The 57,175-nt window shown below is 68.2% G+C and carries 52 protein-coding genes and 1 pseudogene (2 of these 53 cut by a window edge); 21 read left to right on the top strand and 32 right to left on the bottom strand.

The genetic code is table 11. The features are described from left to right. The 4 genes in view from CLV29_RS10435 to CLV29_RS10450 are tightly spaced (at most 32 nt apart) and all read left to right on the top strand, a layout consistent with a single transcriptional unit that may run on beyond the window. A protein-coding gene (locus CLV29_RS10435) for a glycosyltransferase family 87 protein (protein ID WP_133754801.1) crosses the window boundary here: on the top strand, window positions 1-999 show its 3' portion. The gene continues 156 nt to the left of window position 1, outside the view; the window shows 999 of its 1,155 coding nt (coding positions 157-1,155); its start codon lies beyond the left edge, outside the window; it ends in the stop codon at window positions 997-999. 32 nt (window positions 1,000-1,031) lie between these two features. Then, on the top strand, window positions 1,032-2,234 hold the full coding sequence (locus tag CLV29_RS10440) for a glycosyltransferase family 87 protein (RefSeq protein ID WP_133754802.1): 1,203 nt from the start codon (window positions 1,032-1,034) through the stop codon (window positions 2,232-2,234). Beyond that, window positions 2,231-3,529 carry a glycosyltransferase family 87 protein gene (locus tag CLV29_RS10445; RefSeq protein ID WP_133754803.1) on the top strand — a complete coding sequence of 433 codons (1,299 nt, stop codon included), beginning with the start codon at window positions 2,231-2,233 and terminating at the stop codon, window positions 3,527-3,529. Before CLV29_RS10440 ends, CLV29_RS10445 begins: the two co-directional genes overlap by 4 nt. Next, a complete protein-coding gene (locus tag CLV29_RS10450) occupies window positions 3,526-4,188 on the top strand; it encodes a GNAT family N-acetyltransferase (protein ID WP_133754804.1) in 663 nt (220 codons plus the stop codon). The genes CLV29_RS10445 and CLV29_RS10450 overlap by 4 nt, the downstream gene beginning before the upstream one ends. Window positions 4,189-4,372: 184 nt before the next feature. On the opposite strand, the gene CLV29_RS10455 is transcribed toward CLV29_RS10450, so the two are convergent. Continuing rightward, on the bottom strand, window positions 4,373-5,095 hold the full coding sequence (locus CLV29_RS10455; protein WP_133754805.1) for a FadR/GntR family transcriptional regulator: 723 nt from the start codon (window positions 5,093-5,095) through the stop codon (window positions 4,373-4,375). 124 nt (window positions 5,096-5,219) lie between these two features. On the opposite strand from CLV29_RS10455, the gene CLV29_RS10460 reads away from it, so the two are divergent. The 3 genes from CLV29_RS10460 to CLV29_RS10470 all read left to right on the top strand — a co-directional run bounded on the left by CLV29_RS10460 (window position 5,220) and on the right by CLV29_RS10470 (window position 9,755). Then, window positions 5,220-6,908, top strand: a complete 1,689-nt coding sequence (locus tag CLV29_RS10460) for an L-lactate permease (RefSeq protein ID WP_133754806.1) — start codon at window positions 5,220-5,222, stop codon at window positions 6,906-6,908. 123 nt (window positions 6,909-7,031) lie between these two features. Next, window positions 7,032-8,300 (top strand): alpha-hydroxy acid oxidase, encoded by a 1,269-nt coding sequence (locus CLV29_RS10465; protein ID WP_133754807.1) that lies wholly within the window; start codon window positions 7,032-7,034, stop codon window positions 8,298-8,300. A 45-nt stretch (window positions 8,301-8,345) separates the two neighbouring features. Next, window positions 8,346-9,755 (top strand): amidase, encoded by a 1,410-nt coding sequence (locus CLV29_RS10470; RefSeq protein WP_133754808.1) that lies wholly within the window; start codon window positions 8,346-8,348, stop codon window positions 9,753-9,755. 21 nt (window positions 9,756-9,776) lie between these two features. Here the strand turns inward: CLV29_RS10470 and CLV29_RS10475 are convergent, their stop codons facing one another. The 19 genes and pseudogenes from CLV29_RS10475 to ccmA form a co-directional block, all read right to left on the bottom strand. After that, complete coding sequence (locus CLV29_RS10475; RefSeq protein ID WP_424991528.1) at window positions 9,777-10,781, bottom strand: polyprenyl synthetase family protein; 1,005 nt, start codon at window positions 10,779-10,781, stop codon at window positions 9,777-9,779. Between the two features lie 69 nt (window positions 10,782-10,850). After that, window positions 10,851-12,425: an NADH-quinone oxidoreductase subunit NuoN gene (gene nuoN, locus CLV29_RS10480; RefSeq protein WP_133754809.1), complete on the bottom strand. Its 1,575-nt coding sequence runs from the start codon at window positions 12,423-12,425 to the stop codon at window positions 10,851-10,853. After that, window positions 12,425-13,945 (bottom strand): NADH-quinone oxidoreductase subunit M, encoded by a 1,521-nt coding sequence (locus CLV29_RS10485; protein WP_133754810.1) that lies wholly within the window; start codon window positions 13,943-13,945, stop codon window positions 12,425-12,427. Before CLV29_RS10485 ends, nuoN begins: the two co-directional genes overlap by 1 nt. 13 nt (window positions 13,946-13,958) lie before the next feature. Further along, entirely contained in the window at window positions 13,959-15,863 is a 1,905-nt protein-coding gene (gene nuoL / locus CLV29_RS10490) for an NADH-quinone oxidoreductase subunit L (protein ID WP_133754811.1), read from the bottom strand. A gap of 12 nt (window positions 15,864-15,875) precedes the next feature. Further along, on the bottom strand, window positions 15,876-16,175 hold the full coding sequence (gene nuoK / locus CLV29_RS10495) for an NADH-quinone oxidoreductase subunit NuoK (RefSeq protein WP_133754812.1): 300 nt from the start codon (window positions 16,173-16,175) through the stop codon (window positions 15,876-15,878). Window positions 16,176-16,381: 206 nt separating this feature from the next. Continuing rightward, window positions 16,382-17,152, bottom strand: a pseudogene (locus tag CLV29_RS10500) (NADH-quinone oxidoreductase subunit J); the annotation flags it as partial. After that, on the bottom strand, window positions 17,149-17,763 hold the full coding sequence (gene nuoI / locus CLV29_RS10505) for an NADH-quinone oxidoreductase subunit NuoI (protein ID WP_133754814.1): 615 nt from the start codon (window positions 17,761-17,763) through the stop codon (window positions 17,149-17,151). The pseudogene CLV29_RS10500 and the gene nuoI, both read right to left, overlap by 4 nt. Continuing rightward, complete coding sequence (gene nuoH / locus CLV29_RS10510) at window positions 17,763-19,166, bottom strand: NADH-quinone oxidoreductase subunit NuoH (protein WP_133754815.1); 1,404 nt, start codon at window positions 19,164-19,166, stop codon at window positions 17,763-17,765. Before nuoH ends, nuoI begins: the two co-directional genes overlap by 1 nt. Then, window positions 19,166-21,628 (bottom strand): NADH-quinone oxidoreductase subunit G, encoded by a 2,463-nt coding sequence (locus CLV29_RS10515; RefSeq protein WP_133754816.1) that lies wholly within the window; start codon window positions 21,626-21,628, stop codon window positions 19,166-19,168. Before CLV29_RS10515 ends, nuoH begins: the two co-directional genes overlap by 1 nt. Next, window positions 21,625-22,947: an NADH-quinone oxidoreductase subunit NuoF gene (nuoF, locus tag CLV29_RS10520; RefSeq protein ID WP_133754817.1), complete on the bottom strand. Its 1,323-nt coding sequence runs from the start codon at window positions 22,945-22,947 to the stop codon at window positions 21,625-21,627. Before nuoF ends, CLV29_RS10515 begins: the two co-directional genes overlap by 4 nt. After that, the gene (gene nuoE, locus CLV29_RS10525) at window positions 22,940-23,683 is read right to left on the bottom strand and encodes an NADH-quinone oxidoreductase subunit NuoE (RefSeq protein ID WP_133754818.1); all 744 of its coding nucleotides are present in this window, start codon (window positions 23,681-23,683) and stop codon (window positions 22,940-22,942) included. The genes nuoF and nuoE overlap by 8 nt, the downstream gene beginning before the upstream one ends. Then, on the bottom strand, window positions 23,680-25,035 hold the full coding sequence (locus CLV29_RS10530) for an NADH-quinone oxidoreductase subunit D (RefSeq protein ID WP_133754819.1): 1,356 nt from the start codon (window positions 25,033-25,035) through the stop codon (window positions 23,680-23,682). The genes nuoE and CLV29_RS10530 overlap by 4 nt, the downstream gene beginning before the upstream one ends. After that, window positions 25,035-25,844, bottom strand: a complete 810-nt coding sequence (locus CLV29_RS10535) for an NADH-quinone oxidoreductase subunit C (RefSeq protein ID WP_133754820.1) — start codon at window positions 25,842-25,844, stop codon at window positions 25,035-25,037. The genes CLV29_RS10530 and CLV29_RS10535 overlap by 1 nt, the downstream gene beginning before the upstream one ends. Next, the gene (locus CLV29_RS10540) at window positions 25,841-26,395 is read right to left on the bottom strand and encodes a NuoB/complex I 20 kDa subunit family protein (RefSeq protein WP_133754821.1); all 555 of its coding nucleotides are present in this window, start codon (window positions 26,393-26,395) and stop codon (window positions 25,841-25,843) included. The genes CLV29_RS10535 and CLV29_RS10540 overlap by 4 nt, the downstream gene beginning before the upstream one ends. 48 nt (window positions 26,396-26,443) lie before the next feature. After that, window positions 26,444-26,806 (bottom strand): NADH-quinone oxidoreductase subunit A, encoded by a 363-nt coding sequence (locus CLV29_RS10545; RefSeq protein ID WP_133754822.1) that lies wholly within the window; start codon window positions 26,804-26,806, stop codon window positions 26,444-26,446. 46 nt (window positions 26,807-26,852) lie between these two features. Next, on the bottom strand, window positions 26,853-28,115 hold the full coding sequence (locus CLV29_RS10550; RefSeq protein WP_243831893.1) for a geranylgeranyl reductase family protein: 1,263 nt from the start codon (window positions 28,113-28,115) through the stop codon (window positions 26,853-26,855). A gap of 168 nt (window positions 28,116-28,283) precedes the next feature. Further along, on the bottom strand, window positions 28,284-28,589 hold the full coding sequence (locus CLV29_RS10555) for a hypothetical protein (RefSeq protein ID WP_133754824.1): 306 nt from the start codon (window positions 28,587-28,589) through the stop codon (window positions 28,284-28,286). Between the two features lie 142 nt (window positions 28,590-28,731). Beyond that, window positions 28,732-30,315 carry a DUF6297 family protein gene (locus CLV29_RS10560; RefSeq protein ID WP_133754825.1) on the bottom strand — a complete coding sequence of 528 codons (1,584 nt, stop codon included), beginning with the start codon at window positions 30,313-30,315 and terminating at the stop codon, window positions 28,732-28,734. Then, window positions 30,312-30,956, bottom strand: a complete 645-nt coding sequence (ccmA, locus tag CLV29_RS10565; protein ID WP_133754826.1) for a heme ABC exporter ATP-binding protein CcmA — start codon at window positions 30,954-30,956, stop codon at window positions 30,312-30,314. Before ccmA ends, CLV29_RS10560 begins: the two co-directional genes overlap by 4 nt. A gap of 134 nt (window positions 30,957-31,090) precedes the next feature. Here ccmA and CLV29_RS10570 point away from each other — a divergent pair, with 134 nt between their 5' ends. Genes CLV29_RS10570 through CLV29_RS10580 form a run of 3 tightly spaced genes read left to right on the top strand, consistent with a single transcriptional unit; the run spans window position 31,091 to window position 33,885 of the window. Further along, window positions 31,091-31,903: a demethylmenaquinone methyltransferase gene (locus CLV29_RS10570; RefSeq protein WP_424991529.1), complete on the top strand. Its 813-nt coding sequence runs from the start codon at window positions 31,091-31,093 to the stop codon at window positions 31,901-31,903. Then, complete coding sequence (locus tag CLV29_RS10575) at window positions 31,900-33,612, top strand: TM0106 family RecB-like putative nuclease (protein WP_133754827.1); 1,713 nt, start codon at window positions 31,900-31,902, stop codon at window positions 33,610-33,612. Before CLV29_RS10570 ends, CLV29_RS10575 begins: the two co-directional genes overlap by 4 nt. A gap of 57 nt (window positions 33,613-33,669) precedes the next feature. Continuing rightward, on the top strand, window positions 33,670-33,885 hold the full coding sequence (locus CLV29_RS10580) for a hypothetical protein (RefSeq protein ID WP_133754828.1): 216 nt from the start codon (window positions 33,670-33,672) through the stop codon (window positions 33,883-33,885). Window positions 33,886-34,045: 160 nt separating this feature from the next. Here CLV29_RS10580 and poxB read toward each other — a convergent pair whose 3' ends face one another. From poxB to CLV29_RS10595, 3 genes are all read right to left on the bottom strand, one after another. Further along, window positions 34,046-35,764, bottom strand: a complete 1,719-nt coding sequence (gene poxB / locus CLV29_RS10585; RefSeq protein ID WP_133754829.1) for a ubiquinone-dependent pyruvate dehydrogenase — start codon at window positions 35,762-35,764, stop codon at window positions 34,046-34,048. Between the two features lie 182 nt (window positions 35,765-35,946). Beyond that, window positions 35,947-37,602 (bottom strand): 2-succinyl-5-enolpyruvyl-6-hydroxy-3-cyclohexene-1-carboxylic-acid synthase, encoded by a 1,656-nt coding sequence (gene menD, locus CLV29_RS10590; protein WP_133754830.1) that lies wholly within the window; start codon window positions 37,600-37,602, stop codon window positions 35,947-35,949. Next, window positions 37,602-38,582 carry an o-succinylbenzoate synthase gene (locus CLV29_RS10595; protein ID WP_279586469.1) on the bottom strand — a complete coding sequence of 327 codons (981 nt, stop codon included), beginning with the start codon at window positions 38,580-38,582 and terminating at the stop codon, window positions 37,602-37,604. Before CLV29_RS10595 ends, menD begins: the two co-directional genes overlap by 1 nt. 64 nt (window positions 38,583-38,646) lie before the next feature. On the opposite strand from CLV29_RS10595, the gene CLV29_RS16490 reads away from it, so the two are divergent. Continuing rightward, on the top strand, window positions 38,647-39,765 hold the full coding sequence (locus CLV29_RS16490; RefSeq protein ID WP_133754831.1) for an AMP-binding protein: 1,119 nt from the start codon (window positions 38,647-38,649) through the stop codon (window positions 39,763-39,765). Continuing rightward, window positions 39,762-40,661: a 1,4-dihydroxy-2-naphthoate polyprenyltransferase gene (locus tag CLV29_RS10605; protein WP_133754832.1), complete on the top strand. Its 900-nt coding sequence runs from the start codon at window positions 39,762-39,764 to the stop codon at window positions 40,659-40,661. The genes CLV29_RS16490 and CLV29_RS10605 overlap by 4 nt, the downstream gene beginning before the upstream one ends. 92 nt (window positions 40,662-40,753) lie before the next feature. On the opposite strand, the gene mobA is transcribed toward CLV29_RS10605, so the two are convergent. Then, a complete protein-coding gene (mobA, locus tag CLV29_RS10610; protein ID WP_133754833.1) occupies window positions 40,754-41,323 on the bottom strand; it encodes a molybdenum cofactor guanylyltransferase in 570 nt (189 codons plus the stop codon). Window positions 41,324-41,404: 81 nt separating this feature from the next. Between mobA and fdhD the strand changes: the two genes are divergently transcribed. Further along, window positions 41,405-42,244 carry a formate dehydrogenase accessory sulfurtransferase FdhD gene (gene fdhD / locus CLV29_RS10615; RefSeq protein WP_133754834.1) on the top strand — a complete coding sequence of 280 codons (840 nt, stop codon included), beginning with the start codon at window positions 41,405-41,407 and terminating at the stop codon, window positions 42,242-42,244. Window positions 42,245-42,265: 21 nt separating this feature from the next. Here fdhD and CLV29_RS10620 read toward each other — a convergent pair whose 3' ends face one another. Next, complete coding sequence (locus CLV29_RS10620) at window positions 42,266-43,147, bottom strand: LysR family transcriptional regulator (RefSeq protein ID WP_133754835.1); 882 nt, start codon at window positions 43,145-43,147, stop codon at window positions 42,266-42,268. Between the two features lie 17 nt (window positions 43,148-43,164). Between CLV29_RS10620 and mmsB the strand changes: the two genes are divergently transcribed. From mmsB to CLV29_RS10640, 4 genes are all read left to right on the top strand, one after another. Beyond that, entirely contained in the window at window positions 43,165-44,172 is a 1,008-nt protein-coding gene (gene mmsB, locus CLV29_RS10625) for a 3-hydroxyisobutyrate dehydrogenase (protein WP_133754836.1), read from the top strand. 54 nt (window positions 44,173-44,226) lie between these two features. Next, window positions 44,227-45,708 carry a CoA-acylating methylmalonate-semialdehyde dehydrogenase gene (locus tag CLV29_RS10630; RefSeq protein WP_133754837.1) on the top strand — a complete coding sequence of 494 codons (1,482 nt, stop codon included), beginning with the start codon at window positions 44,227-44,229 and terminating at the stop codon, window positions 45,706-45,708. 128 nt (window positions 45,709-45,836) lie between these two features. Then, the gene (locus tag CLV29_RS10635; protein ID WP_133754838.1) at window positions 45,837-46,091 is read left to right on the top strand and encodes a PLD nuclease N-terminal domain-containing protein; all 255 of its coding nucleotides are present in this window, start codon (window positions 45,837-45,839) and stop codon (window positions 46,089-46,091) included. Window positions 46,092-46,267: 176 nt separating this feature from the next. Further along, a complete protein-coding gene (locus tag CLV29_RS10640; RefSeq protein ID WP_133754839.1) occupies window positions 46,268-46,771 on the top strand; it encodes a pyridoxamine 5'-phosphate oxidase family protein in 504 nt (167 codons plus the stop codon). A gap of 259 nt (window positions 46,772-47,030) precedes the next feature. Here CLV29_RS10640 and CLV29_RS10650 read toward each other — a convergent pair whose 3' ends face one another. Both CLV29_RS10650 and CLV29_RS10655 read right to left on the bottom strand, forming a co-directional pair. Continuing rightward, entirely contained in the window at window positions 47,031-48,557 is a 1,527-nt protein-coding gene (locus tag CLV29_RS10650) for a flotillin family protein (protein ID WP_243831834.1), read from the bottom strand. 115 nt (window positions 48,558-48,672) lie between these two features. Next, window positions 48,673-49,221 carry an NfeD family protein gene (locus CLV29_RS10655; protein ID WP_166649211.1) on the bottom strand — a complete coding sequence of 183 codons (549 nt, stop codon included), beginning with the start codon at window positions 49,219-49,221 and terminating at the stop codon, window positions 48,673-48,675. A gap of 214 nt (window positions 49,222-49,435) precedes the next feature. On the opposite strand from CLV29_RS10655, the gene CLV29_RS10660 reads away from it, so the two are divergent. After that, complete coding sequence (locus CLV29_RS10660; RefSeq protein WP_133754842.1) at window positions 49,436-49,942, top strand: phosphoribosyltransferase; 507 nt, start codon at window positions 49,436-49,438, stop codon at window positions 49,940-49,942. A gap of 102 nt (window positions 49,943-50,044) precedes the next feature. After that, on the top strand, window positions 50,045-50,650 hold the full coding sequence (locus tag CLV29_RS10665; RefSeq protein ID WP_133754843.1) for a rhomboid family intramembrane serine protease: 606 nt from the start codon (window positions 50,045-50,047) through the stop codon (window positions 50,648-50,650). A 46-nt stretch (window positions 50,651-50,696) separates the two neighbouring features. Here the strand turns inward: CLV29_RS10665 and CLV29_RS10670 are convergent, their stop codons facing one another. Then, entirely contained in the window at window positions 50,697-52,001 is a 1,305-nt protein-coding gene (locus tag CLV29_RS10670; protein WP_133754844.1) for an O-acetylhomoserine aminocarboxypropyltransferase/cysteine synthase family protein, read from the bottom strand. 116 nt (window positions 52,002-52,117) lie between these two features. After that, window positions 52,118-52,855, bottom strand: coding sequence for a glutamate racemase (locus tag CLV29_RS10675; protein ID WP_133754845.1), 738 nt, complete (start codon window positions 52,853-52,855; stop codon window positions 52,118-52,120). 71 nt (window positions 52,856-52,926) lie between these two features. On the opposite strand from CLV29_RS10675, the gene CLV29_RS10680 reads away from it, so the two are divergent. Beyond that, on the top strand, window positions 52,927-53,655 hold the full coding sequence (locus tag CLV29_RS10680) for a PIG-L deacetylase family protein (RefSeq protein WP_133754846.1): 729 nt from the start codon (window positions 52,927-52,929) through the stop codon (window positions 53,653-53,655). Between the two features lie 37 nt (window positions 53,656-53,692). Here the strand turns inward: CLV29_RS10680 and pdxT are convergent, their stop codons facing one another. Together pdxT and pdxS are read right to left on the bottom strand one after the other, a co-directional pair. After that, on the bottom strand, window positions 53,693-54,355 hold the full coding sequence (gene pdxT, locus CLV29_RS10685) for a pyridoxal 5'-phosphate synthase glutaminase subunit PdxT (RefSeq protein WP_279586470.1): 663 nt from the start codon (window positions 54,353-54,355) through the stop codon (window positions 53,693-53,695). Further along, on the bottom strand, window positions 54,352-55,308 hold the full coding sequence (gene pdxS, locus CLV29_RS10690; protein ID WP_133754847.1) for a pyridoxal 5'-phosphate synthase lyase subunit PdxS: 957 nt from the start codon (window positions 55,306-55,308) through the stop codon (window positions 54,352-54,354). The genes pdxT and pdxS overlap by 4 nt, the downstream gene beginning before the upstream one ends. Window positions 55,309-55,403: 95 nt before the next feature. Here pdxS and pdxR point away from each other — a divergent pair, with 95 nt between their 5' ends. Then, a complete protein-coding gene (gene pdxR, locus CLV29_RS10695) occupies window positions 55,404-56,846 on the top strand; it encodes a MocR-like pyridoxine biosynthesis transcription factor PdxR (protein ID WP_133754848.1) in 1,443 nt (480 codons plus the stop codon). 271 nt (window positions 56,847-57,117) lie between these two features. On the opposite strand, the gene CLV29_RS10700 is transcribed toward pdxR, so the two are convergent. After that, window positions 57,118-57,175, bottom strand: partial view of an SDR family NAD(P)-dependent oxidoreductase gene (locus CLV29_RS10700; protein ID WP_208292842.1) — the end only. The gene runs 593 nt beyond the window's last position; 58 of the gene's 651 nt are visible here — the last part of the coding sequence; its start codon lies off the right edge, out of view; the stop codon is at window positions 57,118-57,120.

Genomic DNA, 57,175 nt, shown 5'->3' on the forward strand with positions numbered 1-57,175 from the left:
TTGCTGGAGGGGTCCCCGCTCTACGGTGTGGACGGCACTCCGTTCAGCATGCCGCCGGTGGTGGCCCTGCTGGCGGTGCCGCTGGCAGTGCTCGGGGTCGATGCCGCCGAGGTCTTGTGGGTGTTGCTGACCGCCGCCCTGGTCTGTCAGGGCCTGATCCGGCCGGTACTCGGCCGGCTGGGGACCGGATTCGGCCCGACCTCGCCCTGGGTGCCGTTGGTCGGTGCGTTGGTGATCGCGCTGGCAGCCCCGGTGAAGGACAACTTCTCGCTCGGCCAGGTCACCGTCATCGTGGCCTGCCTGCTGTTGGCCGATGCCTCGGTGCCGGTGACCAGGCTCGGACTCCCGCGCGGGGTGCTCACCGGGATCGCGGCGGCGGTGGCGATCTTTCCCGCCGCCGTGATCCTCACCTGGCTGTGCGTACCCCGCAGCCGGCGAGCCGGGTTCGTGGCGCTGTTCACCGCCGCGGCCCTCACCCTGATCACCTGGCTGCTGGCCCCGGCATCCTCGGCACGCTATTTCGCCGCCGCGCTGACCGGTGGACATCTGGCCGAGGACAATGCGCTGGACCGCAGCAGCAACGGTTCGCTGGCCGCGATCGTGCACCGGGTGACCGATGGCGAGTCCGCCACCGTGCTGACGATCGTCCTGGTCGCGGTGGTGGTCGGGGCGGCCGTGCTGGCCGGCTGGGCACTGGCGAGTGAGGGACACCAGCTGCTCGCGATGCTGACCGCCGCACTGGGCGGGGTGGCCGCGATGCCCCTGGCCTTCCCCCACGCCTGGGTGCTGGCGATCGTCCTCGCCGCGGTGGTGGTGACCGGTCGCTACCGACCCGGGTGGCAGCTGTGTGCTGCGGTGCTGGGGGTGTGGGCGGTCGTGATGCCGGTGAACCGGGTCAGCGGCTCGGAGCTGGTGGCCGCCGGTACCGCGATCGGTGTGATCGCCTGGCTCTGCGTCGTCAGCTTCGGGTTGCGACGTCGACCGGTGAGTGCCCGGTGAGCACGGCGCTGCGATCGAGACCGCGACGGCCGATGCCGAACGGCCTGACCCTGGTGGCTCTGCCCCTGCCGTTCCTGGCGGCCTTGGCGATGACCGGCGGCTGGCCGTGGAACCCGATGTCGGTCGACCTCGACGTGTATCGGCGTACCGCCGAGGATCTGCTGTCCGGTACGCCGCTCTACGCCACCGAACCCGGCGACCTGCCGATGACCTATCCCCCGTTCGCCGCCATCGCAGCCCTGCCGTTGCTGTTGTTCGGCGCCGAGAGCGGTTACGTGGTCTGGCCCTTGGTGAATGCCGCGGTGGCGACTGCGGTGTTCGCCCGGGTGGGAGCACGTGGCTGGCAGGCGCCGATGCTGGCCGCGGTCATGATCATGATCGGCGGACCGTACGATCAGGTGGTCTTCCTCGGACAGGTGGGGATCGTGCTGATGGGCCTGTGCTTCCTCGACCTCGCTCCCGGCCCGACCCTGCTGGGACAGTTCTTTCCCTCCCGTCCCCGGTTGCTTCCGCGCGGAGTCCTGACCGGTCTGGCCGTGGCGATCAAGATGACCCCGGCGTTGTTCGTGGTCGCCCTGTTCGCGGTCGGTCGCCGCCGCCCGGCGCTGATCGCCGGTGGTGCGGCACTGGCCGCCACGGCCGTCGCCTGGCTGGTCCGCCCCGCCGACTCCGCGCTCTACTGGGGAAATCTGCTCGGCGGCGACCTGCCGCAGGAATCGGACTCGTTGTACCGCACCACGAACCAATCGCTGGGATCGCTGGTGGTGCGCTTCGGTGGTGATCCGGAACGGTGGCAGACCGCGGCCCTGGTGGCCTGCGCCGTGGCCGCTGCGGCGGTGCTGGTGGCCGCCTGGGCACTGTTCCGCGCCGGTGAACCGACCATCGCACTGTTGGTGGTCGGGCTCGGCACCTCGCTCGCCTCGCCGGTGGCCTGGACCCACACCTTCACCTGGGTCGCCCCGCTGGCGTTGATGATCCTGCGCCGCCGTGCACCCCAACCGCTGGCGCTGTTGGCCGCGGTGTACTGGGGGTGGACGACGGTGGAGCCGTTCAAGGCTATCGACGCCAGTGGGGATGCCGCGCTGCAGCTGACGATCCTGCAGCAGATGGTGGTCGGCCTGGGCCCGCTGCTGGCGTTGGTGCTGTGTCTCGGCCTCACCCGTTGGGCGCGGGTGCTGGGCAGACAACGGGCAGCGGTGGGGATGGGCCCCTCGACCGTGCAGGTGAGTTCGTGAGCACGACGGTACCGCCGGCCGACGCGGCACCTGACCGGGACGCCGGTGGCCGGGCCCGCCGACGGCGGTTGGCGTTGTTTCTGGTGGCGTTGCCGTGGCCGTTCCTGGCCGGTCTGTACGCCGCCGGCGGCTGGCCCTGGCAGCCGACGCCGTTCGACCTCGATGTCTACCTGCAGGCTGCGCACCGATTCCTGGTCGGTGAGCCGATCTATCCCCAGCCCGAGCCCGCACTGCCGATGATCTACCCGCCGGTGGCCGCCCTGCTGGCCGTGCCCCTGCAGCTGAGCGGGGCCGCCGCACCGGCGATCTGGTCGTTGATCAACTCGGCCTTGGTGGTCGCGGTTTTCCTCCGGATCGGCTTGCACGGTTGGCATGCGCCGATGGTCGCCACCGTGGCGATCGGCCTCGGCGGGCCGATCAATCAGGTGTTCTTCCTCGGCCAGGTGGGAATCGCACTGATGGCCATGTGCATCCTGGACCTGGCTCCGGGGCCGACCCTGATCTCCCGGCTGGGCGCCTGGCTGCCGGACCGGGTCCGGTTGCCCGAGAAACTGCTCCCGGTCGGCACGCTGGTCGGCGTCGCGACCGCGATCAAACTCACCCCGGCGCTGTTCATCGTCGCCCTGGTACTGCTCGGACGGCATCGTGGCGCCGTGGTGGCGACGGTCTCGGCACTGGTAGCCACCGGTGTCGGGTTCGTGGTCCGGCCGGCCGAGTCGCTGGACTACTGGCTGGGGATCGCCACCGGCGATTTTCCGGGCGCCGCCGATTCGGCGTATCAGATCACCAATCAGTCATTGGCGGCGATCGGCGCGCGGTTCCTGGCCGTCGCCGAGCGGCCGATCTGGCTCACCCTGGCCGGCGGTCTGCTTCCGGTGCTGCTGTGCCTGCTCGCCGCTGTCGTGGTGCACAGAGCCGGTGAACCGATGCTGGCATTGCTGCTGGTCGGTCTCGGGTCGACCGTGGCCGCGCCCATCTCCTGGACCCATGCCTACACCTGGCTGGCCCCGATCGCGGTGCTGGTGCTGCTGCGCCCGGTGGGTGAATGGGTACGCCTGCTCGCGGTGCTGACCTGGGCATGGTTCGCCTTCGAACCCTTCCAGGACCTGAACACCGACACCGAGGTCGGCCTTCGCCTGTCGTTGCCCGCGCAGGCGGCCACCGCCGCCGGCGCCCTGCTGAGCCTGCTCCTGCTGGTGGTCGCCTGGGCCTGGGCCCGTACGGCACGCCCTGCTCGCGTCCCACCGCCGGCGGATCTGGGCCCGCTCACCACCGAGGGAAGGAAACTGCGATGACCGAGCAACTGCCCGGCTGGCACCCGCGGCCTGTACCGCAACCGAGCGTCCTGCCCGGCCGCTGGGTACGCCTGGAGCCGCTGACCGAGGCTCACGTCGATGATCTCTTCGTGGCTTGCTCGGCTCCGGGGGCGACCGACCGCTTCCGCTTCCTGCCCGACACCGTGCCGACCGATCGGGCAGACCTGGCGAGCTGGATCGCGCGGTCGGCCGGCGGTACGGATCCGATGTTCTTCGCCGTGGTCGACAACGACACCGGGCGGGCGCTCGGCAGGCAGGCCCTGATGCGGATCGATCCGGCCAACGGTGTCGCCGAGATCGGCAACATCTTGTGGGGACCCGGGCTCACGCGTACCCGTGGCGCGACCGAGGCGCTGTTCCTGTTCGCCGATCATCTGTTCTCGTTGGGCTATCGGCGCTTCGAGTGGAAGTGCGATTCCCTGAACGAGCCCTCGAAGCGGGCGGCCGCTCGGTTCGGGTTCACCGCCGAGGGCGTGTTCCGCCAGCACCTGGTGGTGAAGGGGCTGAACCGCGACACTGCCTGGTTCTCGATCATCGACGGCGAGTGGCCGCCGCTGCGCGAGGAATACCTGCGCTGGCTCTCGGCCGACAACTTCGACGCCGATGGAAATCAGCTGACACGATTGTCCGTGCGCTGACAGCAGATCTGCGCACGGCAGATTCGCTGGTCGACGTGTTCGGTGGTGATCATGATCGACACATGGGAATCCAGAACGATGATCAACTCCTCGACCGATTGCTGAACGACAATCCATGGGATCCCGCGCGAGGCACGGGTGACGATCGACCTCTGAGGACACTGCCGGCCGTAAGGAGCGTTTCTCACCAGAGGGTCCGAGCGGCACTGCGGATGTGCTGTTCGGACAACTCGGCGGCACGTTGAGGCTCTCCCGCCTCCAAGGCGGCGAGGATCGCCCGGTGCTCGCTCAGCAACTGTTCGACCACGTCCTCCCAGTGGGATTGCGTCTGCATCGCCGCCAGGATCCGGTGCCGCACCGAACCACGAATGGCTGCGGTCAGTGCTGCCACCAGATCATTGCCGCCGGCTTCGGCGATGGCGAGATGGAAGGCGGTGTCGGCATCGTTGAACCTTTCCCGGTCCGCGCCGGCCGCTTCCATTCGAGCCAGTGACCGACGTACCGGTTCCAAAGCCTCGCTGCCCTGCTCTGCAGCAGAGATGGCACTGGCACGCTCCAACAGGACCCGGGCCTCGATCACATCATCGATGGCGAAGTTGGCCAGACCGACGTGCAGCCGCAGGAACTGGGTCAGCGCATCCCTGGTGGACGCGGCAACCACCGTCCCCGAGTCCGGCCCGGCTCCCTGCCGGGAGGTGAGGATCCCGATGTGCTCCAGAACCCGGACAGCCTCCCGCACACCCGCCCGGCTGACCTGCAAACGAGCCGCGAGTTCGCGTTCGGGGGGCAGGGAATCCCCCACCTTGAGCGCGCCGGCCATCACCTGTTCTTCGATGGCCTCGATCACCAACTCATGGGCGCGGCGTCGCCTCAACGGCACCCAGTTCGGTTCGGCAGCATCGCTCATGCGCCTTTACTACCACGGTCATTCCACAGAGACCATTGACATCCACAAACCCCATATCTACAGTCCATCGAAAGGTCTAACCTTCGCAGTAACAAACACCGTCGTTTGAATCGGAGGAGCCCCCGTGCTCTACACCCCAGAGCTCGCGCCGATCGCGCAGAGCCTCGCCCTGTCCTCCCTGATCGCAGCACTTCCGCTGCTGACCGTCTTCGTCACCCTCGGCGTCCTCCGCTGGAAGGCCCACTTCGCTGGATTGGCCGGACTCGCGGTGGCCCTCCTGGTGGCCATCGTCGGATACAAGATGCCGATCCATCTCGCAGGGCTCTCGGCCACCCAGGGCATCGTCTTCGGATTGTTCCCGATCATGTGGATCGTGCTGAACGCCATCTGGCTCTACGAGCTCACCGTCGCCAGTGGTCGGTTCGAGGACCTGCGGAAGGTGATCAACCGGATCTCCGACGATCCGCGGATCCAGGCGGTGATGATCGCCTTCGGCTTCGGCGGACTGCTGGAGGCCTTGGCCGGTTTCGGCGCCCCGGTCGCCATCACCGGTGTGATGCTGCTCGCCGTCGGGTTCACCCCCATGCGGGCGGCAACCGTGGTGTTGCTGGCGAACACGGCTCCGGTCGCCTTCGGCGCGATCGGCATCCCGATCATCACCGCCGGCAATCTCACCGGCATCGACTACCACACCATCGGCGCCTACGTCGGGCATCAGACCCCTGTGATCGCGCTGTTCGTCCCGCTCTTCCTGGTTCTGCTCGCCGACGGCCGCCGCGGGGTGACGCAGGTCTGGCCGTTGGCTCTCGTGGTCGGCGCGGTGTTCGCCGTCACCCAGTGGGTCAGCGCGACCTGGATCTCCACCGAGCTCACCGACATCATCGCCTCCCTCTCCGCGATCGCCGCCGCCGTGATCATGCTCCGGTTCTGGAAGCCCCAGGGCAGCGCCGAGGCCCGCGAGCGCCTGCTCCGCGAACGGATCGCCGAGGAGGAGGCAACCGGCCAGGAACCGACCGGCACCCCCGGCGGCGGAGTGGACACCGTCACCGTCACCACCACCGACCTCACCACCCGTCGGGTCGTGATGGCTCTCTTCCCGTACCTGCTGGTGATTGCGGTGTTCTCCTTGGCCAAGTTGTGGACGCCACTGACGAACGCCTTGGCCGCCACCGACGTGAAGATCCCCTGGCCGGGCCTGCACGGCAGCATCGTCAACTCCGCCGGGGAGGCCGTCAGCTCCACGACCTACACCCTGACCTGGCTGTCCGGGGCAGGATCACTGTTGCTGATCTGCGGGGTCATCACCGCCATCGTCTATCGCGTCGGTGCCCGCCGCACGATCGGCCTGTGGGGGGCCACGGTCAGCAAACTGCGATTCTCGATCCTCACCGTCGGGGCCGTCCTCGGCCTGGCCTATGTGATGAACCAGTCCGGGCAGACGATCACCATCGGCACCTGGATCGCCGGGACCGGTGCCGCCTTCGCCTTCCTCTCACCGATCCTCGGCTGGTTGGGTACCGCGGTCACCGGATCCGACACCAGCGCCAACGCACTGTTCGCCACCTTGCAGCAGGCGGCAGCCGAACGCGCCGGCCTGGACCCGACCCTGCTGGTCGCCGCCAACACCTCCGGAGGCGTGGTCGGAAAGATGATCAGCCCGCAGAACCTGGCCATCGCCGCCACCGCGGTCGGCCTGGTCGGACGCGAATCGGAGATCTTCCGCAAGGTCATCGGTTGGAGCATCGGCCTGCTGTTGGCTCTGTGCCTGCTGGTCGGTCTGCAGTCCTCGGTCCTGTCCTGGATGCTCCCCTGATCGGCCGCTGACCCACCGGAGACCAACAACCACCGTCACCCCCACGACCCAAGTCCCCGTCCATCCGACCCTGCGATGAATCCGACCCTGCGATGAATCCGACCCTGCGATGAAGGAGAGCCCATGCCCATCCACGTGACCCGGCAGATCCCACGCCCCGGCGAGATCTTCGACCTGCTCCACCTCAAGACCCCCGAGTTGAACGGCCGCAAACGGCGGCTGGCATCCGCGCTGACGATCGAGGACCTGCGGCGGATCGCCAAACGTCGTACCCCGGCTGCGGCGTTCGACTACACAGATGGCGCGGCGGATGACGAGATCTCGCTGGCGCGTGCCCGTCAGGCGTTCGCCGATGTCGAGTTCCATCCCTCGATCCTGCGCGACGTTTCCCAGGTGGACACCAGCACCGAGATCTTCGGCGGCCCGTCTGCGATGCCGTTCGGGATCGCGCCCACCGGTTTCACCCGACTGATGCAGACCGAGGGCGAGCTCGCCGGCGCCACCGCCGCCGGGAAGGCGGGCATCCCCTTCGCGCTGTCCACCTTGGGCACCACCTCCATCGAGGACGTGCGCGCAGCCAATCCCCATGGCCGGAACTGGTTCCAGCTGTACGTGATGAAGCAGCGCAAGATCTCCTACGGGCTGGTCGAGCGGGCCGCCGCAGCCGGCTTCGACACCTTGTTCTTCACCGTGGACACCCCGATCGCAGGGGCCCGCCTTCGGGACAAGCGCAATGGCTTCTCGATCCCCCCGCAGATCTCCTTGTCGACCATCGCCAATGCGATCCCGCGTCCCTGGTGGTGGTGGGACTTCCTGACCACACCCCAACTGCAGTTCGCCTCACTCTCCTCCACCGGAGGTACGGTCGGCGAGCTCCTGGATTCGGCCATGGATCCTTCGATCTCCTTCGAGGACCTGAAGGAGATCCGGAGCCTCTGGCCCGGCAAGCTGGTGATCAAGGGCGTGCAGAACGTCGAGGATTCGCGGGCACTGGCCGACCTCGGTGTCGACGGGATCGTGCTGTCCAACCACGGAGGCAGGCAGCTCGACCGGGCGCCGGTTCCCTTCTGGTTGCTGCCCGAGGTGGTCCGTGAGGTCGGCTCCGATCTGGAGGTCGCCGTCGACACCGGGATCATGAACGGTGCCGACGTGGTCGCCTGCATCGCCCAGGGCGCGAAGTTCACCATGGTCGGCCGTGCGTACCTGTACGGCCTGATGGCCGGTGGCCTCGAGGGTGTCGAACGGATGATCGAGATCCTGTCCGAACAGGTGATCCGGACCATGAAGCTGCTGCAGGTCGGTTCGGTGGCCGAACTGCGGCCCGAGCATGTCAGCCAACTGACCCGGCTACGCCCGGTCCATGGTGCCGATCGGCGCGAGCTGACTCGCTGACGAACACCCGGGCGCCGTGGTGGCAGCCCCCACTAGGCTGCGGCAATGAGCGACTTCTCCGATCTCTCGGCAGTCGAGCTCTCCGCGGCCATCAGATCGGGAGAAGTGTCGATCGACGAGGTCACCACTGCTGCCCTGGAGAAGGCGTCGAACGACGTGTTCGGCGCCTTCGTCGTCGTGGCCGAGGCCGATGCCCGAGTCTCGGCCGAGTCGGCCAAGGCAGCGCTGGCCGCTGGTTCGCAATCCCCGCTGCTGGGCGTACCCTGCCCGATCAAGGACTTGAACGAGGTCGCGGGGTTGCCCTTCGAGCTCGGCAGCCGTGCGTTCGGCGGGAATGTCGGCGGTCGCGATGACGGGATCGTGACCCGGTTGATCCGGGCAGGCACGATCATGATAGGCAAGACCAGCACCCCGGAGTTCGGACTGCCCTGCTACACCGAACCGGACGTCGGCCCACCTGCCCGCACTCCATGGGACCCCGGTCGATCCGCCGGAGGATCCAGTGGCGGCGCAGGTGCAGCGGTGGCATCGGGCGCCGTACCCATCGCCCAGGGCAGCGACGGTGGCGGATCGATCCGAATCCCGGCCTCCGCCTGCGGCCTGGTCGGTATGAAACCGAGCCGCGGTGTCGTCAGCCCGGGCCCTTTCGGGGTCGACGGACCGGGCCTGGCCAGCCAGGGATTCCTGACCATGACCGTCGCCGACACCGCAGCTGGCCTGGATGCGGTCGCCGAGGGCTGGCCCGGCGATCATTTCCCGGGAAGCGGTGGAGGCTTCCTGGCCAGCCTCGGCGAACCCCTGCCTCGGCTTCGAGTCGGCCTGCTCACCACCCCGGTGCTGGTGCCCGCCGCGCCGGTCCATCCCGAATCCCTCCGCGCTGCCGAGCGGACGGCCACCCTGCTGGAAGCACTGGGACATCGGATCGAGCCTGTCCCGCCTCCTTTCGGGCCGACCGAATGGGAGGCGTTCGGAGCGGCCTGGTCGGTGGGAGCGTGCTTGGCCCCGGTCCCCCCGGAGCGCGAGCACCTGTTGACAGCGCTCACCCGTCACCTGCGGACACAGGGCCAGGCAGTCACCGGCCCGCAGCTGGCCTCGGCACTGGCCCACGCTCAGCAACTGGAAAGGACCGTGGCGAAGGCGTGGGCGAATGTCGACGTGGTCCTCAGTCCCACCCTCGCGCAGCCTCCGGCCCCGATCGGCAGCCTGCGCAATGACGACGATCCGGCCGCGGACTTCCTGGCCCAGACCGCCTTCACCCCGTGGACCTCGGTGTACAACCTCGTCGGCCGCCCGGCCATCAGCCTGCCATTGCATCGGGCCACGGTGGATGGGGCCGAGCTGCCGTTCGGCGCGATGCTGAGCGCCCCCGCTCGCGAGGACCACCTGCTCCTGCGGTTGGCAGCCGAACTGGAAACGGCAGATCCTTGGCCCCGGCGGGCGCCCTCGCTGCTCTGATGGCCACCCGGGGATCCGGGCTCAGCTGGTACGGGTGACGACCTGGTCGCAGAGGGCGAACAACGCATCCCGGGAATCGCCCGGGGGCAGCGGCTCCAGAAGCGCCCGTGCCTGATCGGCCCGACGGGCCACCTCGGCCCGTGCCTTGTCGATCACCGGATGTGCCCGCAACCGCTGCAGGACCTCGGCCAGTTTCGCGTCCTCGGACAGGTCCTCGGCGATCATCGCCCGCAGCTCCAGGTCCTCGGCCGCATCGCCCAGCAACAGCGTGGGCAGGGTCGGGATTCCCTCTCGCAGATCGATCCCGGGCACCTTGCCGGTGGTGTCGCTGGTGACGTCGATGATGTCGTCGGAGAGCTGGAAGGCCGTACCGATCACCTCACCGAACTCGGTCAACGCCTCGACCACCGCAGCACTCGCGCCGGAGACCATCGCCCCGAATCGCGCCGAGGTCGCGATCAGCGAAGCGGTCTTGTCCGAGACCACCTGCAGGTAGTGCGCCAGCGGATCGCCACCGTCGGCCGGACCGACGGTCTCGGCGAGCTGGCCGTGGACCAGCCGGGCGAAGGTGTCGGCCTGGATCTTCACGTACTCGGTGCCCAGGGCCGACACCACCGAGGAGGCGCGGGCGAACAGCAGATCGCCGATCAGGATCGCCTGCAGGTTCCCCCAGCGACTGTTGGCACTCGGCGCACCGCGCCGCAGCTCGGCCTCGTCCATCACATCGTCGTGGTAGAGGCTCGCGACATGGGTCAGCTCGACCACCACCGCGGCGTCGATCAGGCGGTCCTCGTCGATCTCGGCGGCCGGCGCACCGAAATGGGAGGCCAGCAGCACCAGCAACGGCCGGAAACGCTTGCCACCGGCGGAGATGATGTGGCCGGACTTCTCGCTGACCAGAGCGGTACGGCCTCGGGAGGCTTCGAGCAGCCGGGTCTCGACCAGGTCGAGCTGTCGGCGCACGGTGTCTGCGGACTCACCCGCCAACTGGCCGTCGGGCGTCACGTCCTCGGCTCGCGGGAGCAAGCGCACCTCCAAAACAGATCAGGCAGAACAGATCAGGCGGGTCGAAAAGCTGACGACTCACCGTAGCGGTCAGCGGAGGAACTCACCTGCCTGGGCCGAGAAGGTGAGCAACCATCCCGGCACGACGGCCAGCACCACCGTGAGCCCACAGCTTACGGCCAAGACCGCCTTGGTCCCCCATCCGGCACGGCCGACCTCGGCGTCGCCGGAGTCGGTGGTGAAATACAAGGTGACGACCACCCGGATGTAGAAGGCCGCTGCCAGCAAGCTGGCGAGGACCGCCACCACCACCAGCCAGAGGTAACCGCCCCGCCAGGCGGTGGAGAACACCGCCCACTTGGCGATGAAACCGGCGGTCAGCGGCAGTCCTGCGAAGCTCAACAAGAAGTAGGTGAAGAGCCCGGCCGTGACCGGGGACCTGCGCCCGAGCCCGGCCCAGGACGTCATCGAGTTGGCCTCACCCGACCGGTTGCGCACCGTGGTCAGGACTGCGAAGGCGCCCATGGTGGCACCGCCGTAGGCGATCAGGTAGAACAGCACCGCGCCCAGGCTGCTCAGTTGCGAACCACCGGGCTGAAAGGCGCCGGCGACGGCCACCAGCAGGAAGCCTGCATGGGTGATCGAAGAGTAGGCCAGCATCCGCTTCATGTCGGTCTGCACGATCGCCAGCAGCGAACCGATCACCATCGAGGCGACCGCCACGGCCGCCATCATCGGCTGCCAGTCCCAGCGCAGTCCGCCGAAGGCGACGAAGAACACCCGGGCGAGTCCGACCATCGCGGCGACCTTGGTGCAGACGGCCATGAAGGCGGTGACCGGGCTCGGCGCCCCGCCGTAGACGTCGGGCACCCAGGCTGCGAACGGTACGGCTCCGACCTTGAACAACAGGCCGACCCCGATCATCACCAGCCCGGCCAGCAGGACCGGTGATCCGTCGGGTCGAAGCGCGATGGCCGAGGCCAGACCGGGAGTGGCCGACTGACCGTCCACGTCGCCGCCGAGGTCGAACGATCCGGCGAAGGCATAGACCAGGGCGATGCCGAAGACGAAGATCGCCGAGGACAGGGCACCGAGCAGGAAGTACTTCATCGAAGCCTCCTGCGACAGCAGTCGCCGTCTCCTGGCCATGGCACACATCACGTACAGCGGCAGGGAGAAGATCTCCAGCGCGACGAACATGATCAACAGGTCGTCGGCGGAGGCGAAGAGCATCATCCCGGTGAGCGCGAAGAGGGTGAGCGGGTAGAGCTCGGTCTGTTCGACCCGTTTCTCGATCGCCTCCCGTTCGTCGGCCGATCCCGGAGTCGCGGCCGCCTGCGGGGCGAAGGCGGTGCCGCCGGCGTACAGCGTCCGCTCACCGATGAGCAAGAGCGACAAGATGCCGAAGAAGAGCAGGATCAGCCAGCTGGAGTAGCTCGGCAGGTCGACCATCACCGAACCGGCAGCCGCCGGCCCGAGCAGACCGGCGGACGCGTTCACCGCAGCGGTCGCGAATCCGGCCACGATCGCACCGTAGGCGATCAGCCGTTGTGCACCATGACGTCGTTCACGGGGGACGAGGGTCTCCACCAGCACCCCGGCCACCCCGCCGACGAACACCAACAGCATCGGTGCCAGCAACTGCCAGTTGATCACGTACGGCATCAGCCCTCCCCTGGTTCGAACCTGTCCGGATCGGTCATCCCGAGCAGCTGCATGGTGTGGGCCGAGGCCGGTTCGATCAGGTCGAGCATCGGTGCGGGGAACAACCCGAGCAGGACGATCAGCACGACCAGCGGCGCCATGGCGACCCGTTCCCGCCCGTTCAGGTCGACCGCGAGGGTACGGCGCACCTGTTCACCGGGCGATCCGGTCATGGTCTTCAGGTACATCGTCAGTACGTAGGCAGCGGTGAGCACCAGACCGAACACGGCGGCGACCGCCCAGATCGGATGCCTGGAGAAGGTTCCCGACAACACCAGGAACTCGGAGACGAAACTGGACAGGCCAGGGAGTGCCAGTGCCGACAGACCGGCGAACAGGGTCAGACCGGCCAGTACCGGGGCGACCTTGACCACGCCGCCGAAGTCGGCCATCTGCGCCGATCCGCGGCGCTTCACCGCGAAACCGAGCACCAGCAGCAGCGCCGCTGTCGACAGTCCGTGGTTGAACATGTAGAAGGTCGCACCGGTCAGCGAGGGGGTGGTGAAGGCGAAGATGCCGAGCACGATGAAGCCGAAGTGGCTGATCGAGGAGTAGGCGACGAACCGGTACAGATCGGTCTGCACGAGGGCGGCCAGGGCAGCCCAGATGATGGAGACCACCGCCCAGGTCAGCAGTACCGGCGCAGCCCATTTCGAGGTGGCGGGGAAGAGCTCGAGACAGATCCGGATCATGCCGTAGGTGCCGATCTTGTCCAACACCCCGACCAGCAGCACCGTACCCCCCGGTGTTCCCTGCTGAGCGGCGTCGGGCAACCAGGTGTGGATGCCGATCATCGGCGCCTTCACCGCGAAGGCGAAGAGGAACCCGAGGAAGATCCAACGGCCGACGCCGGTGTCCAGATCAAGCTGGGCCAGTTCGGTCAGCAGGTACGTGGGCTGCCCCTGACCGGCCGAGACCCCGTACAGACCGATGATCGAGCCGAGCATGACCAGACCACCCGAAAGGGAGAAGATCAGGAACTTCATCGCCGCCCGGCCTCGATGTTCTCCGCCGAAGCCACCGATCAGGAAGTACATCATCACCAGCGAGGCCTCGAAGACGATGTAGAACAACAACACATCGGTGGCCATGAAGGTGAACAGGGCGAAACCTTCCACCGCCAACACCAGGGCGAAGTAGGTATTGGCGTCCCAGTGTCTTCCCCGGCCGAGGTGGTCGGGATCGGACCAGGTCCCCAGCAGCACCAAGGGGGTCAGCAGCGCGGTCAGCAGCAGCATGCTGACCGACAACCCGTCGACCGGTCCGAGGGAGAACCAGGCGCCGATCACGGTGATCCAGGGCACCTGGGTGATCAATTCCACGCCGCCGGCGGTGAGGACGGTGACACCGGCGGCCACGGCGAGGGTGGCCAGGGCGAACACCAGTCCGACCACCCGGGCGACCCTCCCGGTCAACATGATCACCACCGCAGCACCGAGCAGGGGAAGGACGCCGAGCAGCACCAGCCAGGGAAAGCTCATCTCCACTCCTCTCTCAGGCCAGCCGACCGAGGATCAGCACCGCAGCGACCGCCAGGGCGCCGATCACCATCACCAGGGCGTAGCTGCGGACGTAGCCGTTCTGCACCCCGCGGATCACCTCGCCCAGACCGGACAGGGTCTGCCCGGTTCCGGTGAACAACCGGTCGATCCCGCGGTTGTCGATCCTGACCAGGGCCTTCGACACCGCTTCGGCCGGTGCCACCACCAACGCTGCGGCCAGCGCATCGCCGTAGAGATCGTCGGCCCCGGCCGCGGTGACCGGATTCCGGTGCTCGGGCGCCCGGGCGGCGATCTGCCTGCGTGGCCCGAACACCAGCCAGGCGACCAGCACGCCGAGGGCGACCAACAGCAGGGTGATCACCGCGACCGGGCTGAGCGCGAGCACCGGATAGCTGGTGTGGTGCGGTTCGATGCCCAGGGCTGGGGACAGCCATTCGCCGATCCGGTTGTTCAGCACCAGACCTGCCACGGCCGAGAGCACTGCGAGGATGATCAACGGAACGGTCATCACTGCCGGCGACTCGTGTGGATGGGCACCCTTGCGCCAACGCCGGCTCCCGACGAAGGTCATCAGCATCAACCGAGTCATGTAGAAGGCCGTCACCGCCGCGCCGATCATCGCCAGCACCCCGACCAGCCGGTTGTGCGCGAAGGCTGCCTCGATGATGTGGTCCTTGGAGTAGTACCCCGACAGGAAGGGGAAACCGATGATCGCCAGGTAGCCGATGCCGAAGGTGAAGCTGGTGATCGGCAGCAACCTGGCCAGGCCGCCGTAATGCCGCAAGTTCACGTCGTCGTCCATCGCGTGCATCACCGAGCCGGCGCCGAGGAACATGTTCGCCTTGAAGAACCCGTGGGTGAGCAGGTGGAAGATCGCATAGGCGTATCCGGCCGGGCCCAGCCCGGCGGCGACCATCATGTAGCCGATCTGGGACATGGTCGAACCGGCCAGCACCTTCTTGATGTCGTCCTTGGCACAACCGATCCAGGCACCGGCCAGCAAGGTGACCGTACCGACCACGACGACCGCGCTCGTGGCGATCTCGGAGGTCTCGAAGATCGCGTGGCCGCGTACCACCAGGTAGACACCGGCGGTGACCATGGTCGCGGCGTGGATCAATGCCGAGACCGGTGTCGGGCCCTCCATCGCATCCAGCAGCCAGGACTGCAGCGGCACCTGGGCCGACTTCCCGCAGGCCCCGAGCAGCAGCATCAGCCCGATCAGGGTGGCCCAGAACGGGCTCAGCGACGCTGCCTCGGCGTCCACCACGCCGAATGCCACGGAGCCGAACAGGGCAAGCATCGCCATGATCGCGACCACCATGCCCAGGTCACCGACCCGGTTGATCACGAAGGCCTTCCGGGCCGCTGCTGCCGCACTGGGTTTGTGTTGCCAGAACCCGATCAGCAGGTAGGAGGCCAGGCCGACGCCCTCCCAGCCGACGAACAGCACCAGGTAGTTGTCGGCCAGCACCAACAGCAGCATCGCGGCGATGAACAGGTTCAAGAAGGCGAAGAACCTGCGCCGACCCGGGTCGTGGGACATGTACCCGATGGAGTAGACGTGGATCAACAGACCCACCCCGGTGATCAACAAGGCGAAGACGATCGACAACTGATCGATCAGCAGACCGACGGTGATGGTCCATCGCCCCGAGCTCAACCACTCGTACACCCCGACGTCCACCGAGCGCTCGGCGGCGGGCCGACTGAGCAGCTCGAGGAACAACGCCAGGCCGAGCACGAACGAGCCGAGGACGGCGGCGGTGGCCAGCAGATGCCCCCAGGAGTCGGCGATCCGCCCGGCGAGCAGGAGCAGACCGGCGCAGGCGAGAGGGACCGCGATCATCAACCACGACAGGGCGAACAGGCCGGTGGCGGGTGCAGAGGTGTCCATGGCAGCTCCGTCCTAGTTCCGCAACAGGTTCGCGTCGTCGACCGAGGCCGAGCGGCGGGTACGGAAGATGGTGATGATGATCGCCAGCCCGACGACCACCTCGGCGGCTGCCACCACCATCACGAAGAAGCTGGCGACCTGGCCGTCCAGGTTGCCCCACTGTCGGGCGGAGGTGACCAGCACCAGGTTGGCCGAGTTCAACATCAACTCCACCGACATGAACATGATCAGCGCATTCCGGCGCACCAGGAAGCCGACCAGGCCGATGCTGAAGAGGATCGCGGCCAGGATCAGGTACGGGTCCGAGCTCATGCCCCACCTCCGGGGCGTTCCGGCGTCTTGTCGGTTGCCGGACCCGTACCGGTTCCCGGATCGGTATCGGCATCCGGATCTGCCGGCTCCGGTGCCCCGCCGGCGGAGGTGGCTGTCGGTGCGGGTGCCGGCGGCAGGGCCCCGGAGAGACCGTCGGTGTGATCGTTGCCGACCGCCAGGTCCGTCCCCCGTGACTGCGGGTCATCCAGCGCAGCGATCACCCGGGCAGTCGGCGCCGCTACCTGCCGGGGGTCGAGCACCTGCCCGCGTGCCCTCAGGGTCTGCGAGACCGAGTTCGGCGCGGGGCTGCCGTCGGGCAGCAGAGCCGGGACGTCCACCGCGGTACGACGCGCGTAGTAACCCGGAGTCGGCAACGGCCCGGGGTGTTCCCCGGTCTCGGCATAGCGCTGCATCCGGCCACGCATTCGGGCGGCCTGGTCCGGTGGTGTCCTGAGACGTTCCCGATGGGCCAGGATCAAGGCGGCGACCGTGGCGGTCAACAACAGCGCACCCGCAGCCTGGAAGATCATCACGTAGCGGCCGAAGATCAACCCGGCAAGCGCGGTGACATTGGTGCCCCCGGCGGAATCGACCTGGTTCAAGCCCACCGGGTCGGTGGTGAAGGCACTGCCCACCGCGCCGACCAGCAACGCCAGGACCGCAGCCCCGGCCAGGCCGGCGAGCACCCGCTGCCCCTGCAACACCTCCACCAGGGAATCGCGGGAATCGACGCCGACCAGCATCACCACGAACACGAACAACATCAGGATCGCTCCGGTGTAGACGATGATCTGCACCGCGAACAGGAACGGGGCGTCCAGGGCGGCGTACTGCACCGCAAGACAGAGCATCACCGTGGCCAGGCAGAGCGCCGAGTGCACCGGTTTGCGGGTCATGATCATCACGATCGCCGCCAGCACCATCACCGGCGCCAGCAGCCAGAACGCCGCCGCCTGCCCGGTCGCCAAGACACTCATCGACCCCGCCCCCGGGTCGGCTGCTGTTCGTCCCGCCGCTGCTCCGCACGGTACGCATCGACCTGTGGCTGGCTCTGCCCGGTGCCGGGGAGACCGAGAAAGTAGGCCTGTTCGTCATCTCCCAGCCTGCGGTCGTGCGGCGGTGCCTCCATCCCCGGAAGCAACGGCGCCAGTAGCCGCTCCTTGGTGTAGATCATCGATTCGCGGGTGCTGTCGGCGAGCTCGAACTCCCGGGTCATCGTCAGCGCCCGGGTCGGACAGGCCTCGACGCAGAGCCCGCAGAGGATACAGCGCAGGTAGTTGATCTGGTAGACGCGCCCGTAGCGCTCCCCGGGGGAGAACCGCTCCTGGTCGGTGTTGGATGCTCCCTCGACATAGATCGCATCGGCCGGACAGGCCCAGGCACACAGTTCGCAACCAACGCATTTCTCCAGGCCGTCGGCCCAGCGGTTCAACTGGTGCCGACCATGGAAACGGGGCGCCCCCACCTGCTCGGCCGAACCGGGCCCGTACCCGCGTCCGCGTCCCTCGGGGTAGGACTCGGTGAAGGTCTTGTCGAACATGGTCTTGAAGGTCACGCCGAATCCGGCCCAGGCGTCGAAGATTCCCATCAGTGCTCCTGCTGCTCGTCCGGATCGGGGGTCGCCGACGCGGGTATGGGCCCGGGTCGGCCACCGGAGGCCGGGTCGGCCGGTGGGGTGCTCGCCGATCCTCCGCCCGAGCCCCGGTTCTCGGTCTCACCGGCCAGCACCCCGGTGAGTTCGGGCAACTGCTGACCGTGCCGTGGAGGTACGGGATAGCCGCCGGCGAAGGCGTCGAAGCGCCCGGAGGCATCGACCTGGTCGAGCTCACCGTCCTCGACATCGGGTTCGGAGCCTTTGCCGCCGAACATGATCACCAGGAAGAGGATCACGATCAGTGCGACACCGAGGACGAACAGTGCCGGTTCCCGTTCCCGGTTCGGGTCGGTCAGTGCCTGCAACACCGCGACCATCACCAGCCAGAGGACCGACAGCGGGATCAGCCAGTACCAGCCCAGCTTCATGAACTGGTCGTAGCGCAAACGCGGCAGACTTCCCCGCAGCCAGATGAAGACGAAGATCAGGGACAGCACCTTCAGGGTGAACCAGACCGGGCCCAGCCAGGGGTTGTTCAGCACCGGCAGGTCGAACGGCGGCAGGTAACCACCGAGGAACAAGGTGGTCGCCAGCGCCGAGACGGTCACCATGTTGATGTACTCGGCGAGGAAGAACATCGCGAACCGCATGCCGGAGTACTCGGTGTGGAATCCGCCGACCAGCTCGCCCTCGGCCTCCGGCAGGTCGAACGGCGCCCGGTTGGTCTCACCGACCATCGAGATGCAGTAGATGACGAACGAGGGCAACAGCAGGTACCAGTACCACTGCTGGAACGGTGTCTCCACGCCGAGAAAAGGCAGCACCAGCGGTTGGGCCTGGGCTTCGACGATGTTGGCGGTCGACATCGAATGCGCGTAGAGGAAGACCGCCACCAGTGACAGCCCCATGGCGATCTCGTAGGAGATCATCTGGGCGCTCGACCGCAGGCCGCCGAGCAGGGAGTAGGTCGACCCTGAGGACCATCCGGCCAGCACGATGCCGTAGATGCCGATCGAGGCCAGGGCGAGGATCAGCAGGACACCGACCTCGGAGTCGGCCAACTGCAAACGGGTGATGATCCCGCCGGGCAGGGTCACCTCGCCACCGAAGGGGATCATCGCAAAGACGGTGAATGCCGGGATGGCGATCAGGAACGGGGCTAGGTTGAAGACGATCCGGTCGGCATTGCGCGGCCGGAAGTCCTCCTTGAACATCAGTTTCATACCGTCGGCCAGGGATTGCAGCCACCCACCGGGGCCATTCATCGTGGGCCCCTTGCGATGCTGCATCCGGCCCACGACCTTGCGTTCGAACACGATGTTGAACAGCGTGATCAACAGCAGGAAGACGAAGATCGCCACGGCCTTGACCAGCACCAGCCACCACGGATCGTTCATCACTGCCCTCCCCTGCCAGTAGCGGTGGGGGCCGACGGCCCGAGCGCCTCGATCGAGATCAGTTCCCCGGGTCCGACGCCGAGCAGTTCGGCCAGTGGCAGTCCGGGCGCGTTCCACGGCAGCCAGGCCACCCGGTCCACCAGGTCGGGCAGGATCATCACCTCGACCGTCGCTCCGGGCCGCTGCGGGTCACCACCGACGCGGGCCAGGCTGCCCTCGCTGAGCCCGAGTTCGGTGGCGGTTGCAGGTGAGAGCTTCAATCGTGGCGACCGGGCGGTCGCCAGGAGATCGTCGGCACCGTCATTGGACCGGGAATCGTCGATCATGGTCCGCCAGCTGGCCAGGACGGCCTGTCCCGGCTCCGGTACGGGCGGCGCGGCATCGACCCCGACACCGGGTTGCGGCAGGTCCTCGTGCCGCCACTTCCCCAGCTCATCCAGCTCGGCCATCGCCGGCTCGGGGTGGCGGATACCCAGCGGCCGGCCGAAGGCATCGGCCAAGGCGGCCAGGATCCGCAGGTCGGTCATCGCATTGCGTCCCGCGACGGCACGGTTCAGTTCCCGCCGGCGACCCTCGAAGTTCAGGAAGTGCCCCGAGCGTGCGGTCAGGTCGGCGATCGGGAACACGACATCTGCCCTGGTTGCCGCCTCCGACAAGCGGGCCTCGATGCTGACCACGAATCCTGCCCGCGCCACAGCGGTCCGGGCGAGCCACGGGTCGGCGAAGTCGGCCAACTCCACTGCGCCCACCACCAACCCGGCGAGCTCACCGCCGGCTGCGGCGGCCAGCAGGTCGGTCGCGTTCATTCCCGGTTCGGCCGGCAGCCGCTCGGCCTTCCAGACCGCGGTCGTGTCGACCCGTGCCCGCGGATCGTCGACCGGGCGGCCGCCGGGGAGCAGCCCGGGCAGACATCCCGCCTCGACCGCACCGCGGTCCCCGGCCCTGCGTGGCACCCACACCAGTCGGGCGCCGGTGCGATCGGCGAGCCTCGCCGCCGCGTTCAGGGCACCGGGGCTCAGCCCAGCCCGTTCCCCGACCATGATCACCGAGCGTGGCCCGAGGTCGGCCTCACCCCATTGGTCGAGCCGGCGGGCCTCGGCACCCGGAACGGTGGGCAGCACCCGGGCGCCCAGCTTCCGGCTACCCCAACTGGCGAACGGAGCCACGGTGGTGATCGCCAGGCCGCTGCGGCGGTACGCCTTGCGGAGCCGGAGGAAGACCGCTCCGGCCTCGTCCTCGGGTTCGAATCCGACCAGCAGCACCTGATCGGCCCGTTCCAGGTCCTCGAAGGTCACCGACCGCCCCCGACCCGCCACCTCGCGGGCGAGGAAGTCCTGCTCCTCGCGCGTCATCGGCCGGGCCCGGAAATCGATCGAGTTCGTCCGCAGCACCGTGCGGGCGAACTTGGCGTACCCGTAGGCGTCCTCCAGTGTCAGCCGGCCGCCGGTGAGGACCCCGACATTGCTGCCGGCTGCCCGCAGTCCCTCGACGGCGACGTCGATCGCCTCCGGCCAGGAGGCGGCGTGCAGCACCCCGTCACGACGTACCAGCGGCATGCCCAAGCGATCCTCGGCAGCCCAGGATCGGAAGGCGAAGCGGTCCCGGTCGGTGATCCATTCCTCGTTCACCTCCGGATCGTCACCGGCCAGCCGGCGCACCACCGTCCCCCGTCGGTGGTCCACCCGGATCGCCGAGCCACAGGCGTCGTGCTCGCCCACCGACGGTGTGGAGACGAGGTCGAACGGGCGGGCGCGGAATCGGTAGTCGGCCGAGGTGAGCGCACCGACCGGACAGATCTGGATCACATTGCCCGAGAAATAGGAGTCGTAGGGTTCGGATTCGTAGATGCCCACCTGCTGCAACGCCCCGCGTTCGACCAGGGCGATGAACGGGTCACCGGAGATCTGCTCGGAGAACCGGGTGCACCGCGCACAGAGCACGCACCGTTCGCGGTCCAACAGCACCTGTGCCGAGATCGCGATCGGTTTCGGATAGGTACGCTTCACCGCCTCGAACCGACTCTCTCCGGCACCGGCGCTCAGGGCCTGGTTCTGCAGCGGGCACTCCCCACCCTTGTCACAGATCGGACAGTCCAACGGGTGGTTGATCAACAACAGTTCGATCATGCCCCGCTGCGCCTTCTCTGCCACCGGGGAGGAGACCTGGGTCCGGACGACCATGCCCTGGGCGACCTCGACCGTGCAGGAGGCCTGCGGTTTCGGCATCCCCCGCCCATTGCCGGCATCGGGGATCTCCACCAGGCACTGTCGACAGGCCCCCACCGGGTCCAGCAACGGGTGGTCGCAGAACCGCGGGATCGCGGTGCCGATCATCTCGGCAGCCCGGATCAGCAGGGTTCCCTTCGGCACCGAGACCTCGGTGTCATCGATGGTGAGCGTGATCAGCTCCTCCACCTGCGCACCCTGTTCGTCGGTGCCGCGGCTGCTGCTGGTGAGGGTCATCGGGCACCTCCGACCCGTTCGGGCAGCTCGAACAGCGCACTGCGCCGGTACGGGAAGAGCTCCCAGGCCGGTGTGTGATAGCCGGCTTCGAACTCCTCACGGAAGTGCCTGATCGCCGAGGTGAGACAGCCGACGGCCCCGTCGGCCAGAGCGCAGAAGGAACGACCGCCGATGTTCTCGCACAGGTCGAGCAGCTTCTCCACATCACCCTCCTCACCCTGTCCGGCCTCGATCCGCATCAGGACCTGCACCAGCCACCAGGTGCCCTCCCGGCAGGGGGTGCACTTGCCGCAGGACTCGTGTTTGTAGAACTCGATCCACCGCAGCGTGCTGCGGACCACCGAGGTGGTCTCGTCGAAGATCTGCAGTGCCTTGGTGCCGAGCATGGTTCCGGCGCCGGCCATCGACTCGTAGTCCAGTGGCAGGTCCAGGTGTTCGGCGGTGAGGATGGGGGTGGACGAGCCACCCGGGGTCCAGAACTTCAGCCGGTGCCCCTGCCGCACGCCTCCGGTGAGCTGCAACAGCTGCCGCAGGGTGATCCCCATCGGCGCCTCGACCTGACCGGGATTGGCCAGGTGACCCGACAGGGAGTAGATGGTCATCCCGTTCGACTTCTCCGTACCCATGGCGGCGAACCACTGCTCCCCGTTGGCGATGATGCTCGGCACCGAGGAGATCGACTCCACGTTGTTGATCACCGTCGGACAGGCGTACAGACCGGCCACGGCCGGGAACGGCGGGCGCAGCCGCGGCTGTCCCCGTCGCCCCTCCAGGGAGTCGAGCAGGGCCGTCTCCTCACCACAGATGTAGGCACCGGCACCGCTGTGCACGGTCACCTGCAGGTCGTAACCGGATCCCAGGATGTCGGTGCCGATGTACCCGGCGGTGCGGGCTGCGGCCACGGCTGCCTGCAGCCGGCGGGTGACCTGCAGCACCTCACCCCGGACGTAGATGAAGGCATGTGCCGCACCGATCGCGTAGGCCGCGATGATCACCCCCTCGACCAGGGTGTGCGGGGTGGCCATCATCAGCGGGATATCCTTGCAGGTACCGGGTTCGGACTCGTCGGCGTTGACCACCAGGTACGTCGGGTTCGGATTGTCCTTGGGGATGAACGACCACTTCACACCGGTGGGGAATCCGGCCCCGCCGCGGCCGCGGAGTCCGGCGGCCTTGACCTTCTCGATCACCTCCTCCGGGGTCAGTTGCAAGGCCTTGCGCAGGGCTCCGTACCCGCCCCGGCGTTCATAGACCTGCCGCTGCCAGGCCCGCTCGGTACCCCAGTCGGCGGTCAGCACCGGGGTGATCGGATCAGCCATGGTCGGCCTCCGATGCCTCGTCGGCCTCCACGACTGCGGTCGGCGAGGGCGCCGACCAGCCGTTCTCGGCCGCCAGGCGCACCCCCAGCAGCGAAGCCGGCCCCGCGGTCGGCCCCTGATCGACCCGGCCGTCGGGGAAACCGGCGAGTACCCGCTCGGCCTCGCGCCAACTGGTGATCTCCGCACCCCGGGTCGAGCTGATCGGCTGGTCGCTACGCAGGGCTTCGACCAGGGCATCGGTCGAGACCGGGTCCATCCGGTCGAAGAACTCCCAGTTGACCATGATCACCGGGGCGTAGTCACAGGCGGCGTTGCACTCGATCTGCTCCAAGGTGATCTTGCCATCGGCGGTGGTCTCGTCGATGCCGATCCCCAGCTCGGCCTGCAGCTGGGCGAGCAGCTCGTCGCCGCCCATGATCGCGCACAAGGCGGTGGTGCAGACCCCGACCAGGTGCTTGCCCACCGGTTTGCGCTTGTACATGGTGTAGAAGGTGGCGACCCCGCTGACCTCGGCGGTGCTGATGCCGAGGATGTCGGCACAGGCCTCAATGCCCTCGGTGGTGATCCTTCCCTGCACGCTCTGGCACAGGTGCAGCATCGGCAACAGGGCCGAACGCCGGCGCGGATAGCGGTCGGCGATCTGCTCCAGCTCACCGATCACCTCCGGTGCGAGAGCGCGCTGCTCCCCGGTGATGTCGTAGCCCCCGGACTCGGGGAAGTAGGTGGTGAACTTCATCGGTCGACCCCTCCCATCACCGGATCGATGGAGGCGACCGCCACCACCACGTCGGAGACCATGCCGCCCTCGCAGACCGCGGGAACCGCCTGCAGGTTGTTGAAACTGGGGTCACGGAAATGCGCCCGCCACGGCCGGGTGCCGCCGTCGGAGACGACATGGGCACCCATCTCACCCTTCGGCGACTCGATCGGTACGTAGGCCTGCCCCGCCGGCACGGCGAACCCCTCGGTGACCAGCTTGAAGTGATGGATCAGCGCCTCCATCGACTCGCCCATGATGTGCCTGATGTGTTCTGGTGAGTTGCCGATGCCGTCGGTACCGACCGAGAGCTGGGCCGGCCAGGCGATCTTCGGGTCGTCGACCATCACCGGTTGCCCCTGCGTGGACTGCAGGCGCTCATAGGCCTGTTTGACGATCCGCAGGGACTGCCACATCTCCTCCTGCCGGACCCGGAAGCGACCGTAGGCATCAGCGGTGTCCCAGGTGGATACGTCGAACTCGTAGGTCTCGTAACCGCAGTAGGGCTGCTGTTTGCGCAGATCCCAGGCGAAGTCGGCCGAGCGCAGCATCGGACCGGTGATCCCCAGCGCCATGCAACTGGCGAGGTCCAATTTGCCGACGCCGCCGAGCCGGCCGATGAAGATCGGATTCTCGTTGCAGAAGGCCGCGTACTCCGGCAGCCGTCTCTCCAGCCAGTCGATGGCCTCGGCGATCTTCGTCATCCCATGATCATCGATGTCGGCCGCGACACCACCGGGCCGGAAGTAGGCGTGGTTCATCCGTACCCCGGTGACGGCCTCGAAGACGTCCAGGATCATCTCCCGATCGCGGAATCCGATGGTCATCACCGTCAGCGCGCCGATCTCCATGCCACCGGTGGCTATGCAGACCAGATGGGAGGAGATCCGGTTGAGCTCCATCATCAACACCCGGATGATCTTGGACCGTTCGGTGATCTCGTCCTCGATCCCCAACAACCGCTCGACACTGAGCACATAGGCAGCTTCCTGGTGGAGCGGGGTCAGGTAGTCCATCCGGGTACAGAAGGTGACGCCCTGGGTGAAGCTGCGTACCTCCATGTTCTTCTCGATCCCGGTGTGCAGGTAGCCGATGCCGCAGCGGGCCTCGACCACCGACTCCCCCTCCAGTTCCAGGATCAGTCGCAGCACACCGTGGGTGGAGGGATGCTGCGGCCCCATGTTGACCACCAACCGCTCGTCGCCACGTTCGGCCTGGGCAGCGACGATGGCATCCCAGTCGGCACCGCCGGCGGTGTAGACGGTGCCTTCCTCGGCGCCGGCTGTCGCATAGGGATCGAAACCGCTGCGATCGTTCGTGGTGGCGCCCATCAGAGGTAGCTCCTGCGCTCGTCCGGCGGCGGGATCGTCGCCCCCTTGTACTCCACCGGGATGCCTCCCAGTGGATAGTCCTTGCGTTGCGGATGACCCGGCCAGTCGTCGGGCATCAGGATCCGGGTGAGCGCCGGATGGCCGTCGAAGACCACCCCGAACATGTCCCAGGTCTCGCGTTCGTGCCAGTCCGCGGCGGGGTAGGTCGGCACCACCGAGGGGAGGTGCGGGTCGGCGTCGGGGCAGGTGACCTCGAGCCGTAGTCGGCGGTTGTGGGTCATCGACTGCAGGTGGTGCACCACATGCAGTTCCGCACCGGTGTGCTCGGGGTAGTGGACCCCCGACACCGAGGCGCAATGCTCGAACCTCAGGTACGGATCATCGCGGAGCACCGGGGCCAGCTCGCCCAATCGGTCCCGCGGGATCAGCAGGGTCAGTTCGCCCCGGTCGACCACCACCTGGGCGATCGCCCCGGGGCGCAGTTCGCCGATCCGGTCCACCACCTCGTCGAACCAGCCGCCGTAGGGGCGGGCCGTCGGCGCCGGTGGTTCGATGATCCGGCGCATCCGGCCGTACCCGCTGGTGTCACCGGAACCGCGACCGGCACCCCACATTCCGTGGCGGACCTTCGGGCTGCCACCGACCCCTCCGACCGGTCCGGGCTCGGTGACCGCCACCTCGGCGACCCGGTCCGAGGCCGGTGCATCCTCCCGCTCGATCCCGGCCTTCGGCCCGGGCTCGGCCGAGCGCGGTTTCTCCTTGATCGTCTGGTCCTCGTCGGGGGTCTTCGGTCCGGGCCGGTCGGTCATCGCAACAGACCCTTCTGTTCGCTGATCGGGATCGCCGCCAGCGCCTGCTGCTCGCGCTCGATCGCCTGGTCTCGCGCATGGATCCCGATCCTGGTCTGCTGCACCTGTTCGCGAAGCTTGAACATCGCATCGATCAACATCTCCGGGCGCGGAGGACAGCCGGGTACGTAGATGTCGACCGGTACGATGTGGTCGACGCCCTGGACGATGGCGTAGTTGTTGAACATCCCGCCGGTGCTGGCGCAGACCCCCATCGACAGCACGAACTTCGGGTTCGGCATCTGGTCGTAGATCTGTCGCACCACCGGGGCCATCTTCTGGCTCACCCGGCCGGCGACGATCATCAGGTCCGCCTGGCGCGGGGAGGCCCGGAAGACCTCCTGACCCCAGCGACCGGAGTCATAGCGTGGCGCACCGTAGGTCATCATCTCGATCGCACAACAGGCCAGGCCGAAGGTCGCCGGCCAGAACGAGGCCTGCCGCATCCAACCGAACAAGCCCTCGACGGTGGTCAGCAGGAACCCGCTGGGAACTTTCTCCTCAACCCCCATGGACGCCCCCTCGATGCCGAAGCGGTGCGGGAATGCAGTTGCTCGTGATCAGTCCCATTCCAGGCCTCCGCGCCGCAGTTCGTAGAAGTAGGCGATCATCACGATCGCAATGAAGATCACGACCTGGACCAGGGCGAAGGTGCCCAGTTGATCACTGGCGACCGCCCACGGATAGAGGAAGACGATCTCGATGTCGAAGACGATGAACATCATCGCGGTGACGTAGTACTTGACCGGGAAGCGGCCGCCGCCGATCGGCTGCGGTGTGGGCTCGATGCCGCACTCGTAGGAGTCGTACTTGGCGCGGTTCATCCGCTGCGGTCCGACCAGGACGCTGGTGATCACCGACACCGCCACGAAGGCGGCGGCGATCACCAGCAGCACCAGCAGCGGTGCATACGGGTCGTTCATGCTCGTTCCTCCAAGTCGTCGTTGACTGGTGAGCGGGTGTTTCGGTCTAGACCGAGGGTGCTGCTTTCGACAATCCGTTGATGATCCGGTCCATCGCGTCACCGTCGGCCGAATCGGTCAGATTGGCCAGCAGCTTCAGCACGAACCGCATCAGGGTCTTGCGGGGAAGGCCGTACTTCGTGGCCAACTTCATGATCCGCGGGTCACCGATCAACTTCACGAAGACCGTGCCCAGTCGGTAGTAACCACCCAGACGCTGCTTCAGTGCAGTCGGGTAGCCCTGCAGGGCCAGCTCTGCGCTGGCCGTACCCACTCCGCGGTAGTGGGCTTCGGCGATCGCATCGGCAGCGAGTTCCGCCGACTCCATCGCATAGGCGATCCCTTCACCGTTGAAGGGGTTCACCATGCCGCCGGCGTCGCCGACCAGCAGCAGTCCGCGGGTGTAGTGGGGGGTGCGGTTGAAACCCATCGGCAGTGCCGCGCCGAGCACCTTGCCGATCCGGTTCTCGTCGCGGAATCCCCATTCGGCCGGGGTGTTGTCCAGCCACCGCTTCAGCAGATCCTTGTAATCGGTCTTGCCGAAGGCCGAGGAGGTGTTCAGGATCCCGAGGCCGACATTGGAGGTACCGTCGCCCATGCCGAAGATCCAGCCGTACCCCGGCAGCAGATCCGAGGCCCCGGGTTTGCCGTCCCACAGCTCCAGCCAGGATTCCAGGTAGTCGTCATCGTGCCGTGGGCTGGTGTAGTAGGCGCGGACCGCGACCCCCATCGGCCGGTTGTCCTTCTTCTCCAGACCCATCGCCACACTCAGCCGGGTGGAGTTGCCGTCGGCGGCGACGACCAGCGGCGCGGAGAAGACCCGGTCGTCGCGGGTACGTACCCCGATGATCCGGCCGGTACGGTCGTCCAACACCGGAGAGGTGACATTGCAGTTCTCCAGCATCTTCGCCCCCGCGGCCACGGAATGCCGGGCCAGCAGGTCGTCGAAGTCCGAGCGCGGACGGACCAGGCCGTAGGGCGGGAAATCGGTCAACTCGGGCCAGGGAAGCTCGAACGAGGTGGAGCCGCCGTAGATCCGCAACCCTTTGTTGTGCAGCCAGCCGGCCTGTTCGCTGGTGTCGATGCCGAGCCGGATCAACTGGCGGGTCGCTCGCGGGGTCAGCCCGTCGCCGCAGACCTTCTCCCGGGGGAAGGTCGACTTCTCCAGCAGCAGGACATCCAGTCCGCGGCGGGCGAGGTAGGCGGCAGCGGTCGACCCGGCAGGCCCTGCACCGACGACGATCACGTCGGCTTCGGCCTCGGCCGCCAACCGTTCCGGCATCCTGCCACCTCGCTTGTGAATCCGTTCACCAATGGGGGACAGTCTAAGCCCACCCGGCCGCCGACCGCACTCCCCCGAGTCATCCGGCAATCGTGGGCTGACCAGGAAAAACGACGATCATTTAACCAACAATCGGCTTGCCTAATTGAAGCAAGGTCAACTGTCGGCGAGGTGCCGCTCCAGCTTCGCCATCTGCACCCGCAATGCGCCGAGCAGTTCATGGTCACTGATCCCGACCGTCTGGATCTCCCAATGCTCGCCGCCGGAGCCCTCGATCTTCACCAGCGCGGCGACGCCGACCGCACCCTCGGGAACGTCGAGATAGGCCACCCGGCCATTGATCTCGGGGTCGGTGGTGTTGGCATCGTGACGGGCACGGGCGCCCGTGGCCGGGCGATCACGGTCCACTCCCCAGCCTGCCGAACGTGCCGGGGGGATCCACGCACCGGGTTCTGGTTCCATTCGTCCTGTCCTGTCGCGCTGCGTACCGACCACCCGGGCGTCAGCGACCCGCGCTCCCGAGGTGACCCAGCGGCAACACTAGTCCCGCGATCGGCTTCTGCAACCCCCGGAGGAATGTTCGCCCCAGAACCCCTCCGCCGGACTAGCGGCGATCCCGGCCCGCGTTCATCGCCTTGCGCTGCTCCGCCTGCTGTCGCTGCGCCTCCTCGACATCGATACCGCCGGTGATCAGCACCGCGCCGACGACGACGGCGAGCACCACCGAGATCACCACGGGCAGCCCGAAGACGAGCGGGATCGTCACCAGGAGCACCACATCGAAACCGCGCACCAGATTCGCGATCATCCCCGTCGGCAGGGCACCGGCCGGGCTGGCGACCGCGGGTGCCTGGTAGTTCGCCGGTTTGGCGGTCACCCAGCGGATCGCGCCGAGCAGACCGGCCACCGCGGTCATCAGTGACACCTGCAGTGCCTCACCCAGGGTCCGGGTGGCATCGACGCCGAATCCGACATAGGCCGGTGCGGTGGCGATCGCGAAGGCCAGCGCCACGGCGGCCGGGATGGCCGACTGGGCCATCCGGATCCGGGAGGTCGGCATCGGCAGCATCCGGGCCAGCCCGCTGGTACGGGCCAGCACCCGCAACCCGCCGAACAGCGGGACCAGGGCCAGGAACAGAGCCACCGCGGCCAAGGGCGAGGTGACCGCACCGAGGCCGAGCGCACCGGTGGCATAGGGGACGACGGCGGCGATCAGCGGACCGAGCAGCACCTGCGGACGCCGCAGCAACCGCTGCAGATCGCGCAACAGCAGGGCGCCGGCGCCCGTACCACTGCCCCGGGTGGGCCGGACCTGGCCACGCTCACGAGCGCGCTGTTCGGTCAGGATGTCGTGGGCGAGCCCGAAGTCCAGGGCGTAGAAGGATCCGGCCAACCCGCTGGCCAGCGATCCACCGGTGGTCAGCCGTACCCGCCGCAGATGCTGCAGCCGCCGGCGGGCCACCACCAGTGCCAGTATCAACAGCAACGCTGCCAGCCCGGCCACCACGAAGGCCAGCTCGGTCTCGGCCGAGGAACTGACGTGCAGATCCACCCAGCCGGCGGCGATGCCGACGACCAACAGCACCGCACCCACCCCGACGATGCCGAACACCGCCTCGGCGACCCGGACCAGGAAGCTGCGCTCGGCGCCCTGTTCGGCCGCGGCGAAGGCGGTCAGGGCCGCGGCCGACAGGCCAGTTGCTGCGGCCCAGGCGATCACCCCGCCGGTGGAGATACCGGTGAGCAGGGAGATCAGGGCACCGGCGAGGGCGCCGGTCCCGGCCGTCGCAGCGACCACCGCGAACAACCGGTTGGCGAGCAGCCGACCTCGGTTCAACGGCGCATCCATCAACCAGAAACCCTCGGCCGCCGAGGCCACCACCGGCCCGATCAGCCGCGACACCGCGAGTGCGAGGGCTCCGAGACCGGCCCAGGTCGCGACCGGGAGCAGGGTACGGGCGGAGACACAGGCGCCCTCCAGGCACTGCCCGGCGCTGACCTGGGCGCTCAGCAGCACATTGGCCAACATGGCACCGAAGACCACCAGCGCGAACAAGGCGACATAGGCATCGGACAGGGCCTCGGTGAGCTTCTTGGTGGCGCGACCCTGGCGCCACTCCTTGATCTGAGCGCGGAGTTCGGACTCCAGCCGCGGATCGGGGCCGTGGGTCTCGATCTGTCGGGTCATCCGCGTGGCTCGCCGAGTTCGACGGTACGGGTCGCGACCTGTCGGCTGAGCATCTCGTCATGGGTCGCCATGACGATCGCGGTGCCGGCCGCCCGATCGGCCCGCAGGCGTTGCGCCAGCCACTCCACACCCTCGGTGTCGAGGCGCTGTTCGGGCTCGTCCAGGACCAACAGCTTGGCCGGTCGGACGAAGGCGGTGGCCAGGGCCAACCGTCGTCGCTGTCCCGAGGACAAGGTGCCGGGCAGCTGCCCCGACTGCGGCACGAGCTGCACCTCGTGGAGCACCGCGTCGACCACCTCGTCGGGATCGGCGACCCCGTGGGCACGGGCGAGCAGGTCGAGATGTTCGACCACGCTGAGGTCGGGGAAGAAGTCGAGGTCGTCGATCACCGCCGCCAGGTTGCGGCGGATCTGCGGATCGGTCTCGCTGACCGCCACCCCGTCGAGTTCGATCGTGCCCTCATTGGCCCGGTCGGCGCCGATCAGGCAGCGCAGCACCGTGGACTTGCCGGCACCGTTGCGCCCGGTGAGCGCCACTGCCTCACCGGCTCGGACACTGAGATTGAGGTTGTCGATGATGGTGGTCGAGCCGTACCGCTTGGTCAGCTTCTTCACCTCGAGCACGAGCTCGCGTTTGGCCATGCAGCCGATTGTGCCGCTTCGGCCCCGATTCCTCGATTCGGGTGGCTCCGGGCGAGACCACCAAGACGAACGTCACACTCGATCACCCGGGCACCCCCTGGTGGCGGCGGGTCGCGGGGAATCCTCGATCCAGTGTGACGTTCGGCGTGTCCGACCGGGCCGGGCACAGGCGAGGGCAGGGCTCCTCCGGCGCCGGTGAACTGCCGACGATTCAACCCGTCAGTCTTGTCTGCCAGACTGGGCCGGTGACTCCGAATGGCTACCGCGCATCCCTGAACAAGCGCCGCACCGAGGTGGCGGCGATGTTCGACAAGGTGGCCGGGCGCTATGACCTGACCAACAACCTGCTCTCCCTGGGCCTGACCGAACAGTGGCGCAAGGCCGTGCTGCGGGCGATCGATCCGCGGCCGGGGGTGCGGATCCTGGATCTGGCCGCCGGCACCGGCACCTCCACCATTCCGCTCACCGAGGCCGGGGCCACGGCGATCCCGGTCGATCTGTCGTTGGGGATGCTGGAGGTGGGCAAGCAGCGCCATCCGGAGTTGCCCTTCCTGGCCGGTGACGCACTGTCCCTGCCCTTCGGTGACGAGGTGGCCGATGTGGTGACCATCTCCTTCGGGCTGCGGAATGTGGAGGACACCGTCGCCGCACTTACCGAGTTCCGCCGGGTCACCCGCCCAGGCGGAAAGCTCGTGGTCTGCGAGTTCTCCACCCCGACCTGGGAGCCGTTCCGACGGCTCTACGACTTCTACCTGCAGACGGCCCTGCCCCTGGTGTCGCGGGCGATGTCGTCCAACCCTGCTGCCTACAACTATCTGATCGAGTCGATCCGGGACTGGCCGAACCAGCCTGGACTGGCCGAGCTGATGCAGCGGGCCGGTTGGCACGACATCGCCTGGAACAACCTCGCCGGTGGGGCAGTCGCCATCCACCGCGCGATCGCATGACCCGCCTGCTGCTCGACGCCTACGCCGCCCGCTCGTGTGCGGTGAAGACCCACAACCAGTTCGACCGCACGATCTCGCTGCCGGTCGTCGACCTGGTCGAGGCGGCCAACGAGGAGATCGTCAACGAGGCGTTCATCGGTGGCACCGAGCATCGCCGGCTCGCCTGCGACGAACTGCTCGGCGCCATCACCGATTCGATCGATCTGCGCGAATCCACCGATCGGCGCGCTGCCACCGCCGAAGCGGTCCACGCGAGCACGGTGCTGATCGTCGCGCCGCTGCTGCCCAGTGATCTCGTCGGTCACCGCCGGGGAGGACCGACCGCGCTGTTGCGGGGTCCGAACCGGCGGGACGGATCACCTGGCTACTACCCGGTGCTGACGCGATTCAGCAAGGTGCTCGAACGATTGCGACAGTCGAAGGCAAGTGAGTCCCGCCGGGGTTCGGTGGTACGGCTGGCACCGCTGGGCTCGCCACAGTTCGCCTGTTCCCGCGGCCGCGCCGACCTTTCGGTACGGTCGCGCCAGCAGGCCACCTTGCTGGAGGCGAGCCACCACTGGCGGATGCTGCAGGCGGCGGGTTGGGCGCCTGACTCGGCCGGCCGGGCGGCCATCATCAGCACCGATGACCAAGGTCTGATCTGGGTCGACCTGACCCAGGAGTTCATCCGTACCTATTCGGCGAGCAGCGAGACCGGTTGGCGGTTGCGCAGCCCGCTGCAGCGCTATGACCACGAGCACGACTTCCGGGTACGGGTGGCCGAGCGGGCACTGTCCCGTACCGGCGCCGCCGACGACCCACCACCGCTGGTCCGCCCGATCCGGGTCCGCGAATGCGACAACTGCCAATGGTGGCAGGTCTGCCGCGACCAGTTGGATTCCGATGACCTGTCGGTACGGATCGACAAGGCCCCGCTGGATGTGCGGGAGATCGCGGCCTTGCGCACCCTCGGGGTGGAGACGACCCACGACCTGATGAACGCCGATCTCGACCTGTTGAAGATCGACTACCTGCCCCGGGTCCGGCACCGCCACGGTGCCGAACGCCGGATCGAGATGGCCGCCCGGCGGGCCCGTCTGCTCGCCCGCGGGGTGGAGCTGGAGCGGATCACCAACGGTCCGATCGAGCTCCCGCAGGCCGATATCGAGGTCGACTTCGACATCGAGACCTCCCGCGCCGAACGTGTCTATCTGTGGGGTTTCCGGGTCCACGACCGCGGCCGTGACGAGCCACCGACCTTCGTCGAGTTCTCCGCCTGGCACGAACTGGACGCCGACGCCGAACGTGAGCTCGGCGCCCGCGCCATGCGGTGGCTGCGCTCGTTGACCGACACCGGTCGTTCGGTCCGGGTCTACCACTACTCCGACTACGAGGTGGTCCAGTTGCGACGGCTGGCCGCCGAGGGCGATCCTGACCTGCGTTGGGGGCTGGAGTTCGCCAAGGACGGTTTCTGCGACCTGTTCCGGGTGGTCGCCGACCACTTCTTCGGCGCCCACGGGCTGGGCCTGAAGACCGTTGCCACCAAGGGCGCCGGTTTCCACTGGCGCGACGCCGATCCGGGCGGGCTGAACTCGCTGACCTGGTTCGACACCGCCGCCCATGCCGCCGACCCGGTCGAGCGGGAGACCGCCCGCCGACGGGTGCTGGCCTACAACGAGGACGACGTGATCGCGACCTTCGAGCTGCGCCGATGGCTGCGGGAACAGTGAGCCGGATCGCAACAGCAGGCGGAGCCTCGCCCGCTCGACTGGCGGTACGCTGCGAGCATGCGTGACACCTATCCCGTGCGGTTGTTCGGCTCGCTCGGACTGATCATCGTCGGGGCCGCCCTGGCCTCGATCCTCGCGGCCAACCTGACCGGTGTCGCCTCCAAGGTCCTGCTGGTGTCCGGTCTGGTGATCGCCGGGCTGGGAGTGGCGTTGCTGATCTTCACGATGATCCGACCGCGGCACCCCGATCCGGATTCGGTCGACCACGGCTGAACCGCCGACATCGGTCGCCATCGCCTTGCAGAACGGTTCGGGTCGATCTGGCCGGCGCACCCGTCCGACACGACATCCGATACGACAATCGGTCCCGGCATGATCACCTCTGGTGTGATCATGCCGGGCCCGATCATGTCGGCAGCCCGCGCTCGGAGGCTCAGAAGACCTGACGCAGGTTCGTCCGCGCCAGATCGATCAGCTCATCGCCCTTGCCGCTGAGCACGGTCCGGATCGCATAGAGCGCGAATCCCTTCGCCTGTGCCGCGGTCACCGCCGGTGGCATCGACAGCTCCTGACGCTCGGTGACGACGTCGAGCAGGGCCGGGCCGGGGTGGGCGAGGAAATCGTCGACCGCCTTCGGCAGTTGCTTCGACTCGGTCACCCGCCGGCCGTGGATACCCATCGCCTCAGCCATGGTCGCGAAATCGGGATTGACCAGTTCGGTGCCGAAGTTGACGATGCCGGCCGCCTTCATCTCCAGCTCGACGAAGTTCAGCGACGAGTTGTTGTAGACCACCACCTTCACCGGCAGCTTGTTCTGGGTGAGGGTGATCAACTCACCCAGCAGCATGGTCAGGCCACCATCACCGGTCAGCGCGATCACCTGTCGCTGCGGCTCCGCGGCCTGAGCGCCGATCGCCTGGGACAGTGCATTGGCCATCGACCCGTGGCTGAAGGATCCGATCAGCCGCCGGCGACCGTTCATGGTCAGGTAGCGGGCCGCCCACACCACCGGGGAACCCACGTCGGGCAGGAACACCGCATCGTCCGCGGCGCCCTGGTTCAGCAACCGAGTCAGGTACTGCGGGTGGATCGGTCGTCCACGCCGGCTCGGTGCGGCCAGTTCGTCGAGGTCCTGGCGGGTGCGCTGGTAGTGCTTGGTCATCCGCTTCAGATGCGCATCCGACCGATTGCCCTTCACCAGCGGCAGCAGTTCCTTCACGGTCGCTGCGACGTCACCGACCAGGCCGACGTCGATCGGGGTACGCCGTCCGAGGTTCTCACCGCGGATGTCGACCTGGACCACCTTCGCGGTCGGATAGAACTGCTGGTACGGCAGGTCGCTGCCGAGGACCAGCAGCGCGTCCGCCGATTCCATCGCGCGATAACCGGAGGAGAATCCGAGCAGGCCGGTCATACCGACGTCGTAGGGATTGTCGTGCTCGACATACTCCTTGCCCCGCAGGGCATGCACCACCGGCGCCTGCAACCGGCCGGCGATCTCCAGCAGCTCGGTGTGCGCATCGGCGCACCCGGCGCCGGCAAGGATGGTGACGTTCTTCGCACCGTTCAGGATGTCGGCTGCGCGGGCCACCTCGGTCAATGACGGGCTGGTGACCGATTCGGCCCGGACCACCGTCTGCGTCTCGGCCTCCAACTCGGCCAGGGCGACATCACCGGGGATCACCAGCACCGCGACCCCCCGCTGCTGGACGGCCGCCCGCATGGCCAGCCGCAACATCCGAGGCAGTTGCTCGGCGTGGGCGACGTGGGCGGTGAAGACGCTGCAGTCGGCGAAGAGCTGCTCGGGCCGGGTCTCCTGGAAGTAGTTCGACCCGATCTCCTCGCTGGGGATCTGGGCAGCGATCGCCAGTACCGGTACCCGGGAGCGATGGGCATCGTAGAGACCGTTGATCAGATGCAGGTTGCCCGGGCCGCAACTACCGGCACAGACGGCCAGCTCCCCGGTCACCGCGGCATCGGCGGCGGCGGCGAACGCCGCGGCCTCCTCGTGCCGCACGTGCACCCAGTCGATCGTCTTCTCCCGGCGCAGACTGTCGGTGAAACCGTTCAGGGAGTCGCCGGGAATGCCATAGACCCGCTTCACCCCACTCGCTGCCAAGGTGTCGACAATGTGGTCGGCTGCGGTTGCCATGATCGTCCTCTCGAAGTGGTGAGCGTGCTGACCCCCGTACCCATCCTGCCCGACGGGCGAGCCGGGGTCGAGCACGCGGCCGAGGTACCGGCCGTCTTCGATGGCCGGACATCTGCTTGGCCGTCGTCTCCAGTCCTACCACTCCCCGTCGGGACTCAACCCGACCCGGGGCAACCGCCGGTTCAGTTCGCCGAGAGCGTGATCTGCGCGCCCAGATCCTGCAGTCGCTGCTGTTCGGCGCGGCGTTCGGAGCGGTCCACCACCACCTCCAGCACCTCGATCCCGTGGACAGGTCGGCGCAGTTCGGCGGCCAGGTCGGTGGCGGTGTCGACCCGGCGGTAGCGCGCCCGGTAGCCCTCGACCAGTTGCGCCAACCCAGACCCGTGGGGAGCGCCGAAGATCCGCTCGAAGGCATCCGCGTGTTCAACAGCCCCCTGCTCGAGGGTGCCGAAGATGGCTCCTCCGTCGTCGTTCACCACGACGAACCGCACCTCCGGACGCGGTTCCTCGGGGCCGATCAGCAGGCCGTTGAGGTCGTGCAGGAAGGTCAGGTCGCCCAGCAGGGCGTGCACTGCGTGACCGGCCCCCAGCGCCAGACCGACGGCGGTGGAGACGGTCCCGTCGATCCCGGCCAGTCCGCGGTTGGCATGCACCCGCGGTGCATGTGGCCCGACCGGAGCAAGATCGACATCGCGGATCAGCTGGGAGGAGCCGAGCACCACGAGCTGTTCCTCGGCCAGGCCGGCGAGCACCGACCAGAAGATCGATGCCGTCCGCGCCCCGCCGAGTTCGGTACCCGCCGCGGACTCCTCGGCGGTGATCCGCCGGCGCAGTTCACGATCGGCGCCCTGCCACCGGGCCAGCCATTGCGGGTCCCCCTGGCCGCGCGGTTGCACTGCGTCGACGACCCGGTCGACCGCCAGCCCGGGATCGATCCACTGGGCCGTCTCGGTGACCATGATCAGTTCCAGGTCGGTACGCGCCAGCAACTGCTGCACCGGTCGGGACAAGGTGGGATGGCCGAAGCAGATCACCTGCTCGATCTCCGGCGCGAATCCGGGCAGCAGCAACCGGTAGGTCCCGATCGCCGGTCCCCGGCGGGCATTGCTGGAGGGCTCGGCCAGCAGCGGCAGACCGGTTGCCTGGGCCAACTCGACCGCCTGCCGGCCGGTCGGTGCCGAGGCGTCACCGGCGACGACCACCGACCGTGCGGCGACGTCAACGGCTGCCGGTACGGGCGGCGGCAGGGACTGCCCCTCGAAACGACCCGCATCGACCGGGTCATGATCAGCTGCGCCCGGCACCAGGGGCGGGCGCAACGCGACGTTCAGCTGCACCGGGCCGGGGCTGCGGTCGCGTACCCCGGTCGCCGCCACCACGGCCCGGCGGACCGCCGAGCGCCAGTGCTCGGGCTGGTCGTCGGCATCGGCGAGCTGCCAGATCCCGCGCAGGGCAGCGCCGAAGATCCCCTGCTGCACCGTGGTCTGGTTGGCACCCGATCCGATCAGCGTGGCAGGTCGATCGGCACTGATGACGATCAACGGCCGCCCCGCATGGGCTGCCTCCAGCACGGCCGGGTGCAGATTCGCCACCGCCGTACCGGAGGTGGTGATCACCACCACCGGGGAATCGGTGCCTACGCTGAGACCGAGCGCGGTGAAACCGGCCGAGCGTTCGTCGATCCGCACATGGAGCCGGATCTCGCCGCGCTGCTCGGCGGCGAAGGCCGCGAAGCCGAACGGTGCATTGCGCGAACCCGGGGCGAGGACGAAATCGCGCACCCCGGAGTTGATCAACTCCGCACAGATGATCTTGGCCGTCTCGATTGCGGTTGCCACTACTGCCCCGCCCCGATCCGGCTCAGCCGACTCGTCGCACCGAGCCGATGTCGCCAGCGTTCGGCATCCGCCGGGCCGGCCAGGCACAGCGACGGATCGACCTTCTCCCGCATCACCAGTGCCTGCTGCACCTCGATCCGGCCGTCGACGGTGGCCAGTGGTTCGCTCACCAGGTCACCGATCAACAGCGCCGAGGTGTTCAGCCCGCAGGCGAACGGGAGCCTCGGCAGGGCTGCTGCCAGGACCACCCCGGCGGCCAGACCGACCGAGGACTCCAAGGCGCTGGAGACGACCACCGGCAGCCCCAGACGCTCGGCGAGTTCCAGACAGGCCCGTACCCCACCGAGGGGCTGCACCTTCAACACCGCCACATCGGCGGCTTCGAGCTCGGCCACCCGCTCGGGGTCACCACTGCGACGGATCGACTCGTCGGCGGCGATGGCCACGTCGATCCCGTGGCGTGCCAGCCGACGTCGCAACTCGGCGAGCTCGGTGACGCTGCGGCAGGGTTGTTCGACGTACTCAACGTCCAGGTGCCGCAGCCGGCCGATCGCCTCGGCGGCCTGCTCGACGGTCCAGGCGCCGTTGGCATCGAGGCGTACCGCACCGTGCGGGCCCAGGGCCGAGCGGACCGCGGTGACCCGGTCGAGGTCCTCGGCGAAGCCCTGCCCGGCCTCGGCCACCTTCACCTTCGCGGTCCGGCACCCGGAGTCGGCGACGATCGCCGCGGCCCGCTCGGGCCCGACCGCCGGTACGGTCACATTCACCGGGACACTGTCGCGACACGGGGTCGGCCAGTCCTCCTCGGCGGCCTCGTGTGCGGCAGCCAGCCACGGCACCAGCTCGGGGCCGTCGTAGTCCAGGAAGGGGCTCCACTCGCCCCAACCCCGGCGCCCGCGCAGCAACATCCCCTCCCGGGTGGTGATGCCGCGGAATCGGAGCGACATGTCCAGACGCCAGGTCAACTCGTGGTGTTCCACAGCACCCAACCTATCGCGGCCGGCTCTCGCAGCCGGCTGCTCGGTGTCGGCGTAAGGTGTCGGGGTGCTGACGGTCGACGCCACCCATCCGGATCTGCTGGTTCCGGCATTGCGGCGCACCCTGGCCGGTGGTCCGGCGTTGCTCCCGCTGCCGTCCGGAACCACTGCAGCGCGGGCGATCACCGGTGCGGTACGGCCGGCCGAACCCGCCGCTCCCGGCACGGTGATCGTCACCACCTCCGGATCCACCGGGCAGCCGAAGGGGATCTGTCTGTCCGCCGCAGCGATCACCGCCTCGGCAGAGTCGACCCTGCGCAGTCTGGGCGGTCCGGGTGCCTGGCATCTCGCGCTGCCCGCGCACTACGTGGCCGGGTTGATGGTGATCGCCCGGGCGATCGTCTCGGATGCACAGGTGCTCACCGTGCGCAGTGACCTCGACGACCTCCACCCCGTCGCCGGTGGCCGCAACTATCTGTCGATCGTCCCCACCCAGGCCGCCCGTGCCCTGCAGCAGCCCGCCGTACTGGAGCGGTTGGCGGCCTTCGACGCCGTCCTCCTCGGTGGCGGCGCAGCCGGCGGCGAACTGCTGGACAGATTGACCGCACAAGGGGTGCGGGTACGCACCACCTATGGCATGTCGGAGACCTGCGGAGGGTGTGTGTACGACGGTTCACCGTTGGACATCACCGAGGTACGGATCGGTGCCGGGCAGCGGATCGAACTACGCGGGCCGATGCTGTTCGACGGGTATCGACTGCAGCCCGAACTGACCGCCCGGGTCCTGGCCGATGGCTGGTTCGTCACCAGCGATCGCGGTGAACTGGCCGGTGACCGGCTGCGCGTCCTCGGTCGGGTCGACGACGTGGTGATCTCCGGCGGGGTGAACGTCGACCTCGCCCGGTTGCAGACCCGGCTGGACGGCCTGACCACCGACGGCCTGGGCCCCGGCCGGGCAGTCGCCCTGGGGGTTCCCGACCCCGAATGGGGTCAGCGGGTGGTGGTCGCCACGACCGCTCCGATCGGGCTGACAGCACTGCGGGACCGACTGACCGACCTCGTCGAGCCGGCTGCCCTGCCCCGTGGGCTCGGCCGGGTCGACGAGCTACCGTTGCTCAGCAGCGGGAAACCCGACCGCCGGTCCTTGATCGAGAACTGGCCGATGATCGAGGAGGAACGCCGGTGAGCCGGTCTGCGACCCTGGCCGACTGGGTGGAGGGGGCGCGCCTGCGTACCCTGCCGGCGGCGATCTCACCGGTGGCCGCCGGTACCGGCCTGGCGATCTTCCACGACGCCTTCGATCCGCTGCTGGCGCTGTTGTGCCTGCTCCTGGCCCTCTCCCTGCAGGTGGGGGTGAACTATGCCAACGACTACTCCGACGGGATCCGCGGGACCGACGCCGAGCGGGTCGGGCCGCTGCGGTTGGTCGGTTCGGGTCTGGTGGAACCCCGCCGGGTGAAGTTCGCCGCCTTCGGCTGTTTCGCGCTCGGCGCGCTGACCGGACTGGTGATCACCGCGGTGACCGGCTGGTGGTGGTTGCTGATCATCGGCGCGTTCTCGATCCTGGCTGCCTGGTACTACACCGGCGGATCGCGCCCGTACGGTTACTCGGGTCTGGGTGAGGTGTTCGTCTTCGTTTTCTTCGGGCTGGTCGCGACCTCCGGGACGGCACTGGTGCAGACCGGGTTCGGCGCCGCGGTGATCGGGCAGTGCCTGCTCGCCTCGACCGCGATCGGGCTGCTCGCCTGCGCGATCCTGATGGCGAACAACATCCGCGACATCGCCGGGGACGCCGAGGCGGGCAAACACACCCTGGCGGTACGACTGGGCGAGCGCCGAGCACGGCTCGGGTACCTGATCATGGTCGTCATCGCGGCACTGTGCTGCGTCTGGCTGGCCGGGTCGACCACCTGGTGGGCGCTGCTCTCACTGATCTTCTGTGTGGTGGTCGCGCCCGGTACGCGGCGGTTGCTGCGGGGTGCCGGCGGCAGGGAACTGATCGGGGTGCTGAAGGCGACCGGGATCGCCGAACTGGTCTGCGCCCTCGGCCTGCTGGCCGGTCTTCTCCTCGGCTCCCTCTGAGAAGGCGATCCCTCTGAGAAGTCGATCCCCCTGAAGTCGATCCCCCTGAAGTCGATCCCTCTGAGAAGTCGAGGAGTGAAGCTCAACCGACCTCAGTCGCTCTCGCCGGGATCGCGTTCGATCAACTGCTGCAGATCGTCGGGAGTGTCCACGTCGAGTGCGACCTGATCGGTGTCGGTGACGATCAGTGGCGCCACGCCTGCGGCCAACGAGCGCACCGATCGACCGGCCGGCGGTGTGGCGGCCAGTTGCCGTCGCAGCAGCCCGACCTGCCAACAGGCGCACAGCCATTGCAGGCGTCCGTTGCTGGAGGTGACGACGCAGTCCGCCTCGGCGTCGACCAGCCGCCGGAGGTGGTGCGCGGTGAGCAGCGGCAGATCGGCGGCCAGCACCAGCAACCGGTCGGTGTCGTCCAGCTCGGCGCCGAGATGTTCCAGCCCGGTGGCGATCCCGGCGACCGGCCCGGCGCCCGGTTCGGTGTCGGGGATCACCGGGGCGCTGACCACCCCGTCGGGCCGGCCGACCACCACCGGCCGGTAGGCGAAGGCAGCCAGCAGGACGCGCTCCACCAGGGACGTGCCGTCGACCTCGATCGCCGGTTTGTGCCGGCCCATCCGGGAGGACTCGCCACCGGTCAGGACCAGGGCTCGGGTCTGTGCCATGAACTCACTGTGCGGGCCTCGTCCCCGCCTGGCAAGCAGTGAACCGGGCGCCTGTGCGACGTACGCTCCTAAACTTGCCGCATGGGACGCCTCACCACCCGCCGCAAGGTGCACACCATCGACCTCGATCACGACTCGGCGCAGCGGAGCCGGATCGACACCCTGATCGTCGAGGAGCCGATGGAGCTGCGGGTCGACGGCACTTCCCTGGCGGTGACCATGCGCACACCCGGCCATGACATCGAGTTGGCCCACGGATTCCTCCTCACCGAGGGAGTCATCGGCCATCGCGAACAGGTGCTGAACGCGCGCTACTGCGCCGGTTCGGTCGACGGTGAGAACACCTACAACATCATCGACGTCACCGCCACCGAGGAGGTGACGGTGCCCGAGGGCCGCAACTTCTACACCACCTCCTCCTGCGGGATCTGCGGGAAGGCGAGCATCGAGGCGATCACCACCCGACTGCGGTTCGACCCCGCCGCCGACCAGACCGTCTGGCCGGCGGAGTTGATCATGCAACTGCCGGAGTTGTTGCGCGAACGGCAGGCGGCCTTCGACCGTACCGGTGGACTTCACGCTGCCGGGCTCTTCACCCCCGACGGCCGGCCACTGGTGGTACGCGAGGACGTCGGGCGGCACAACGCGGTGGACAAGGTGATCGGCTGGGCTGTGCTGAACGACCGCTTGCCGTTGACCGGCACCGCCCTGGTGGTCTCCGGACGCGCCTCGTTCGAACTGGCGCAGAAGGCGGCGATGGCCGGGATCAGCGTGCTGGTGGCGGTCTCGGCACCGTCGTCGCTGGCGGTCGAGTTCGCTGACGGTGTCGGCCTGACGATCGCCGGTTTCACCCGCGGGAGAAGGACCAATGTCTACTCCCGTCCCGATCGCATCGGCACCGCGGTGCTGTCCGAGGCCTGAGCCCGCCCGTACCCGATCGCCTCAGCCGCTGCGGGTGATCACCTGGCCGACCCGTACCAGCTCAGTCAGCATCAGCTGCGTCGGCCGGCTGCGCCGCGACTCCTCCCGCATCACCGCCCAATAGGCGAGGTCGTGGTGGAAATCGGGCAGCACCCGGATCAACTCCGGATGCTTCCTGGCCATGTAGGTCGGGACCAGCCCGATGCCGGCGGAGAGTCGGGTGGCCTCGATCTGGGCGAAGACCGAGGTGGAGGCGATGTTGCCCTTCGGCTCGGGGAGCCGTTGGGTCGCCTCATCGAGCTCGTCGACCTGCAGGGCGGACTCGATGTAGTAGTTCAGCGGGTGGTCGGCGAGGTCGCCGATCCGTTCGGGCGTTCCCGCCAGGTCCAGGTACTGCGCGGTGGCGTACAGGCCGAGGCCGTAGTCACCGAGGTGGACCGCCACCGCCCGTTGCACCTTCGGTTTGCTCACCACCACCTCGATGTCCACACCGCTGCGGTGGGTACGCAACCGCTGGGTGGCAGCGATCAGCTCACAGTCGATCAGCGGGTGCTGTGACCGCAGGGCAGCCGCCGCCGGGACCACGCCGTGGATCGCGAATCCGTCGGGTGAGGCTACCCGGACGGTGCCCCCGACCTGTTCGGTACCGCTGATGGAGGCCGCCAGGGACTGCATCGAGCGTTCGATCTGCTCGGCGACGACCAGCATCTGGCGCCCCAGGTCGGTCAGCTCCCAGCCTCCGGAGGTCTGCACCAGTGCACGACCACCGATCTCCCGTTCCAGGGCGGCGAGTCGTCGCGAGACCGTCGTGTGGTTGACCCCGAGGACGTCTGCTGCTGCGGTGAATCGCCCCAGACGCGCAACCGCCAGCAGGACCAACAGATCGTCAGGGTTCACCGCCACCGGACCAGTGTGCAGGAATGCAGAACGCTGTTGCAAAGTTTGTCACGTCCCGCGCGTTGCCGGGACTTCGGCGCGGTGCCTACGCTGGTCGGGTCACCCACTCAACGAGGAGAGAAATGAGCACTGTCGCTTTCATCGGCCTGGGCAACATGGGCCGCCGGATGGCTGCGAACCAGGTGAAGTCCGGCAACGAGGTACGCGGTTACGACGTCGTCCCCGAGGCGGTCACCGCCGCCATCGCCGACGGTGTCACCCCCACCGGATCGATCGCCGAAGCCGTCCAGGGAGCAGACGTGGTGGTGACGATGGTGCCGAAGGGTGACCATGCCCGCGAGGCCTATCTCGCCGACGGCGGGATCCTTGCCAGCGCCGATCCGAAGACCCTGCTGATCGACTCCTCCACGATCGATGTGCAGACCGCACAGGATCTGCACGATGCCGCTTCGGCCAAGGGATTCCGTTTCGTCGATGCGCCGGTCTCCGGTGGCATCAGCGGCGCCGAGGCGGGCACCCTCACCTTCATGGTCGGTGGCGGAGCCGCCGATGTGGCCGAGGCCGCGAAGTACATCGAGCCGATGGCCGGGAACATCATCCCCACCGGCGGACCGACCTCGGGCCAGGCGGCGAAGATCTGCAACAACATGATGCTGTTCATCAACCTGCAGGCCTGCGCCGAGGGCGCGGTCCTCGCGCGCAAGTTCGGCCTGGACGCGAAGGTCTTCCACGACATCGCCAAGGTGTCCTCGGGAAACTCCTGGGCGCTGCAGACCTGGTACCCGGTGCCGGGGGTGACCGAGACCGCAGCCGCCAACCGCGAGTTCGCCGCCACCTTCCGTACCGATCTGGCCCTGAAGGATGTGGGCCTGGCCCTGGCCGGCGCCGAACAGGTCGGGGTCGACCTGCCGGCGGCGAAGCTGGTGGCCGGCGAGTTCGAGAAGGTGATCGCCGAGGGCGATGCCGACCTCGACTGCAGTGTGATCATCCGCAACATCGACCCCACCTCCCCCGGCCTGCCCCAGCGCTGAGCGGCCATCTGAAACCCTCCGGGCACAGCGCCCACCCGAGAACTAGGAGAGACAGTGAAGAGAATCGGACACTACATCGACGGCCAGCTCGTCGAGGGTGGGGACGAGACCAGCCCGGTCTTCAACCCGGCCACCGGTGAGCAGACCGCGGAGCTGGCGCTGGCCGGACCGGCCGAACTGGACAGTGCCGTCGCGGTCGCCCGCAAGGCCGCCGACGGCTGGCGCAAGATGTCCTTGGCGAAGCGTTCCAATGTGATGTTCAAACTGCGCCAGATCATCGTCGAGCGCACCGACGAGCTCGCCCGGATCATCACCTCCGAGCACGGCAAGGTCGTCTCCGACGCTGCCGGCGAGGTCGCCCGCGGCCTGGAGAACGTGGAGTTCTGCGCCGGTCTGATGCATCACCTGAAGGGCGAGTACTCCGAGCAGGTCGCCACCGGCGTCAACGTGCACCAGGTACGTCAGCCGCTCGGTGTGGTCGCCTGCATCACCCCGTTCAACTTCCCGGCGATGGTTCCGCTGTGGATGATCACCACCGCCATCGCCGCCGGCAATGCGGTGATCCTGAAGCCCAGTGAGCGCGACCCCTCCGCGGCCATCTGGATCGCCGAGGCCTTCGCCGAGGCTGGGCTGCCGGCCGGTGTGCTGAATGTGGTGAACGGTGGCGCCGACACCGTCAACGGCATCTTGAACCACGACGGGATCGACGCGGTCAGCTTCGTCGGTTCGACCCCGATCGCCCAGCACATCTATTCCACCGCTGCCGCCAACGGCAAGCGGGTGCAGGCACTCGGTGGCGCGAAGAACCACATGGTCGTGATGCCCGATGCCGATCTGGACTCGGCTGCCGATGCCGCCATCTCGGCCGCCTACGGTTCTGCCGGTGAACGCTGCATGGCCGTCTCGGTGTTGGTGGCCGTCGGTGAGATCGCCGACGAGCTGGTGGACAAGGTCGCCCAGCGGATGCCCGGTCTGAAGATCGGCGACGGCACCGATCCGGAGTCGGAGATGGGTCCGCTGATCACCGCCCAGGCCCGCGATCGGGTCGCCTCCTATGTCGCCGCAGCGGCCGACGAGGGCGCCACCGTGGTGGTCGACGGCCGGGAGCGGAAGTTCGACAACGACGGCTTCTTCATCGGCGTCAGCCTGGTGGACAACGTGAAGCCCGGGATGAAGGTCTACGACGATGAGATCTTCGGCCCGGTGCTCTCGGTGGTCCGGGTGGACACCTACGACCAGGCGGTGGAGTTGATCAACTCCAACCAGTTCGCCAACGGTGTCGCGGTCTTCACCCGTGACGGCAAGACCGCCCGCGAGTTCGAGTTCGACATCGAGGTCGGCATGGTCGGGGTGAACGTACCGATCCCGGTGCCGATCGGCGCCTACTCCTTCGGCGGCTGGAAGAAGTCGCTGTTCGGCGACACCCACATGTACGGGCCGGAGTCGTTCAACTTCTACACCCGCCGCAAGGTGATCACCACCCGGTGGCCGGAGCCGTCGGAGAGCCAGATCAGCCTGGGCTTCCCCACGCACTGACCCGACCGGATCGGTCGGTCGTGGCCACGGACAAGTGGCCACGGACAACGGGAGCAGACCTCGGGTCTGCTCCCGTTGTGCGTTTCGGCACGAGGCACCGCAGTCGTTGCGGCGTCTAGACTTGGTTCATGATCCGCTATCTGCCCATCGTCGTGGCGGTCGCGCTCATGATCTTCTGCATCGTCGAGGTGGCCCAGTCACCGAAGGATGCCGTGCGATTGATGCCGCGCTGGCTGTGGTTCTTCGCCATCGTGCTGCTGCCGGTGGTCGGTGCGATCCTTTGGCTGGTCTTCGGCCGCCCCACCGCCCGTACCCTGGCCGAGAACGACCAGACCAAACCGGCCTCGCCCGACGACGACCCGGACTTCCTGCGCCGACTCTGACCCCGGTCGACTCTGAACTGGCCGACTCTGAACTGGCCGATGCTGAACTGGCCGAGCTGAACCAACCGAGCCCGCACCGACCTGCCTGCACCGACCGACCCCGGGACGGGTCGGGCAGCATCGACTCGTCGGCCGAGCCCGGACCGATTGTCCGACGCACTGGCTACGGTGAGCCGATGAGTTCTCCGCAGGTCTCCAGGCCCACGATGCCCGATGGGTACGGGCTGCCCGATTCGCCAGCAGGTCTGCTCGACTGGCCCACCGTGGCGCAGCGGCTGATCGACGCCAAGCACTACTGGTTGTCCACGGTCCGCCCCGACGGCACCCCGCATTCGGTCCCCCGATGGGGAGTCTGGGTGGACGACCGGTTCTACTACGACGGCGCCCCGACCACCCGCCACGTCCGCAATCTGCAGACCAATACCGCCGTCACACTGACCCTGGAGTCCGGTGCCCAGGCGGTGATCGTCGAGGGACGCTCGGTCGCCACCTGTGCCGACCCCGAGACACTGGGTGCGCAGTTGTCGGCAGCCTTCGCCAAGTACGCCGGCGACGGCTACTCCCCCGGTGCCGACGCCTGGTCCGGCGCCGACGGTGGTGGGCTGCGGGTGATCGTGCCCGAACGGGTCCTGGCCTGGTTGGACTTCCCGACCGACTGCACCCGGTTCACCTTCGGCTGAACGCCCCGTCGCGCTCGCTCCCACGGCCGGCGGCAGGCCGACCCACGCGGGAGACCCGCAGCAGACCGGTCCGCGAGCAGACCGGTTCGCGAGCGGGGCTGGCGACAGGCACCACCCTGATCGCAGAACCACCCCGTGCCAGACCGACCAGAGACAGACCGACCCGTGACAGACCGACCCGTGACAGACCGACCCGTGACAGACCGACGGCCCGGTCGACCATCGAGGTCGATCCGGGCCGCCGAGGTTCTGCAGCCGCTCAGCTTTGTTCGTCGGGCAGCACCACCGCATCCGGCGACGGTGCGGACGAGGCTCCATCGGAGTACTTCTCCACCAGCTTCGACAGATCGACCCCGGTGGTGTTCTTGATCAACTCCATGGTCTCGACGATGTTGCCGGTGACCTGTTTGGGCAGTTCACCCGCACCGTCGGTGGACACCACGGTGAGCTTGTCGATCGCCTGCATCGGCGCCGCCACCTCGCGAGCCACCTGCGGCAGTGCCTCGACCAGCATCTGCAACACGGCCGCCTCGTTGTAGCGGGCGAAGGCATCGGCACGCTTGTTCATCGCCTCGGCCTCGGCCTCACCCTTGGCCAGAATGGCGGCCGCCTCGGCCTCACCCTCGGCCCGGGTGGCATCGGCCTCGGCGGTACGCCGGGCCCGCTCGGCCTCACCGCGCTTGGCACCCTCGATCGCCTCGGCCTCGGCCAGGGCATTACGCCGGGAACGTTCGCCCTCACCGGTCAGGCGGGACTTCTCGGCCTCGGCCTCGGCTGCGGCGATCGCGGCGGCCTTGTGCGCCTCGGCCTCCAGGATCTCGGAGTTCCGGCGGCCCTCGGCCTCGGTCTCCACCCGGTACCGCTCGGCGTCGGCGGGTTTGCGTACCTCGGTGTCGAGCTGTCGTTCCTTCAGCGCCGCCTGCCGGACGGCCACCTTCTCCTGCTCGCTCAACACCGCCTGGTCCCGATCGGCCTGGGCCAGCGGGCCGGCCGCGGCCGCCTGCGCCGAAGCCGCATCGGTCTCGGACTTGATCTCGGCCTGCTTCAGCATCAACGTCCGCTGGGCAACCGCGATCTCCTGCTCGGCAGCGATCGAGGCCTGTTCGGACTCCTGCCGGGCAGCCGCCTCGGCGATCGCCGCGACCTGTCCGACGCGGGCCGACTCCGGGCGACCGAGATCGGCCAGGTACGTACCGTCATCGGTGATGTCCTGGATCTGGAAGGTGTCGAGCACCAGCCCCTGACCGGTCAGCGAGGACTCCGACTCATCGGCGACCCGCTGGGCGAATGCGGCCCGGTCGCGGATGATCTGCTCCACGGTCAGCGAACCGACGATCGAGCGCAACGAACCCGCCAGGGTCTCCTGGGTGAAGGTCTCGATCTCGTCCTGCTGGGCGAGGAACCGCTGGGCGGCCGCACGGATCGAGTCCTCGTTGCCGCCGACCTTGACGATCGCCACCCCGTCCACGTTCAGCTTGATGCCCTGACCGGAGACGGCGCCGCGGATCTGCACCATGATCCGTCGCGAGGAGAGGTCGAGGATGTGCAGCCGCTGGACGAACGGGATCACGAAGACCCCGGCACCCATGACCACCTTCTGCCCCGACAGGTCGGTGGTGACCTCACCGGTCTCGGGGTTCTTCACCGGCTTCGCGCCCCGGCGGCCGGTGACGATGTAGGCCTCGTTCGGACCTGCGACCTTGTATCGGCGGGCGATGAAGATGATCACGATCAGGACCACCAGCACGATCAGCACGATCGGCAGGAACGCCATCAATTCGAACACTACGGTGCCTTCTTCCTGACCCCTGCCGGACAGGGGTGCGGTTGGGGTTCCCCGCAATTGCAGGGATCGTCGTCCAAGGGGTCGGCAGCGCCCGCAGCGAGCCGCCGTGTGCGGATCAGTCCAGCAACTCTGCCGGGCCGTCGGGTTCAGCCGGGTGTGTCGGGACAACCATGGCAGACGTGGCGGTCAGAACGCGATCCACCTGCACCGGGGTCCCGGACGTCAGCGGTTGCTCGGCCCGCGCGTTGAGTCGGGTCACATGTCCGTTCACGGTGACCTGCACGACCCCCAGTCCATCGCTCGGAATGTCGGTGATCACCCGCCCCCGCGATCCCACCACCGAGTCCCGGCGGACGGTCGAGGTGTCACCGGCATCGGACTTCAGCTTGGCGGTGAGGAATCCGGCCAGGGCGCCCAGACCGATCGCCGCCACCACCCCGCCGCCGATCGCGATCGGAACCGACAGGCCGAACATCAGCAGCGCGGCGGCGCCGAACCCGAAGGCGGCGATCGCGCCGGAGACACCGGCCAGGGAGAAGAAGTCACCGCCGAAGTCCTGCAGCCCGTCGAACACCTGCAGCCCGTCGAAGAAGTCACCGAGAACCATCGCGACGATCAGGATCGCGGCCCCGACACCGCCGACCACCATGAAGGCCACAGCCATCGTCATCCCCTCCCCCGCGCATCATCCTAGAGGGGTGGGGTCCGAGCGCCTGGGCCTGATCGCCGCGGTGTCCCACCGCTGATGTGGCTCCAGATCGGATTTCGGTCCCGATTCGGTCCGGTTCGGGCAACTGGAGCCACTGCAGCGGTGTTCACGGTCAGTGAACGTGACCAACCCGGCGGCGGGCGAGACCGAAGCACGGCAGGATGGAGCCATGGCATCCGATCCCTCACCCGAACGCGAGATCCTCACCTACGCCACCTTCGGCAGCGCCATCCGAGAGCTCGCCCAGACCGTGGCCGATTCGGGGTACGAACCCGACATCGTCTTGTCGATCGCCCGCGGCGGGCTGCCGGTCGGCGGCGCCCTGGGCTATGCACTGGGGGTGAAGAACGTGTCGGTGGTCAATGTCGAGTTCTACACCGGTGTGGACGAGCGTCTGGACCTGCCGGTGATGCTGCCGCCGACACCGGATGTGGTCGACCTGGCCGGTGCCAAGGTGCTGATCGCCGATGATGTCGCCGACAGCGGCAAGACCCTGGAACTGGTCCGCGCCTACTGTGCCGATCAGGTCGCCGAGGCACGTACGGCGGTGCTGTACACCAAGCCGCGATCGATCATCCAGCCCGAGTACAGCTGGAAGGACACCGATCAGTGGATCGTCTTCCCCTGGTCGGCCGAACCGCCGGTGACGGCCAATGCCGTGCAGACCGAGGCCTGACCCGCCGACCCCGGCGTCCGGGTCGGGGCCCGACGCCCAGGTCCGATCCGACGCCCAGGTCCGAACCCACGCCCGGGTTGAGACGATTCGTAGACTGAGCCCATGAGTCAGGCGCTGAGCACCCGCGGATCCACCGAGGGCGTCCTCGCCCGAGCCCTGCCACCGGCTGTACTGGCCGCCCTGATGTGGGTCAGTGAACTCATCGACACCGTCCTCGGCGGATTCCTTGATCGGTTCGGGATCCAGCCCCGGGACGTCGACGCGCTGCCCGGCATCCTGGCCGCGCCGTTCCTGCACGGCGACCTGGCCCACCTGATCGCGAACACCGGCACGTTCGTCGTACTCGGCATCGGGGTCGCCCTGCTCACCCGCCACTTCTGGTCGGTGACCATCGGGGTGACGGTTCTCGGCGGTCTCGGAGTCTGGCTCCTCGGCCCCCCGAACACCGTGCACATCGGCGCCAGCGGCGTGATCTACGGGTACCTGACCTTCCTGGTCTGCTACGGCTTCGTCGCCCGCAAGACACTGGCTATCATCGTCGCCGTCGCCGTCTTCCTGCTCTACGGCGGGATCGTCTGGGGCGTCCTTCCGGGCACCCCGGGAGTCTCCTGGCAGGGCCACCTGTTCGGTGCCATCGCCGGCGTGCTGTTGGCGATCTGGTTGGGCCGCCGGGACCGGCGCAAGCGCACCCCCTCGCTCGGCCACTGAACGGCCCCGCATCCACCGAGGATGCAGGGCCGCTCTCGGCTGACGCTCAGGCCTTGGCCAGCGCCGCATCCAGGTCGGCGATGATGTCGTCGACGGCCTCGATGCCGATCGACAACCGCACCATGTCCTCCGGTACGCCTGCCGCCTGCAGTTCCTCCGGCGTCAACTGTGAATGCGTGGTGGTCGCGTTGTGGATCGCCAAGCTCTTCGCATCACCGATGTTGGCCAGATGGCTGAACAGCTGCAGCGACTCGATGAAGCCACGACCGGCGTCGCGGCCGCCGACGATGCCGAAGGAGACCAGGCCGCCGTACCCGTGTCCGGTGAAGATCCGGTCGGCGACCTCCTTGTCCGGGCTGCCGGGCAGTCCGGGATAGTTCACCCAGGCCACCTTCGGATGCTCCGACAGGTACTGCGCGACGGCCAGGGCGTTCGCACTGTGGCGTTCCATCCGCAGGTGCAGGGTCTCCAGCCCCTGCAGGAACAGCCAGGCGTTGAACGGTGCGACCGAGGCGCCGGTGTTGCGCAGCAGCACGGTACGGGCGCGGATGATGTAGGCGGCCGGGCCGGCGGCCTCGGTCCAGACGACACCGTGATAGGCCCCGTCGGGCCCGGTCAGGTTCGCGAACCGGGCAGCGTGGGCGTTCCAGTCGAACCTGCCGGAGTCGACGATCACGCCACCGATGGAGGTTCCGTGACCACCGATGTACTTGGTCGCCGAGTGCACCGCGACATCCACACCGTGATCGAATACTCGCGCCAGATAGGGCGTGGTGGCGGTGTTGTCGACGATGAAGGGCAGTCCGAGGGCGTGCGCGGCGGCGGACCAGGCGTCGAGATCGATCACATTGATCTTCGGATTGCCGACGGTCTCGCCGAACAACAGCTTGGTCCGGTCGTCGACCAGTTCGGCCAGTGCCGCCGGATCGGCCGGGTCGACGAACCGTACCTCCACCCCGAACTGGGGCAGGGTGTGGGCGAACAGGGCGTAGGTGCCGCCGTAGAGGGTCGACAGGGCGACGATGTTGTCCCCCGCCCCGGCCAGATTCAGCACCGCGTACGTGGTTGCGGCCGATCCCGATGCGGTGGCCAGGGCGCCGATGCCGCCTTCGAGTGCGGTGATCCGCTCCTCGAACACGTTCTGTGTCGGGTTCATGATCCGGGAGTAGATGTTGCCCGGTTCCCGCAGCGCGAACAGATCGGCGGCATGTTCGGTGGAGTCGAAGACGTAGGACGTGGTCTGGTAGATCGGCACCGCCCGGGCATTGGTCGCCGGATCGGGTTGTTCCTGTCCGGCATGCACGGCCAGGGTCTCGGGTGCCAGCTGCCGTTCGGCGGCAGATTCGGTCATCGTCATACTCCTTTGTTCACGGGCTTTGTTCACGGGCTGGTTCACGGGGGCCGACGACCAGTCTGGACACGAAAGTGGACCGTTTCGCTGTGTATTGGCATCCGGTACGTGCTCGGTCAGCCGCCGATCGCGGTGGTTCCGGCGAGCCGCTTCAGCAGATCGGCCGTGGGCGCCACCCCACCGTGGGTGACCACCTCGGTCCGTCCGCCACCCCCGTCTGCAGGGATCCGGCGCAGCGTCTGGGCCACCACCGCCGCCGAGGAGTCGAAGATCTCCACCCCGGGGAGGAGTGCCCGGATCCGGTCGGCGACCAGCGGATAGTGGGTGCAGCCCAGGACCACCCCTTCGACGTCGTCGGGGGTGGCCCGCACAGCCTCGGCCAGGGCCAGCTCGATCCGCTCGGCGTCGTCGTGGTCGATCGCCTCGGCCAGCCCATGGCAGGCGACCGCGGTGACCTCCCGGTCGGCGGCGAAGGTCCGGATCAGATTGGCCTGGTACTCGCTGGCGGTGGTCGCCGCGGTGGCCCAGACGGCGAAGCGCCGGCAGCGGGCCGCAGCAGGTTTGATCGCCGGTACGGTCCCCACCACCGGCACACCGTCCCCGACCCGCTCTCGTACCTGCTGCAAGGCGATCACCGAAGCGGTGTTGCAGGGCAGGACGATGCCGCGCGCGCCACGATCCAGACTCTCCTGCACCAGATCCAGCACCCGTCCGCGTACCCATCCGGCAGGCTTCGGCCCCCAGGGGGCACCGGCCGGGTCGTTGGCCAGCAGCAGGTCGGCCTCCGGTCGTGCCCGGCGCAGCAGGGTAGCGGTCGGCAGCAACCCGAGACCGGAATCGATGAGCGCGATCACGGTGCCGAATCTAGTCCTTGTCGGTGACTCCCCGGGGTCCGGCACGGCGGGCTCACCCGTAGGCTGTCGGCATGAGCGAACCCCTGCCGGAGTTGGACGAATCCACTTTCGACTCGGTGCTCTGTGTGGTCGCCCATCCCGATGACATCGAGTACGGCCTGGCCGCCGCGGTCGCGAAGTGGACCGCTGCCGGGAAAGCGGTCAACTACTTCCTGTTGACCCGCGGTGAGGCCGGGATCGACTCGATGGATCCCGCCGAGACCGGACCGCTGCGCGAGGCCGAGGAGCGGGCCAGTGCCGCGGTGGTCGGTGTCGACCGGGTCGAGTTCGGGGAGCAGGCCGACGGGGCGATCGTGTACGGGCTCGGGCTGCGACGCGAGATCGCGGCGGCGATCCGCCGACACCGGCCGGGGCTGGTGATCACGTTGACCCGGACCGAGACCTTCGCCGGCGGCGGGTTGAACCAGGCCGATCATCGCGCAGTGGGGCTGGCGACCCTGGATGCGGTGGCCGATGCCGGCAACCGCTGGATCTTCACCGATCTGGCCGAGGACGGACTGCAACCCTGGTCCGCCTCCTGGGTCGCCTTCGCCGCCGCCCCAGAGGCGACCCATGTCGTCGACGTCAGCGGGTACTTCGACGCCGCGGTCGCCTCGTTGGCCGAGCACCGCGCCTATCTCGAGGGTCTCGGTGGACAGGCGCCGGACCCGGCCGAGCTGCTGCAGGGCATCCTCGGTGGTGCCGCCGAGCGGGCCCCCGGTGCGGAGCATGCGCTGCTGCTGGAGGCACACCAACTCTGAGGCCGATCAAAGGTTTCCGGTCGGGGATCGGCGATCGTCACCGGGCCGGCAGTCGCTCCGGTTCGCCGACGGTCGCGGCCAGAGCCAGCAGCGCCCGATGGGCCGTCGGATCACCGGTGAGTTCGGGGTGCAGGGACAGCGCGATCAGGTTCTCGTACCGGACGCCGAGGATTCGCGGTACGCCGCCGATGCTCGCCCGGATCAGCACCTCCACCCCGGCCCCGATCGCGATCACCTCCGGCGCCCGGATCGCGGCTGCCCGGATCCGGCCTTCCGGTTCACCCGGCCAGTGCCAGCCGGCGCTGAGTTCCATCGAATCCACCTGCGGGCCGAAGGCATTGCGGCGTACCTCGATCGGCAGCAGTCCGAGCGATCGCTGTCCCGGGGCGGGATTCTCGATCCACTCGGCCAGCAACACCATGCCGGCACAGGTTCCCAGCGTCGGCAGACCGTTCGAGATGGAGTTGATCAAGGCCTCCCGCAGACCGGCCAGGTCGATCAACCTGCCGATCACCGAGGACTCCCCGCCGGGGATGATCAACCCGTCGAGCTGATCAAGATCAGCGGGTCGACGCACCTTCCGCGCCCGCGCGCCGAGCGAGCTGATCATGCGTTCGTGTTCGGCGACACCGCCCTGCAGTGCCAACACGCCGATCTGTGGCGTACCCACCGTCGGCCCCTCCTGTGCGGTCGTCGTCACCAACCCCGCTCGGCGAGCCGGTGCGGTGCCGGCAGTTCGGCGACGCTGATCCCGACCATGGCCTGGCCGAGCCCGCGGGAGGCCTCGGTGACGGCGGCGATGTCGTCGTGGAAGGTGGTTGCCTTCACGATCGCCGCTGCGCGGGCCGCCGGGTCGCCGGAGAGGAAGATGCCGGAGCCGACGAACACACCTTGGGAGCCGAGCTCCATCACCAGCGCCGCATCGGCCGGGGTGGCGACACCGCCGGCGGTGAACAGCACCACCGGCAGGGTCCCGGTGGCCGCGACCTCGGCGACCAGCTCGTAGGGCGCCTGCAATTTCTTGGCCCGGGTGTACAGCGTCTCCGGCGCGACGGCGTGCAGGGCCTGCAACTGCGCGATCTCGGTTCGGATGGTACGGATGTGGCGTACCGCCTCGGAGACGTCACCGGTGCCCGCCTCCCCCTTGGAGCGGATCATCGCCGCCCCCTCGGTGATCCGCCGCAGCGCCTCACCGAGATTGGTCGCACCACAGACGAAGGGCACGGTGAAGTCGTGTTTGTCGATGTGGTGGACGTAGTCGGCCGGGGACAGCACCTCGGATTCGTCGATGTAGTCGACGCCGAGCTGTTCCAGGATCCGTGCCTCCACGGTGTGCCCGATCCGGGCCTTGGCCATCACCGGGATCGAGACCGCGTCCACGATCTGGGAGATCAGTTCCGGGTCCGACATCCTGGCGACACCACCCTGGGCGCGGATGTCGGCCGGTACCCGCTCCAGCGCCATCACCGCGACCGCACCGGCGTCCTCGGCGATCCGGGCCTGTTCGGCGGTGACCACGTCCATGATCACTCCGCCCTTCAGCATCTCCGCCAGACCACGCTTGACCAGTCGGCTCCCGGTGGCCGGGGTGGGGTCGTTCGTCGGATCGGTGGTCGCAGCAGTCGGGTCGGCAGCGTCGAGAGTCTGGGTCATGGGGTCGATCCTGCTCGCAATACTGGACCATTGAAAGATCCAGAATTCACGGTTATGAGTGGACCACTTCGACGGAAAGACCGTAGCCTTCCGCCATGCGTCACCCCCGAGAGGTGGATCTGCCGATCACCGTGGACCGGTCCTCACCCGTGTCCCTGGCCACCCAGATCACCCTCGGGGTACGCGAGGCGATCGAGACCGGCCTGCTGCTTCCCGGCGATCCGCTGCCGTCGACCCGGGCCTGGGCCAAGCGCCTGGCGGTCTCCCGGGGGACGATCGTGGCGGCCTTCGAACAACTCGACGGTGAGGGCTGGCTGGTCGCCGACCGCGGGGCGACCCGGGTCGATCCGGACCTGGCACGTCACCCGCGTGCCGTCGCTCCCCGCGCCGCTGCCCAGCCTGAACCGGCCCGGACTGGTGTCGACCCGGCGCCGGCCGGCCTGGATCTGCGACCGGGGTGGCCCGATGTGTCGAGGCTCGTGGACCAGGGCTGGCGCGCGGCCTGGCGTGCGGCGGCCGATCATCCTTGGACGGACCATCCCGCGGAGGGGTCGGTGGCGCTGCGTACTGCCCTGGCCGAGCATCTGCGGTTGACCCGCGGGACGAATCCCGAACCGCAGGAACTGATGATCACCGCCGGGGTACGCGAGGGGCTGCAACTGTTGTTGACCGTTCTCGCCCTCGACCGCCGGAGACCGCTGCTGGTCGCCGTGGAGGATCCCGGCTTCCCGGCGTTGCGCCAGGTCGTCACGTCGCTGGGCCACCGACTGTTGCCGATCGCCGTGGACGAACACGGACTGGGGCCCGAGCTGTTGACCGAGTTGGCGGAGTCCCCGGATCTGTTGTTGTTGACCCCGGGCCATCAGTATCCGCTGGGCGGGGCGATGCCGGTCTCCCGACGGTTGGACCTGCTGGGTTGGGCGCAGGAGCACGATGCGTTGTTGATCGAGGACGACTACGACGGTGAGCTGCGGTTCGACGGACCCCCGTTGCCGGCACTGGCCGCCCTGGATCGCCGGACGAGTCCGCACGGTGACCGGGTGGTGATGCTCGGGTCGTTCGCCAAGTTGCTCGCACCGGGGCTCGGTATCGGCCACATCCTGCCTCCGGCGTCGTTGCGGCCGGCGTTGGTGGAGCATCGACGGGCGGTCGGCGGGCCGGTGCCGGCGATCGTCCAGGACGCGCTCACCGCGTACCTGCAGGCCGGGGAACTGCGCCGGCACACCTCCCGGATGCGCCGGCTGTACCGGCAGCGTCGCAGCCTGGCCGTGCAGGCCCTGGGTGACATCGAGGAGATCGGCCTGCGACCGATGGACGGCGGACTGCACTGCGTGATCGAGTTGCACGGCGATCCGGGCGTGGAGCCGAAGATCATCGAGCGATGTCGTGAGGCGGGTCTGCTGGTCTCCGGTCTGAGCCAGTACTGGTCGGAGGGCTCACCGGCGAGACCGCAACCCGGATTGGTGATCGGCCTCGGGTCGGCCGATCTGCCCTCCGGCCTGCAGCTCCTTCGGCGCGTACTGACCCGACGGGACTGACCCGGCCCCGTCCCGTACCCACCGGCGCCCTCCCGTCTGTTCCGCAGCAAATGCACTTCACACCCGACCACGGGTGCGATTCCTGCGGAACAGATGCAAGTCGGGGCGACGGGACGGAGCTTCTCCCTTGTCCGGTCGGGTCGGCTGCCTGGGTCGGGTCGACCAGCCCCCGTTCAATCTGTTCCGCAACAAATGCACCTCACACACGACCATCGGTGCGATTCCTGCAGAACAGACGCAAATCGGGGCGGGGTCTCGGATGGAGGGTGGCTCAGGAGAGCTCGCGGCGCGGGCGCACCTCGATGTCGGTCAGCTGGGTGTCCTCATTC

Origin of the sequence: Naumannella halotolerans (assembly GCF_004364645.1) — a bacterium.
GTDB classification, from domain to species: Bacteria; Actinomycetota; Actinomycetes; order Propionibacteriales; family Propionibacteriaceae; genus Naumannella; species Naumannella halotolerans.

Excerpts from the sequence above, each read along its gene's own strand:
- pdxR (WP_133754848.1), top strand. The coding sequence starts at position 55,404 with ATGCGTCACCCCCGAGAGGTGGATCTGCCGATCACCGTGGACCGGTCC.
- CLV29_RS10545 (WP_133754822.1), bottom strand. The coding sequence starts at position 26,806 with ATGAACGACCCGTATGCACCGCTGCTGGTGCTGCTGGTGATCGCCGCC.
- CLV29_RS10470 (WP_133754808.1), top strand. The coding sequence starts at position 8,346 with ATGAGCGACTTCTCCGATCTCTCGGCAGTCGAGCTCTCCGCGGCCATC.
- CLV29_RS10660 (WP_133754842.1), top strand. The coding sequence starts at position 49,436 with ATGGCATCCGATCCCTCACCCGAACGCGAGATCCTCACCTACGCCACC.
- nuoK (WP_133754812.1), bottom strand. The coding sequence starts at position 16,175 with ATGAGCTCGGACCCGTACCTGATCCTGGCCGCGATCCTCTTCAGCATC.
- nuoL (WP_133754811.1), bottom strand. The coding sequence starts at position 15,863 with ATGGACACCTCTGCACCCGCCACCGGCCTGTTCGCCCTGTCGTGGTTG.
- CLV29_RS10535 (WP_133754820.1), bottom strand. The coding sequence starts at position 25,844 with ATGACCGACCGGCCCGGACCGAAGACCCCCGACGAGGACCAGACGATC.
- CLV29_RS10440 (WP_133754802.1), top strand. The coding sequence starts at position 1,032 with ATGCCGAACGGCCTGACCCTGGTGGCTCTGCCCCTGCCGTTCCTGGCG.
- CLV29_RS10530 (WP_133754819.1), bottom strand. The coding sequence starts at position 25,035 with ATGGGCGCCACCACGAACGATCGCAGCGGTTTCGATCCCTATGCGACA.
- CLV29_RS10670 (WP_133754844.1), bottom strand. The coding sequence starts at position 52,001 with ATGACCGAATCTGCCGCCGAACGGCAGCTGGCACCCGAGACCCTGGCC.
- CLV29_RS10555 (WP_133754824.1), bottom strand. The coding sequence starts at position 28,589 with ATGGAACCAGAACCCGGTGCGTGGATCCCCCCGGCACGTTCGGCAGGC.
- nuoN (WP_133754809.1), bottom strand. The coding sequence starts at position 12,425 with ATGCCGTACGTGATCAACTGGCAGTTGCTGGCACCGATGCTGTTGGTG.
- nuoI (WP_133754814.1), bottom strand. The coding sequence starts at position 17,763 with ATGGGAATCTTCGACGCCTGGGCCGGATTCGGCGTGACCTTCAAGACC.
- CLV29_RS10485 (WP_133754810.1), bottom strand. The coding sequence starts at position 13,945 with ATGAGCTTTCCCTGGCTGGTGCTGCTCGGCGTCCTTCCCCTGCTCGGT.
- CLV29_RS10455 (WP_133754805.1), bottom strand. The coding sequence starts at position 5,095 with ATGAGCGATGCTGCCGAACCGAACTGGGTGCCGTTGAGGCGACGCCGC.
- CLV29_RS10640 (WP_133754839.1), top strand. The coding sequence starts at position 46,268 with ATGAGTTCTCCGCAGGTCTCCAGGCCCACGATGCCCGATGGGTACGGG.
- CLV29_RS10635 (WP_133754838.1), top strand. The coding sequence starts at position 45,837 with ATGATCCGCTATCTGCCCATCGTCGTGGCGGTCGCGCTCATGATCTTC.
- CLV29_RS10575 (WP_133754827.1), top strand. The coding sequence starts at position 31,900 with ATGACCCGCCTGCTGCTCGACGCCTACGCCGCCCGCTCGTGTGCGGTG.
- CLV29_RS10655 (WP_166649211.1), bottom strand. The coding sequence starts at position 49,221 with ATGGCTGTGGCCTTCATGGTGGTCGGCGGTGTCGGGGCCGCGATCCTG.
- fdhD (WP_133754834.1), top strand. The coding sequence starts at position 41,405 with ATGGGACGCCTCACCACCCGCCGCAAGGTGCACACCATCGACCTCGAT.
- CLV29_RS10540 (WP_133754821.1), bottom strand. The coding sequence starts at position 26,395 with ATGGGGGTTGAGGAGAAAGTTCCCAGCGGGTTCCTGCTGACCACCGTC.
- nuoE (WP_133754818.1), bottom strand. The coding sequence starts at position 23,683 with ATGAAGTTCACCACCTACTTCCCCGAGTCCGGGGGCTACGACATCACC.
- CLV29_RS10580 (WP_133754828.1), top strand. The coding sequence starts at position 33,670 with ATGCGTGACACCTATCCCGTGCGGTTGTTCGGCTCGCTCGGACTGATC.
- ccmA (WP_133754826.1), bottom strand. The coding sequence starts at position 30,956 with ATGGCCAAACGCGAGCTCGTGCTCGAGGTGAAGAAGCTGACCAAGCGG.
- CLV29_RS10465 (WP_133754807.1), top strand. The coding sequence starts at position 7,032 with ATGCCCATCCACGTGACCCGGCAGATCCCACGCCCCGGCGAGATCTTC.
- poxB (WP_133754829.1), bottom strand. The coding sequence starts at position 35,764 with ATGGCAACCGCAGCCGACCACATTGTCGACACCTTGGCAGCGAGTGGG.
- nuoF (WP_133754817.1), bottom strand. The coding sequence starts at position 22,947 with ATGGCTGATCCGATCACCCCGGTGCTGACCGCCGACTGGGGTACCGAG.
- mmsB (WP_133754836.1), top strand. The coding sequence starts at position 43,165 with ATGCAGAACGCTGTTGCAAAGTTTGTCACGTCCCGCGCGTTGCCGGGA.
- CLV29_RS10680 (WP_133754846.1), top strand. The coding sequence starts at position 52,927 with ATGAGCGAACCCCTGCCGGAGTTGGACGAATCCACTTTCGACTCGGTG.
- mobA (WP_133754833.1), bottom strand. The coding sequence starts at position 41,323 with ATGGCACAGACCCGAGCCCTGGTCCTGACCGGTGGCGAGTCCTCCCGG.
- CLV29_RS10450 (WP_133754804.1), top strand. The coding sequence starts at position 3,526 with ATGACCGAGCAACTGCCCGGCTGGCACCCGCGGCCTGTACCGCAACCG.
- CLV29_RS10515 (WP_133754816.1), bottom strand. The coding sequence starts at position 21,628 with ATGACCCTCACCAGCAGCAGCCGCGGCACCGACGAACAGGGTGCGCAG.
- nuoH (WP_133754815.1), bottom strand. The coding sequence starts at position 19,166 with ATGAACGATCCGTGGTGGCTGGTGCTGGTCAAGGCCGTGGCGATCTTC.
- pdxS (WP_133754847.1), bottom strand. The coding sequence starts at position 55,308 with ATGACCCAGACTCTCGACGCTGCCGACCCGACTGCTGCGACCACCGAT.
- CLV29_RS10665 (WP_133754843.1), top strand. The coding sequence starts at position 50,045 with ATGAGTCAGGCGCTGAGCACCCGCGGATCCACCGAGGGCGTCCTCGCC.
- CLV29_RS10560 (WP_133754825.1), bottom strand. The coding sequence starts at position 30,315 with ATGACCCGACAGATCGAGACCCACGGCCCCGATCCGCGGCTGGAGTCC.